Below are 55536 nucleotides of genomic sequence, written 5' to 3'. Positions count from 1 at the left end.
CCGCTCGCCGGGGGCGACGACGGCGCCGGGCTCGACGGTGCGGCCGTCTCCGTGCAGGGTCCAGATGGGCATGGGGCTCCTCGGCGGGGAAGGGAGGCGGGGGTCGACGTTCACAGTAGCGAGGGGTCTGGCCGTGCCGCGGCACCCGACCTACGATCGGGCCATGGACGGAGCGCGGCGTCTCGGCGAGGAGGAGTTCTCCGCGCACCTCGCCGAGCGGGTCGCGCGGATCCGCGGGTCGTTCGGCGACCTCCCGCTCTGGGCGGTCTCGGGCTGGAGCGGTCCGCGGCTGCTGGCGGAGTGGACGCTGACGGGTGGCCCCCGGGGGCTCTCGTTCCTCGCCGACGAGGCGGTCCCGGGCGGGCCGGGGCCCTCCGTCGAGATCCGCACGACCCTCGGCGATCCGCGGCACGACGTCGCGCTGCTCTGCTGCCGGGAGGAGGCGCCCGTCTCGTTCGTGCAGCCGGAGGCGCTGCCCGCCCCCACGCGGATCGCGGAGATCCCGGTCGACGGGGCTCCGGAGCCCTTCGAGGTCTGGGAGGGAGCCGGCGCGGTGCGCGCGGCCGCGTGGGTGCGCGGGCACGTCCTCACGCTGGAGTGCCGCGGAGTCGATCTGGACGCTCTCGCGCTGGACGAGGTGGACGACATCGAGCCGTTCGTGGCCGGCTGGCTGGAGTTCGTCGGCGCCTCGCGGCGTTGAGTGCCGACCCGCGCTCCCGTGCTACTGGGAGAGCGCGGAGTCCCGCCCGGCGCGCCGGTGAAAGATGTGCGCCGATCCCGGACAGGAGGGAGCATGAGGCACATGCCAGCTCCCCTCGCGGGTCCCGACCGGTTCGCCGCGGTCGCCGCCGCGGTCGCCGATCCCGTCCGCCGCTACCTCTGGCGGCGCACCGACTCCGCCACCGCCGACGACGTGCTCGCCGCGACGCTCTCGGTGCTCTGGCGCCGCAGCGCCGACGTGCCCGAGGACGACCCGGTGCCGTGGGCGATCGGCGTCGCCCGGCTCCAGCTGCAGAACGCCCGGCGGATGCAGCGCCGCCAGGTCATGCTCGCCCAGCGGATCGCGGTCGTCGATCCGCCCCAGGTGCAGATCGACGAGGGCGAGGCGTCGGGCGCGGAGGAGACCGTGCGCCTCGTGCTCGCCCGGATGCGCGAGCAGGACGCCGAGCTGCTGCGCCTCTGGGCGTGGGAGGAGCTCGACGTCCGCGGGATCGCCGCGGTCCTCGGAGTCACGGCGAACGCCGTCTCGATCCGCCTCCATCGCGCGCGGCGCCGCTTCGCCGAGCTCTACGACTCCACCGACCCGCACGCGCCCGAAGGGGGACTCCGATGACCGGAACCGACGACGAGGACGTCCGCCGCCTCCTCCGCACGGTCGACCCCGCGCGGAGCCTCCCCGCGCTCGACCGCGACGAGCTCGCCGAGCAGATCGCCGCCGCGACGGGCGAGGGCACGCGGACGGTGCACTCCCGCCGCCGCTCCCCCTGGCTGATCGTGGGAGTCGGCGCGCTGAGCGCCGGGGCCGCCGCCTCCCTCCTGCTGCCCTTCGCGCTCGGCGTGGGCGGGGGCAGCACCTCGACGCTGATCCTGCCGAGCACGGGCGGGCCGATGGCCGCGTGCTCGCCGGTGACGGCCGCCGCGCTGGCCCCCGCTCAGCTCGCGTTCCGGGCCGAGGTCCGCTCGATCGACGGGAGCACCGTCACCCTGCACGTGCTCGAGCGCTACGCGGGCGAGGTCGGCGACGGCGTCACAGTCACCCAGGGCAGGGAGACGGCGGTGGACGGGGCCCCCATCGTCTTCGAGACCGGGGTCGACTACCTGGTAGCGGCCGACGGCGACACGATCCTGACCTGCGGCCTCAGCGGTGAGAGCTCCCCCGAGCTCGCGGCGCTGTACCAGGAGGCGTTCTCGCGGCAGTAGGCGGAGGCGGGTAGCGGCCCGCGCGGGCGGTGGCAAGGGCCTCCCCGATCGGGGGGAGCGGCGCGCAGGCTGAGGCATGGGCCTCTCGGCCCTCCCCCTCCGGTCGCCCGGCGGCGCCCGCGGGCCCTCGGCGACGCCGCCCCGCCCGCCCCGCAGGAGGCCCGCATGCCGGTGTTCCGGCTCCTCGAACCGCTCCACGCCGCCGGTGTCGCGCTCGCCGACCTCGCGAGCGATCGGCTCCGCCTCCACGGCGACGGCTCCGACGTCCGCATCACCGCGGTGACCGTCGCGCACACCGAAGCGGGCCCCGGCGCCCTCTTCGCCGCGCTCCCCGGGAGGAGGAGCCACGGGGCCCGGTTCGCGGCCGACGCGGCGGCGGCAGGAGCGGTCGCCGTGCTCACCGACGCGGGCGGGCTCGACGAGGCGCGCGCCTCCGGACTGCCCGTCCTCCTCAGCGACGACCCCCGCACCGCCCTCGGCCCGGTCGCCGCGCAGGTGTACGGCACGAGGAGCGGACCGGTGCTCCTCGGCGTGACCGGCACCAACGGCAAGACCAGCACCGTGCACCTCCTCGACGCGGTGCTCCGGCAGCTGGGCGTCGTCTCGGGGCTGAGCTCCACCGCCGAGCGCCGCAGCGCCGACCACGTCGTCGCCAGCCGCCTCACCACGCCCGAGGCCTCCGAGCTGCACGCGCTCCTCGCCCGGATGGCGGAGGACGGCGTCGAGGCGGCGGCGATCGAGGTCAGCGCTCAGGCGCTCGTGCGCTCCCGGATGGAGGGGATCGTGCTCGACGTCGCCGGGTTCACCAACCTCAGCCACGACCACCTCGACGACTTCGGCGACCTGGACGAGTACCTCCGCGCCAAGCAGCGCCTGTTCACGCCCGAGCGGAGCCGCCGCGGCGTCGTGGTCGTCGACACCGAGTCGGGGCGCCGGGTCGCCCGCGAGGCCTCCGTCCCGGTCGTCACGCTCTCGGCCGGAGACGGAGCCGACTGGCGGATCGACGTGCTCGAGACCGCGGTCGACCGCACCCGCTTCCGGCTCACCGCCCGCGACGGCTGGTCGACGACCACCTCCGTCCCGCTCCTCGGACGCCACATGGCCTCGAACGCGGCCCTCGCGCTGGTGATGCTGATCGAGGCGGGCCACGCGCGCGACCGGGTGGCCGCGGCGGTCGGCTCCGGGATCGACGTCACCGTGCCCGGGCGGACGCTGCTCGTGTCCGGCGCCGACGGGCCGCGGGTCTTCCTCGACTTCTCGCACACGCCCGACTCGGTCGCGCGCACCGTCGACGCCCTCCGCGAGGTGACGCCCGGCCGCGTGCTCGTCCTCCTCGGCGCCGACGGCGACCGCGACCCGAGCAAGCGCGCGCCGATGGGCCGGGCCGCTGCCGAGCGCGCCGACCTGGTGATCGTCACCGACCACCACCCGCGCTTCGAGGACCCCGCGCGGATCCGCCGCGCCCTGGTCGACGGCGCCCGCCGCGTCGAGCGCTGCGAGGTGCTCGAGATCGCGGAGCCGGCCGACGCCGTCCGCGCCGCCCTGCACCGGGCCGGCCCGTCCGACTCCGTCCTCTGGGTCGGCCCCGGCGACACCGACTACCGCGTGGTCGGCGCCGACGACCTCCCCTACTCGCCCCGCGCCGACACGGCCCGCGCGCTGGCCGAGGCCGGCTGGAGCGTCGACCTGCTTGACTGATCGGGTGTTCTCGACCCTCCCGGTGCGCCGCGTGCAGGCCCGACCCGAGCACCCCGCCGACCTCGCGCGCTGGCCCGCGACGCTCGCGCCCGTGCGGCAGGTGCTGGCCGAGGGCTGGGATCTCGGCCAGGTGACGGTGATCACCGGCGAGAACGGCTCGGGCAAGTCGACGCTGCTCGAGGCGGTCGCCCTCGCCTACGGGCTGAACGCGGAGGGCGGATCCACGGGTGCGATGCACTCCTCCCGCGCCTCGGAGTCGGACCTGGCCGAGCACCTCCAGCTGGTCCGCGGGGCCGGCGCGTCCAAGCGCGGCTTCTTCCTCCGCGCCGAGACGATGCACGGCTTCTTCAGCTACCTGGAGGAGGTGGGGATCGACGGCGGATACCACGAGCGGAGCCACGGCGAGTCGTTCCTCGACATCGTGGCGAACCGCTCCCGGATCAGCGGGCTGTGGCTCCTCGACGAGCCGGAGTCGGCCCTCTCGGTGTCGGGCTGCCTCGCCCTGATCGGGCAGCTGCGCGACCTGGTCGCCGGCGGCTCGCAGGTCGTCCTCTCCACGCACTCGCCGATCCTCGCGGCCCTCCCCGGAGCCGACCTCTACGAGCTCGACGAGACGGGCCTGCGCCCCTGCCGCTACGACGACCTCGACCTGGTGCGGACTTGGCGCGGCTTCCTCGACCAGCCGGCCCGCTTCCTGCGGCGGCTGGAGTAGGTCGGCGGGCGCTCGGCCGCGCCGGAACGGGCCGTTCGTGTTCACAACGAAGGGAGGTAAGTCGGCAGGCCGCCCCGATCTCGCGGATTCCGAGCCGCCCGGGCGAAGCCCTCCTCCGGCACGAGCACTGTCAGGCCGCGGAGGCCGCCGTCGGCCGGGCGACCCGGGGCGCCCAGCCCACCGCGATCGCGGCGCCGGCGAGCGCGAGCTGTCCGAGCGGCGGCAGGATCGCCGAGACCAGGGAGCCGTCGCCGCCGGACGTGACGAAGGTGTCGGCGACCGACATCCCGAAGCCGAACCCGGCGAAGAAGCGGAAGACGACGGCGCCGGCGACCAGGGCGAGCATGAGCACCGCGATCCGCCGCGGAGTCAGCGGCGACCTCCGGCCGACCAGGGCGCCGATCGTCACGACGATCGCGGCGGCCGTCCAGAACGCGGCCCACCCGGTGACCCAGATCGCGTGGGAGCCGAACTCGAAGCCGTCGCGCTCGGACATGGTCGCGTAGATCTCCGCCAGGGCCACGCCGGGGACCTTCGCCTGCGGATTCCAGACCAGCAGATCCACCGCGCCCACCACCGTGATGCCCGCCACGAGCGCGAGGCCCGCGAGGGCGACGGGGAGGCGCTGAGCGCGGGTCGCCGTCCGCGGTGCGAGGGCGATGGTCCGCGAGCCGCCGAGGACGCTCGCCCCGCAGACGAGTCCGGCGAGGGAGACGGGCAGGCCGACGAGGGCGAGGGGTCCGGGGAGGAGGAGGCCGGCCGCGGTGAGCACCGGGCCGACGACGGCGGCGACCAGGGAGATCCGCGCGAGCACCGTGCGGGCCGACGCCGCGGCGCCGAGCAGGTGGATCGCGCCGAGGACCGCGACCGCGACGGCGGCGACGAGCACCGCGGTCTGCACGACGCCGACGGCGGCCAGGGCGGTGTCGGAGGCGGCACCCGGCTCGGGGACGATCCCGCCGCCGGTCAGCGCGATGCCGCTGAGCATCAGCGCGGCCGCGGCGAAGAGCGCGAGTCCGCGGCGGGCGAGGCGGCGCGGGAGCGTGCCCCGCGCTTCGCCGGTGTGCGCGGGCAGGTCGCGGTCGACGCTCGCCAGCAGGGCGAGCGCTCCGAGGACGACGCCGCGCCGGGGCAGTCCCAGCTCGGCGGCCCCGGCCAGGTCGGCCCGCCACTCCTCGAGGTAGCGCTCCCGGGCGAGCGGGGGCAGGAGCAGCGACAGGAGCCGCAGGAGCGCGCTCATGCGGTCGCCTCCGCCGCTCGCGGCGCCGTCCGCGCGGTCGACCGCATCCGCTCGACGGCGGCCCGGGCTGCCGGGGCGCCCTCCGCGGTCAGCTCGTAGAGCCGGCGACGCGGGCCGCTCCGCTCGCTCGCGGCCTCCCACTCCGAGACCACCCAGCCCGCTCCCTCGAGCCGCTCCAGGATCGGGTAGACGCTGCCCGCCGGTCGCCCGGTGGCCTTGATCACGACCATGCCCCAGGTCGGGCCGTCGGCGTCGAGGAGGGTCCGGAGGACGTCCGCGGTGGCGGACGTGAGGCGAGGGAGTGGCTGCACGGGATTGAGGCTACCTATGTAGAGATAGCCGGGTCAACACAGGCGGGACGGCATCTCTAAGCAATACCGCTCTCTGGATTCTCAGCTGCCTGTCAGCCTCTGACATACTCCGCAGATGACCGAGTTCAACCCCGCCGTATTCCCCGGCTCCGCCCCCTCCGCTCCGAAGAAGACCGGCAACGGGCTGGGCCTCGCCTCCCTCATCATCGGAATCCTCGCGCTCATCGGCGCCCTTATCCCGATCGTCAACTACGCCTCGGGCTTCCTCGCCTTCATCGGACTCGTCCTCGGCATCATCGGCCTCTTCCTCAAGGGCCGCTCTCGCGGCACGGCCATCGCCGGCACCGTCCTCAACGTGATCGCGCTTGTCCTCTCGATCATTCTCGCCATCGTCTACACGGCCGGATTCGCGAGCGGCGTCTCGAACGCGATCGCCACCGCGCAGGCCGAGAGCTCCGAGGCCGCTGCCGTGCCGCGGACGCTCGTCTATGAGGTCACCGGCTCGGCTACCGCGGCCTCCATCACTTGGTCGACCTACGACGGAGGAACCTCCGGCTCCGAGCAGGCCACCGGTCAGGCGCTCCCCTTCACGAAGGAGCTGCAAGTCCAGACCGGAGGCGACTTCACCTTCCAGAGCTTCACGCTGACCGCCTCGAACGGCAGCGATGACGAAGGCGAGATCAGCTGCCGAATCACCCTCGACGGCGAGGTCATCGCCGAGCAGACCAGCACCGGGGCCTTCGCGTCGGCGCTCTGCTCGGCGACCCCGGAGTAGCCGCCGTGCGTAAAGCCCTTTTCCCTGCAGCTCTCAGTGCGGCAATGCTCCTCCTGACTGCCTGCACGGCTTCCGCGCCCGCAGCAGCTCCGGCCGAGTCGACGACCCCTGCACCTGCGGCGCCCGCGACACCTGCGTTCGTCGAGCTCGACACCGCACAAGCGGCGTCCCGTTATCTCGACCTCGTCTGCCCCAACAACATCGCGATCAAGAATCTGAGCGACGCCTTCTCATCCGGCGAGGACGAGCTTCTGAACGGTGGCGACCCGGACCCTTCCGGCGTGCACGCCGCTGCGTCTGCTCGGCTCGATCTGACAAGACGGACACTCACGCTCCTGGACGACTCGTACTACCACTGGCCGAGCGATGTCTCCGAGCAGATCGCGACGATCCGCGGCTCCTACATCGCCGAGATGTCCACTCTCAACACGATGGCCAACTCGGCCGATTTCAGTGACGCCTATTACTCGACGTTCCCTGAGGCCACGACTGAACAGCAGAGCGCCGGACAAGAGGTCCGCTACGCGCTGGGCATCGATCCGGACACGGTCGCCAGCTGTGTCGGGCACGAGAACGGGATCGACGCTCTGACGTCCGAGAAGGAGCAGCGGGATGCCGGAGCGTAGCGCCTGATCGAGAGGCAGCGATCGGTGGGCGCGTGTTCCCGGAGACGGTCGAAAAGGGGACCGAGGGCTCCGACGCCGACCAGGCGACGTGTTCGCAAGCGGGAGCCCTCGCGCTGACCGTCCGCCGCCGGCCCTCGCGCCGCTAGCCGGACCCCGCACGCAGAACGTCGGCCGAGAGCAGCCGCCCTCCACCCTCGGGGGACGGCGGGCACTCTCGGCCGACGGTCTGCGCGCGAGCGCGGGGACTACTTGCGGAACATCCGCGCCGTGGTCTCGAAGAGGCCCTTCACGGGGCGCTGCTGCTCGCCCTGCTGGGCGCCGAGGACGATGATGACGGCGGTCAGCACGGGGATCGCCCACTGGGTGACCTTCTGCACGCGGAGGGCCGTGGTCAGCTCCTGCGAGTTCTGCTCCGACGCCTCGGTCACGCCGGGGGCGCCCTCGTCGGCGTGCTTGGCCTGCGTCGCTCCGGCGACCGCGGCGATCACCGAGGCGGCACCGGCGAGCCCGGTCACGACGGTCTTGACGACGGTGTTCGTGCGGCTCTCCTGCTGGTTGGCCAGGCGGGTCTTGTTGGCGAGGACGAGTCCGATGCCGCCGACGCCGTGGGCGGCGATCGCGGCGAGCTGCACAGGGGTCCAGCGGGCCCAGCCGTTCGAGGAGAGGCGGAGGCGCTCCGCCGGGTCGGACGAGGTGGACGCGGCGCCGTTCAGGCCGACGGCGCCCATGAGCGAGCCGCCGAACCAGGCGGCGGCTCCGAGGTCGTGGAGACTGCGGACGAGGGTGTTGCGGGAGGGCATGTGGGCCTCTTCTCTGCCGGCGGCGGACGTCGGCGGTGGTCGGCTGGTGCGGACTCCTCCGACGCTACGCGCGCCCTGGAACCGCGCACGGGGCTTGACCTCTCCCCCTCCGACACGCTCCGCTGGAGGTCACCGACCGACCCGGACCGACCGACCCGAGGAGCCCCGCGATGCCCACCGACGACGAGAAGCGGACGACCCGCGACGAGTTCCACGACGCCGTGAACATGACCGCGAAGGAGCTCGAGGAGTGGCTCGGCACCGACGAGTCGAAGGAGGTCGGCCAGAAGCCGGAGGGCGGCGGCGAGTCCGTCGGCCACGAGAGCGGGCGCCGCATCGTCGACCTGCTCGGCACGAAGCAGGCCGACCTGAGCGACGACGACTACGCCCACATGACGAAGGTCGTCAGCTACGTGCACCGGCACGCGAAGCAGCGTCCCTCGGGCGATGTCACCGAGACGAAGTGGCGCTACTCCCTGATGAACTGGGGCAACGACCCGCTGAAGGGCTGACCCGGTCCGAGAGCTGCGCTCAGCACATCCCGAAGAGGTTGCAGAGGGCGCCGCGGTCCTGGATCGACTCCATGCCGCCCGGCTTCTGCACCTTCGGCAGCTCGTAGGAGGCGGCGACCGTCTGCACGCCGGCGGACGAGGCGGCCTGCACGGGAGCGGCGGCAGGAGCAGCGGCGGGAGCGAGGACGGCTCCGAGGGCGAGTGCGGCGGCGGCGAGGATCGGGGCCATGGTCGTTCTCCTGTGATCGAGGGGTGCGATCGGCTCGACCGCTCCACCAGCATGGCGACGCCCCGTCGCACCGCTCCTGTACGAAAGACCAGTCCGCCCTTGTACGGAAGGCCGACGGGGCTCGGAGAAGGCTTCGGTACCCTGGTCCCGTGGTGGGGACGACGCGGTGGACGAACGACGTGCGGACGCTGCCCGGCCGCTGGATCACCCGGTCCCTCCTCCTCGGCTCCTTCACGCTCCTCGTCGTCATCGACCTGATGGGCGGCAGCGTCGACCTCACGTCGGTCCGCGGCTGGATCGAGCTGGCGCTCCCCTACCTGCCGCTCCTGGCGCTGCTCGCCGGCGCGATCCCCGCGGCGGTCTCGCTCTACCTCGTCTACGCCGTCGTCCTGATGCTCGGCGCCCCGCCGCTGCTGCTCGCGGCGCTGATCTTCCCGACCATCGTGGTGGTCGGCTTCGTCACCTTCCTCCTCCCCTGGCGCGCGGGGCTCGTCTTCGTGCTCGGCACCCTCGTCCTCCTGCCCGCGGTGCTGCTCGTCGACCGCGCCATGGGCACGGCCGTCTACGTCCTGGGCGCGTTCGTCCTCTTCGGCGGCACCGCCGGGCTGGGCCTGAACGCCTTCCGGGGCCGCAGCGAGCGGAGCGAGCGCCGGGCCGACCGCATCCAGGAGGAGCAGGCGCGGATCCGCAACGAGGAGCGGACCCGGCTCGCGCACGAGCTGCACGACATCGTCGCGCACGAGGTCACCATCATCGCCATGCAGGCCCGCCGCGCGACCTCGGTCGAGGACCCGGCCAAGACCGAGCGCATCCTCGAGAGCATCGGCGACGCGGCGCAGCAGGCGCTGCAGGATCTGCGGAGCCTCGTGACGCTCCTCCAGGACGAGGACGAGGCAGGCGCTCCCGCCCGCGGCGACTCCGACCTGCTCGGGACCCCGGAGGTCTCGGGCGCCACGACCACCGCTGTCGGCTTCGTCCACGACGTGCGGAACGTCGCCGACGCGATCGAGCGCGCGGGCTTCCGGGTCCGCCTCGACGTGGCGGGCTCCGTGGCGCAGGTGCCCGCGAGCCTCCGCCAGGTGCTGCGGCGCACGGTCCGGGAGCTGGGCACGAACGTGCTCAAGCACGGCGACACCGCCGGTGAGGTGCAGCTCCGGCTCGAGGTGTCGGGGGGCGAGGTGCAGCTGAGCTCCTCCAACGCGATCGCCTCTGCGGCTCCGATCGTCTCCTCGCACCTCGGGATCGAGGCGATGTCGGCCCGCTGCGCCGTCTTCGGCGGGCGGCTGGACGCGGGAGCCCGCGGCGGCCGCTGGACCACGACCATGACCATCCCCCTCGAGGGCCGGGCGTCCGGTGCGCTCGTCGCGGGGGCGACCGACGAAGGACGAGAGCGATGACCCGCGTGCTGCTGGTGGACGACGAATCGATGACCCGCGAGATCCTCCGCGACTACCTCTCGCAGGACCCGGCGATCGAGGTGGTGGGCGAGGCCTCCGACGGGAGGATCGCGGTGCAGCAGGCGGCGACGCTCCAGCCCGACCTGATCCTGATGGACATGCAGATGCCGGTCATGAACGGCGTCGCCGCGACCGAGCGGATCCACGCCGAGCACCCGGGCATCGCGATCCTCGGGCTCAGCACGTTCACCACGGACCGCTACGTCGTCGACCTGCTCCGCGCGGGCGCCTCCGGCTACCTGGTCAAGGACACGAAGCCGCGGGAGATCATCGCGGCGGTGCACGCGGTGCTCGCGGGCGAGTCCGTGCTCTCCGCCGAGGTCACGCGCCACGTGGTGAAGGGGCTCGAGGAGTCGGTGCCGGCGGAGACGGTGCCGGACCCCGATCTGCTCGAGGCGCTCACCGAGAAGGAGCTCGAGGTGATCCGCCTGCTCGCCCGCGGGATGAGCAACCGCGAGATGGCGCAGGAGCTGTTCGTCACCGAGTCGACCGTGAAGGCGCGGTTCGTGAAGGTGATGGAGAAGCTGGGCGTGCGCGACCGGGTGCAGATCCTGGTCTCGGCGATCGAGCACGGGCTCGTCGACCTGGGGACGCGTCCCGGCCGGAGCTGATCGAGCCCGCCGGATTCAGCCCCAGCCGACCACGTCGGCGACGGGCCGCACGAGCCCCGCGACCGCCCGCTCGAGCGCACTCTCGTCGACCGCGGCGAGCGCCGGCTCCGGATCGAGCACCAGGGCGCCGCCCCAGCCCATCACCTCGTACTCCACCAGGGTGCGCGCGAGCGTCTCGGGCGACCGCCAGGCGCGGAGGAGGTTCGCCCGCGCGAACGCGTGCGCGGCGCGTGCTCCCTCCCCGTGCGCGGCGCGGCCGTCGAGGACGGTGCGCAGCACGGTCTCGAGGGTCGGGATGCCCTGGCCGGCCGGGGAGACGACCTGCCAGGTGAGGGAGGGGCGGCTCGAGCGCAGGCCCCGCGCGACCTGGGCGACCGCATCGCCGCCGGCGGAGCGCAGTGCGGCGGGGACGAGCGGTTCGGCCCCCGCGGTGAGGCGGCACAGCGCCAGGAATGTCGCGGCGTGGCCGACCTCGCCGGACGGGTCCGCGCCGGTGACGATCGTGCTCTCGTAGCCCTGCTCGCGGGACTGGTGCAGAGCGCTCGGCAGCGGAGCCGCGGCGGGCACGGAGACGGGCCGGGACGTCTCGCAGACGGCGCGTTCGGGCCCGACCACGGCGAGCACCGGATCCCCGGCTCCCTGGGCGCGCTCGAGCGTCAGGGCGGTCCAGGCCGCGGCGCCCTCCGGAGGGAGCACCGCGGTGAGGCTCTGCGCCCCGGCCGTCGCCGTCCACGCGAGCGAGACCGCTCCGGGGGGAACGGCCGAGCGGAGGCGGGCAGCGCGGTCGGGCCCGTCGTCTCCGGCCGGGTCGCGCCAGCCGAGGGCGACGACGGCGAAGCGGGAGCGCTCGTCGACGACGGCGAGCGGGGGTGCGGCGGTCATGGGCTCCTCCTTCCTGGAGGGGTGGAGGCGGCGGGAACGCCCAGTGCGGCGAAGGGCTGCTCGGCCAGGCGGGCCGCGGCGTCCGCGAGCAGCGGGCGCGGCGGCCGCGCGGCGAGGGAGTCGACGAGCTCGCCCGCGAAGCCGGGCGCACCGCGCAGCAGGGCATCCCGGGCGACGGTGCGGGCCAGACGCTCGTCGTCGTGCACCAGCCGCTCCGCACGCAGCACCGCGCGATGCCGGGCGTGCTCGAGGGCGGAGTCGTCGCTCACCGCGAGGGCGCGGAGGCGGTGCCACGGATCGACGGGCACGGCGGTGTCGTCGACCAGCACGAAGAGGTCGTCGGCGACGGTGTCGCCCGGGCCGAAGAGTCCGGCGCTCGCGTCGAGTCCGGCCTGCGCAGCGAGCGCCTCGGCGGCGATCAGGTCGCCGAGCAGCTCGTCGGAGACGCGGGTCGACGGCGCGGCGGCGGTCGCGGCGAGCCGGCGGGCGGCGGGCTCGGCGCGGTACTCGGGGCGGGCCGTCCCAGGTGGGACGGCGACCGGTCCTGCCGCGCGATCGGGCGCCTCCGCGAGGGCCGCGACCAGGCGGTCCAGGAGCCGGGCGGGGTCGTCGGCCGTGACGCCGACCAGCACGGAGCCGGCCGGGCTGTAGTGGCGCCGGTGCAGCGCGCGCAGGACGGGCTCGGTCGCGCGGCCCTCGAGGTCGAGGTCGCCGCTGCCGTCGTGCGCGTTGGGGGCGTCGGCCCAGTAGCGGGCGGTCAGGTGCGGCCACGGCAGCACGCCGCCCGGAGCGGGGGCGAGGCGCGCGGCCCGCTCAGAGGCGACCGCGCGGATCTGCTCCGCGATCTGCTCCGGCAGGAAGGCGGGGCGGAAGACCTGCTCGACGAGCCGCTCCGCGATCACGGCGGCCGACCCGGGAGAGCCCGTCTCGAAGAACTCGGAGTAGTCGAGGTGGGTGTGACCGCCGAGGACGCCGCCGCTCTCGGCGACGCGGGTCTGCCGGACGAGACCGGCGACCCCCTCGCTGTCCTGGTAGACGAGGTGCTCGATCAGGTGCAGCATCCCCTCCTCGCCGTCGCGCTCGTGGCGCATACCGGCGGGCACGGCGAGGGCGACCGAGTCGTTGCGGACCTCCGGCCGGTGCACGACGAGCGCGCGGGCGCCGGAGGGCAGGGCGGCGGACAGGGTCGGGACGTCGCGGGCGCTCATTCCGCCCGCTCCCCCAGCTGTGCGGCGGACAGGCGCAGCAGCAGCCGCGCCTGATCGCTGCTGGCGCCCCCGGAGCGGTGCCAGTCGACGGCGTGCTGGGCCAGCCGGAACGCGGTGCCGACGCGCAGCAGCTCGGCGTCGTGGTCCTCCTCGAGCGAGAGTCCGCGGCGGAGCGCGTCGAGGGCCGGGCGGAGCGCGGGGTGGAAGGCGTGCAGCTCTGCGAGCTCCCCGAGCACCCAGGCGGCGTCCCAAACCGGGTCGGCGAGCCCGACGTCCTCGCCCGTGAGCAGAGCGACGCGGGTCCCGCCGACGACGAGGTGGGCGAGGCCGGGGTGGCCGTGGACCACGACCGCGGCCGGCGAGGCGACGACCGCCTCCGCCCAGTCGGCGAGCTCGAGGAGACCGCCGGCGCCGAGCTCCTCGGCGGCGGGCGCCCAGCCACCGGCGAGCCAGCCGCGGGCGCGCTGCAGCGGACGCGGAGGGAGCGGCTCCCCGGCGGGCCGGGCGCCGTGGAGCGCGTCCAGCGCGCCCTTCCACTCGCGGCCGACGGAGACGAGCGCCTCCTCCGACAGCTCGTGGAGGAGCGCGGGCAGCAGGGCGCGGGCGGTGGTGCGGTAGCGGCGGATCGACGGGTCGGCGCCTCCCGGCACGATCCGGGGATCGGGCGCTGCGAGGCGGACGGGCACCGGCGAGAACGGCAGCGGCGCCTGCTCTCCGAGGCGGCGGGTCCAGACGGTGGTCCCGTCGGGTCCTTCCGAGAGCTCGGTGACGAGCAGCCCGGTGACGAGGGCCCGCGGAGGGGCGGTGGTGCTCACGCCGACCTCGCCTCCTCCGCGGCCGCCGGTGCCGTGCGCAGCGACTCCAGGTGGCGCAGCACCGCGGGGAACGCGGGCGGCACCCAGGCGAGCGCCGTGTCGCTGGACTCGCTCGGCCCGGGCACGGGGTCGATGACGGTGAAGTTGGCCGGCTCGCGCAGCAGCGCGAGGGTGGACTCGACGACCGGGTTGCCGAGCGCCCGCGGCGGCAGCGACGGAGCGATGCACACCGGCGCCTCCGTCGTGAGGGCCGCGAGCAGCGACGGGGAGTCGGTGATGCCGTGCGCGAGGCGCGAGGCGTAGTCGAGGGTGGCCGGGTAGATCAGGATGAGGTCGGCCCACTCGGCGAGGTCGACGTGGGCGACGACGATCTCGTCGTCCCAGCGGTCGTCCTGGATCCGGCCGCGCAGTCGCGACTCCAGGTTGTGCCGGGTGGTGAAGCGGTAGGCCGAGTCGCGGACGAGCACGCGGAACTCGGTCGCCGGAGCGGCGGCGCGCGCCCACTGGATCCAGTAGGGCATGACCTGGGTCATGGCGGAGCCGGTCAGGACGAGGGCCACCCGGGAGTAGCCGAAGCGGCCGAGCGAGAGGTCGGAGAGTGCGGCGCTCTGCGCACCGGGCGGGGTGGTCATGGCGGTCTCCTCAGAGGGCGGCGGGCGGGAGGGCGGATCGGGTCGCGGCCGGCGGTGAGGACGGCGGCGGACGGGCGGACCGTGCCCGCGGAAAGGGCGGACGGGGATGGGCGGACCGTGCCCGCGGAAAGGGCGGACGGGGATGGGCGGACGGCGCGAGCGGACGGCACGCGCCCGGGAGGGGCCGGGGCGACGCGGTCGAGGACCGGTCGCCCCGTGCCCGTCAGCACCCTGCGGTGAGGGTGACGCCGATGATGACGCCGGCGCAGAACGGGGTGGTGGCGGGCGCCTCGGAGGCGGCGTCGGTGCCGATCTCGTCGGCGGCGGTGAAGGTGTCGTGGGCGGTGGCGAGCTCGGCGAGGTCGGCGGACTGGACGGTCTGGGCGGTGATGGTCGACATGGTGTTCTCCTTGGATGAGTGGTGGCGGCGGATCCGCCGGGTCGTGCGGGGAGTGGTGCGGGTGGTCGGCCGGAGGGCCGGGGAGCGGGTGCTGCGGGAGCACCCGGGCGGGAGGAGGGCCGGGTCAGCAGCCCGCGCCGAGGGTGGCGCCGACGATGATGCCGACGCACAGGGGCGTGGTGGCGGGCGCCTCGGTCGCGGCGTCCGAGCCGAGCTCGTCGACGGTGGCGAAGGTGTCGTGCGCTCCCGCGAGGGCGGTGAGGTCGGCGGACTGGGCGTCGGTGGAGATGGTGGTCATGATGTGTCCCTTTCGTGGAGTACCTCGGGCTGAGGTGGTGGTCCCCTCGGGATCGAGGGGAGGTTCGTGGGGCCCTAGCGGGCGGTGAGTCCCGGGCGGTCCGGGTCGATGCGCGCGGCGCGGGCGGCGTCGGCCCAGGCGTCGGCGGCGGGGATCGTCTCGGCCGAGGAGCGCAGGAGCGCTTCGGCGAGGACGCGGGAGCGGTGCTGGCCGAAGCTCAGTCCGCGGTAGGAGGAGCGCTCGTCGGCCGGGTCCTCGGCGTAGGCGAGGCCGTCGGCGAGCCTCTCGGCGAAGGCCGAGACGGCGGTGCGGGGCGAGGGCCGGGCATCGAGCAGCGGAGTGATCCTCCGGGCGACGTCGTCGGCGGAGTCGGCGGGCAGGTAGACGACGAGGGCGTCGGAGCGGGGGAAGGCCCGCGGGTCCGAGAGCGCCTTGGCCTGGTGGCGGGCTCCGGAGGCGGCGAGCGCCTCCAGGAGCGGGCCCCACAGGGCGAGCGCGTCCTCCGCCGAGTCGGCGACGAGCGAGAGGCGCACGACCCGGTCGGCGGGATCGAGTCCCATCGGGCCGAGGGCGAGGAGGTAGCCGGGAGTGGTGCGGGTGCGCCAGCTCGGCAGCCGGACGCCGGCGACGGCCCCGTCGGCGGAGCGGACGAGATCGACCTCGGGCACGAGGACCCGGACGCGGCCCAGCTCGACGACCCGGCGCTCCTCCCCCTGCACGGTGGCGGAGCCGAGCACCCCGGAGGGAGCGGGCTGCAGGACCGTGCGGTGCGGGATCGCGTCGATCAGCCGGGGGGCGAGGTCCTGGCCGTCGCCTCCGGCGGTCTCGCCGAGCAGCGGGTTCCGGAGGTGCAGGTGGGTGTAGACGGTGGCGGCGAGTCGGGCCCGCAGCTCGATCGGCCCGGTGGCCTCGATCACGGTCCCGTCGACCTCGGCCCGCAGCCGGGCGGCGTCGACGCTGATCACGGCCTCGTCGAGGACGGAGCGGGTGGTGAGGGCGGTCATCGCGGGCTCCTGTCGAATCCGAGGGCGGTGGAGTAGGCGGAGGGGGCGAGCAGGACGCGGCGGCCGATGCCGGCGGCGGCCCGCTCGATCCCGGGGAGGCGGGAGACCATCGAGGCCCGGGCGAGGGTGCGGTCGACGAGGTGCCAGCCCAGGTGGGCGGTGGCGCGGACGGCGAGGGCGTCGTCCGCGCCGGCGGTCTCGGCGGCGTAGGCGAGCCACATCCGCCGGATCCTCGGGACGAGTGCCGCCATCCGCTCCGCGATGCGGGCGTCCGCGGCCGCGGTGTCGAAGGCGAGGGGAGGAGCGGAGGCGCCCTCCCGGGTGGTCACGGTGTCGAGCACCGCGCGGTGGATCCACTCCCCCGCCAGCGTGCCGAGGTCGCGGGCCGGATCCCCGATCCCGAACTCCTCCCAGTCGAGCAGCTGGAGGCGCCCGTCGCGGAGGTGGAACTGGTCGAGGCGGAGGTCGCCGTGGATCGGGGCCGTGCGGTTGCCGCTCTCCCACTCGCGGAGATCCTCCGTGGCCGAGACGAGCTGCTCGTCGTGCTGCAGGTCGCCCCAGAAGGCGAGCTCGGCGAGGGTGAGGTCGACGTAGCGGGTGTGCGGGATGCCGACGCGCAGCATCTCGACGGGAGGGCTGGGGTGCGAGGTCGCGGTGAGGCCCGCCACCGGGCCGGCGTGCAGCCGGGCCAGGAGCCGGCCGGCCTGTTCGGGGAAGTCCGCGGGGACGCGCTCCTCCACGAGCAGGAGGGCCAGGCTGGTGCCGGGGCAGTGCTCGAACACCAGCAGGGAGTCGTCCTCGTCGGCCGCCAGCAGGCGGGGTCCGGCCGGGGCGTGCTCGGGGCTCCGGGCGGCGAAGCCGGCGAAGTCCCTGGAGCGGTGGAAGGCCGCGGGGCCCGCCGTCCGGGGCGAGACGTGCTTGACGAAGACGCGGGCGCCGTCGTCGAGGGTCATCGTCCACGACGCGTTCCGGCCGGCGAAGGCGGGGCGGTCGATCGCGGCGACGCGGTGGCGTCCGCCGCCGAGCAGCCGCTCGGTCGAGGCCGCCGCCCGGAGGGCCGCCGGATCCGCGGGGCGGTGCCCGGGGGTCGCGGGGCGGAGCCCGGGAGTCGCGAGGAGAGTCACGATCGTGTCCTTCGGTCGGTCGAGCGGATCAGAAGAGGTAGGTGACGACGAGGTAGGCGCCGCCCGCTCCCCCGACGAGGAGGGCGGTGTTGACGAGCAGCTTCTTGAGGGGCGAGGGGCGGGTCGAGGCGGTGCGCGAGGTGGTCATGGTGGTGTCCTTCCGAGGGGTGGTGGTGGTGGATATCGGGAGCCGGGCCTAGGAGGCGTCGGCGGCCTTGAGGGAGGCGCGGAGCGAGACGCGGGAGCCGGTGCGGAGCGCGTTGTTGCGGTAGACGCGGACGACCAGGCGGAACAGCAGCGGCACCGTGATCGCGGCGACGACGGCGGCGATCACCATCTCGGGGGTGCCGACCGAGTCGAGGCCGAAGCGCATCGGCATCAGGTAGGAGGAGAACAGGGGGACGAAGGAGAGCGCGTGCACCCAGGCCTCGTCGAGGTTCGCCGGCACCACGTAGAGCGCGATGATCAGCAGCGCCATCTGCACGACGGAGAGCGGCATGGCGGCGGTGCCCAGGTCCTCCTGCCTCGACACGGTCGAGGCGAGCAGGGTGCTGAGGAGCGCGAAGAGCACGTAGCCCTGCAGGAACCAGACGAGGAACCAGACCAGGCTCGGGCCGAGCTCGATCTCGAGGACCGACCACCCGCCGACCACGCTGAACCCGCCGACGACGGCGCCGCCGATCACGAGCAGCTGGGCCAGGGTCACCAGGCCGACGCCGATCATCTTCCCGGCGAGCAGCGGGGCGACGCCGATCTTCGTCAGCAGGATCTCGACGATCCGGGACGACTTCTCCTCGACCACCCCCGAGGCCAGACTCGACGAGGAGTAGACCATCGCGGCGAGCAGGGCGCTGATCATCGCGGTCGCGAACAGGATCCGGGTGTCGAGGACCACGGTCCCCGCCTCCCTCGTCGCGTCGACCAGGAACCAGCCGCCGATCCCGGCGCCGAGGCCGGCGATCGCGGCCAGCGCGAGGGTCGCGGTGAGGATCGTGCGGTTCCCGGTGCGGGTCAGGATCTCGCGGCGGACGATCGTCGCGGCTCCCCGGGCCGGCGTCGGAGGAGCGGAGCTCTCGGCGGTCCGGGCGTGGGCGGCGCGGGGGTGCGTGGTGGTCATCGTCCTGCTCCTTGGATCTCGAGGCGGCGCTCGGCCGCAGGGGTGGAGGCGGCGGTGAGCCGCTCGGACAGCAGCTCGGTCAGCGAGCGCTGCTCGGTGCGGATGCTCCGGAGGCCGCCGTGGCGGGTGAGGGTCGCGAGCACCTGCTCGGGGACGTCCCGGCCGCTGCCCTCGATCGAGACGAGCAGCGACTCCGGCTCACCGGGGACCGGCTCGGCCGACAGTCCCGGTGTGACGCCGAGCTCGGCGACGAGCAGGTCGTCCAGGGGGCGGGAGAACTGCAGCTGCCAGCGGCTGCAGCCGTCGTCCTGCAGCTCGGCCACCGCTCCGCTCGCGGTCACACGGCCGGAGTCGAGCACGCAGACGGTGTCGCAGAGGCGCTCGACCAGGTCGAGCTGGTGGGAGGAGAAGAGCACGCCGACGCCGCGGGCGGACTGCTGCCGGATCAAGCCGGCCATCGTCTCCACGGCGACCGGGTCGAGCCCCGAGAAGGGCTCGTCCAGCACCAGGAGCGACGGATCGCCCACCAGGGACACTGCCAGCTGCACGCGCTGCTGGTTGCCGAGCGAGAGGTCCTGCACCAGCGTGTCGGCCCGCTCGGCCAGGCCCAGCGCGTCGATCACCTCCTCGGCGGTCTCACGGGCTCCCCGGGCGTCGTGCCCCTCGAGCAGAGCGAAGTGGATCACCTGCTCGCGGACCCGCATCTGCGGGTAGAGGCCGCGCTCCTCCGGCATGTAGCCGATCGAGCGGCGGTCCTCGGCGGTGATCGGCGCGCCGTCCCAGGTGATGGTCCCCGTGTCGGGGGTGAGCAGGCCCAGGATCAGCCGCATCGTCGTGGTCTTGCCGGCGCCGTTGCCGCCGATGAAGCCGACGATCTCGCCGCGGCCCACGGACAGGTCCACGTCGTGCAGGACCCGGTGGCCGCCGAATGCACGGCTCACGCCGCTGAGCTGAAGCCCTCGCATGTCATCTCCTCGAAGTCGTTTCTCTTGACTCCTCAGACGCTACGGACGCTCTCGCGACGGGCTCCTGTACTTCGGTACAGCGCCGAGGTGGCCGAAAGTGCAGGTCCCGCATCACCGGACGTGCAGGTCCCGAGGCGGCCGCGCGTGCAGGTCCGGGGGCGGCCCGGGTGCGGGCCGCCTGCGTCCCGAGCACGACGGACGCCCCCGTGCTCGTCCGGTCGGCGACCGGAGCGCACAGGGGCGTCCGTGGAGGAGGAGGGGCGGGGTCAGGCCGTCGCGCAGCTCCCGTCGACCTCGCCGATGACGCCGTCCGTCACCGACACGACCGCGCAGTTCGGGTAGCCCCGCTGCGGCCGGTGCGCGGGGTCGAGCGCGCGGAGGATGCTCCCGAGCACCGCTCCGTGCGTCACGACCAGCACGTCCCCGTGCTCCGCCGCCGGCGCGAACCGCGCGATCGCGGCCTCCACGCGGGCGCGCACGGTGGCACCGCTGTCGGCCCGGCCGGAGGGGTCGTGGCGGTGGATCGCGTCGAGCACCGAGTCGAGCCCGGCGTCGGTCATCCGCGGCCAGTCGGCGGAGGAGGGCACGTAGGAGTAGCCGTGGTCGGCGAACACCGGCTCCCAGAGCGAGGCGTTCGGCTGCCCCTCGAAGGCGCCGAAGTGCCACTCGCGGAGCTCGACCATCGGCTCGGCCTCGAGCGACGGGTGCCCGGCGAGCGCCGCCGCCGCCGTGGTGCGGGTGCGGGTGAGGTCGCTCGTGAACGCCGCGACGAGCGGCACCTCGCGCATCCGCTCGCCGAGGGCCGCCGCCTGGCGCTCGCCGCGCTCGGTCAGGGGCGAGTCGCACCAGCCCTGCAGCTGGCCGGCGACGTTGAAGAGGGTCTCGGCGTGGCGGACGAGGTGGATCGTGCCGCTCACGGGCGCTCGCTCGCGGGCGTCGTCGGGCGGGCGGGGGTGGTGCGGTGCATGCGGTTCTCCGGGGTCAGCGCGCTACTCCGGAGCGGCGCGCGCGATGTGGAGGGCCAGGAAGGCGACCTCCTCGTTGGGCAGGGCGGCCTGGTACTCGGCCGCCACGAAGGAGCGGACCCGCTCGGCGGAGGCGATCGCGCGCGGGTAGCGGGCGCTGAGGCTGGTGAAGAGGAAGTCGTCCTCGCTCTCGAGCAGGCCGCCCGAGAAGAAGCGCTCGGCGAAGTACTGCAGGTGCGCCACGAAGCGGGCGGAGCGGAGGTCGTCGCGGTCGAGCGCGGCTCCACTGGAGTGCTGGATGATCGCGGTCACCGAGCGGATGAGCTGCACGATCCGGAGCGAGTCGATCCCGACCTTGCCGAGCTCCGCGTTGGCGAGGTGGAACGCGACGTTCGCGGCCTCGTCGGCGGGCAGCTCCACGTCCAGGCGCTCGCGCATCCGCTCGACCGCCCGCTCCCCCACCGCGTACTGCACGGGGTAGACCGTCCGCATCTCCCAGGCCAGCCGGTTGGCGACCGAGAGCCCGCGCCGCTGCCGCTCCACCGCGAAGTGCAGGTGGTCGGTGAGCGCGAGGTACACGTGCGGGTCGAGCTTCAGCCCCTGCTCCTCCGCGTCGGCGACGACCGCGCGGGTGAGCTCGACGAACTCCGGCGGGATCTGGGCCAGGAGCTCGACGAGGTTGCGCTGGTCCGAGTCGTCCAGCGCCACGAACACCTGGTCGACGCTCGAGGGCTCGATCGCCTCGCCGGCCTTCGCTCCGAAGCCGATCCCCCTGCCCAGGAGCACGCGCTCGACGCCGCGCTCGTCGACGACGAGGACGACGCTCGAGTTGAGCACCTTCTTGATGGTCTGCATGCGTGTCTCCGTCGACGGCCGCGTCAGGGCTGGGGTGGGGGTGGCGGGGCCTCTGCCCGGAGAGCCGGACGGCGCCTCCGGGCAGAGGAGGATCATCCCAGATCCGCGCCGTTGGAGGCGATGACCTTCTGGTACCAGAAGAACGAGTCCTTCCGGTAGCGCTCGGTGCTGCCGTGGCCGAGGTCGTCCATGTCGACGTAGACGAACCCGTAGCGCTTCGAGATCTGCGAGCTGGAGGCGCTGATCAGGTCGATCGGCGCCCAGCTCACGTAGCCGAGCAGCTCCACGCCCTCGTCCACCGCCTGGATCATCTGCTCGAAGTGCGCGCGGAAGTAGTCGATCCGGTACGGGTCGTGGACCCGGCCGTCCTCGGTCAGCTCGTCGCGCATCCCGAGCCCGTTCTCGACGATGAACAGCGGCTTGCCGTAGCGGTCGTAGAGGTCGATCAGCGAGATCCGCAGCCCGACGGGGTCGATCTGCCAGCCCCACTCGCTCGACTCGAGGAACGGGTTCTTGACGCCGAGGACCGTGTTGCCGGGGGTGCGCTCGGCGTCGGGGCGCACGGACTCCGTTATCGACATGTAGTAGCTGAACGAGATGAAGTCGACGGGGTGCTCGCGCAGCAGCTCGACGTCGCCCGCCTCGAACGGGATCTCGACTCCGCGGCTCTCGAGCGCCCGCAGCGCCAGGCGCGGGTAGGCGCCGCCCGCCTGGACGTCGGTGCAGAGGTAGAGCATCCGCTCCTTCGCCTGCGTCGCCGCGACGTCGTCGGGGTGGCAGGTGTTGGGGTAGGTGGTCAGCATCGTGAGCATGCAGCCCATCCGCGACTCGGGCCACAGCTCCTTCAGCGTCCTCGTGACCGAGGCGGAGGCGACGAACTGGTGGTGCAGAGCCGTGTAGCAGGCCTGCTCCACGCTGCCCTCGACGGTCTCCTCGATGATCCCGCCCGAGGTGAACGGGTGGCGGATGATGCCGTCGATCTCGTTGAAGGTCAGCCACATGTCGACGAGGTGGCCGAAGCGCTCGAAGCAGGTGCGGGCGAAGCGCTCGAACAGCCCGATCGTGCGGCGGTCGACCCAGCCGTTGTGCTTCAGCGCGAGCGCGAGCGGCGGGTCGTAGTGCGAGAGCGTGACCAGCGGCTCGATCCCGAGGCGCCGCATCTCGGTGAAGAGGGCGAGGTAGTAGGCGATGCCCTCCTCGAGCGGCTCCGCCTCCTCCCCCGTCGGGTAGAGGCGGGTCCAGGCGATCGAGACGCGGAGGGTGGTGAAGCCCATCTCGGCGAACAGCGCGAGGTCGCCGGGGTAGCGGTGGTAGAAGTCGATGCCGCGGCGCTTGGGGTAGTACTCGGTGTCGTCGTCGGACATCGCCGCCGTGATGCTCTCCACCGTGTTGCGGTGGTGGATCGCGTACTCCTTCGGGTCCGCCTTCGGCTTGTAGGAGGCGACGTCGCTGACCGCCGGGCCGCGCCCGCCCTCGCGCCACGCGCCCTCGACCTGGTTGGCGGCGAGGGCGCCGCCCCATCGGAATCCGTCAGGAAGCGCCATCGGCGAGCTCCTTCTCTCTCTGCGTCACGGTCATGATCCGGTCGCCGGCGGTGATCCGCTCGGCGGCCTCGACGAGCACGGTGTACTCGGCGGAGTTGGTCACGAGCACCGGGGTCGTGGTGTCGTAGCCGGCCGCGGTGATCGCGGCCAGGTCGGCGATGAGGAGCAGCTGCCCGGCCTCGACCCGGTCGCCGACCGCGACGTGCGCCTCGAACGGCGCGCCGTCCAGCTGCACCGTGTCGATGCCGACGTGGATGAGCACCTCGACGCCGTCCGCGCGGCGCAGCCCCACGGCGTGGCGGGAGGAGAGCAGCGCGATGACCTCGCCGGCGAACGGCGCCCGGACGGCTCCGTCGGTGGGGCGGATCGCCAGCCCCTCGCCGAGCACGCCGGCCGAGAACACGGGGTCCGGAACCTCCGAGAGGGGGATGACGGAGCCGGTGAGCGGCGCCTGCAGCGCGAGCGGGCTCCCGGCGTCGGCCGCCACGTCGCCGAGCGCCTGGACGCTGGCGGAGGCGTCGTCGCGCCAGATGACGAAGGAGACGACGAACGAGACGGCGACCGAGATCAGCAGGCCGATCACGGCGTTGAGCAGGTTCCAGGGGTTCAGCCCGTCGATGAACATCGAGATGCTCGCGACGCCGGGGCTGACCAGGGCGAACGCGGCGACCTGGGTGGCACCGATGTAGGCGCCTCCGACCACGCTGCCCGTGATGACGGAGACGAGGGCGCGCTTGTTCTGCAGCGTGACGCCGTAGAGCGCCGGCTCGGTGATCCCGAAGAGGGCCGAGAGGCCGCCCGAGAAGGCGGTGGCGCGGAGGGTCGCGCTCTTGGTGCGCAGGGCGATCGCGAGGCTGGAGCCGGCCTCCGCCGCGTTGTGGGCGAGCGAGGAGGCGAGGTAGAAGGTGTCCTTCCCCGCGCTGGCCATCGTCGCGATGGTCGGCGGGATGAAGGCCTTGTGCATGCCGACCGAGATGATCAGCGGGAGCACGCCGGCCAGCAGCGCGACGGCCACCCAGCCGAGCGCCCCGTAGAGGCCGATCATCGCGCCGGTGAGCATCGAGCCGAGCCAGTAGCCGAGGGGGCCGAGCAGGAAGATCGTGGCCGGAGCGACGATCACGAGGCACATCAGCGGCACGTAGAACGTGCGGATCGGGCCCCACGAGTGCTTCGTGAAGAAGCGCTCGACGACCGAGAGCAGCAGCACGGCCAGGATCGCCGGGAACACCTGGGCGTTGTAGGCGATGACCGGCACCGGGATGCCGAAGAGCGCGACGCCGCCCTCCTGGTTGAGCAGCGTCGTGAACGCCGGGAAGACCAGGACGCCGACGAGCCCGAGCGCGAGCGGCCGGTTCACGTCGAGCTTCTTCGCGCTCGTGTAGGCGACGAGCAGCGGCAGGAAGCCGAACACCGCGTCCGGGATGGCGGACAGCAGCTTGAAGTTGTCGGAGGCCGGGTCGAGCCAGCCCAGCGCCGAGGCGAGGACGAGGAACGACTTGAAGATGCCGGCGCCCGCGATGGCCGGGATGATCGGCGTGAACACGCTGACCACGAAGTCCATGATCGTCGCGCCGAGGCGCTTGAGGGAGCGCGGCTGCTTCGCCTGCGCCGTCGACGTGGTGGTGCCGCCGCGCAGCTTCTCGACCGCCGCGTACATCTCGCTGACGCCGCTGCCGACGATGACCTGCGTCTGCGGGCCGGTGACGACGCCGATCACGCCGGGCACCGCCTTCAACGCCTCGACGTCGGCCTTCGCGTCGTCCGCCAGCGCGAACCGCAGACGGGTCGAGCAGTGCTGCAGCTTCGCCACGTTGGCGGCGCCGCCGACGTGCTCAAGGATCGCCTTCGCGCTCTCCTGGGTACTCATCGGTACTCCTCCGGGTGTGTGGGGACGCGCGCTTCCCTGCGCTGTGCTGCCCGGCCGTCCGTCGCCGTCCCCGCCCCAACCGGCACCGTCATCGGTGCTCCGGCGGAGCGTCAGGAGGCGTCCGGGCACAAAAAAAGGACCCGACGACGCTCATTACGCGTTTCGTCGGATCCTGCCTGCACGACCAGTCACATGTCCGAGAGCGACGCTAACACGGGGGTGGGTGGGGCGTCAAAGTGCGCTGCAACACGGTCTCGCCGGGCGTCGCCACCGATCGAGTACTCGGTCGAAGAGGAGAAGGTACTGGAGTATTCGATGACATCCTGATCACGTCGAGCTCAGCACTATCAGGAAGAAGTCTCCGCCATGGCACGGATCAGGTCTCTGCACCCCGGCACGCAACGCGTCACTGTCCACCAGACCGAGGTCGACTGCACCTATCAGGCAATCACGGCGGAGGACGGCACTCCGTACATCCACCTCTCGACATTCGGATCGGACAACCGCGCTTCCGGGCCCAAGAGCAGCCAGACCTTCCAGCTCGACGAGCGGACCGCCCGGGAGCTGATCGAGGTCCTGATCTCGACGTTCAAGTTGAACTAGGGCCGCTCCTTCCAGCAGTCGGCGTTGCGCTGCGATTCCAGCATGCGGCGATATCGGCTGCGATGGCGTCCGGGTCCTCGTGCTCCCAGTACCGGAGCACCTGCCAGCCCTCCCCGCGGAGCCGGGCGTCGGTGTCCCGGTCGCGCTCGACATTCGTGGCGAGCTTGGGCGACCAGTACTGCGAATTCTGCTTCGGATGCGTTGCGTGGAGGGGACAGCTATGCCAGAAGCAACCGTCGATGAAGACTGCGATGCGGCGGCGGGTGAAGACGATGTCCGCCCGCCTGCGGAGGCCGCGCACAGGCCCGTAGTCGACCCGATAGCGCAGCCCCAGAGCATGCAGCCGGCGGCGGACAGCCAGCTCAGGCGCGGTGTCTTTTCGCTTATTGCCGCGCATCGTGCGGCGAGCGCTATCGGAGGACGCCCAGGACTCCGGCGCCTTCCCCCTGCTCACCCGCGCACTACCTGCCTGCTGGCGTCCTGATCACGTTCGCCACCGAGCGCGGGAGATTGGTCTGCATCGTCTCGTAGTCGATTCCGAGGAAGGACTTGAAGAGGGACGAGAAGACGACCTCGGCTCCCTCCACGGGGACCGCCATGCCGATCTGACGACGGACGCTGTCGCGGCCTCCGACGAATTCGTACTCGTCCGGGAACGTCTGCAGCCTGGCCCGCTCGCGGTTGGTCAGCGCGCGCGGCTCATCCCAGTGGTAGACGTGCGTCCCCCCTCCACCGGAGCCCGTCACGGTGTACGAGGGCTTGTCTCGCTCCAGCCGCTTGTAGATCTGGCTGATCGTCGCTCCGGTGACATTCAGGCGCAGGTGCTCCGGCAGCTCTGCGGTGAAAGCACTCTGCCCGGGCTTGATGTGCGTGAGCCGCTCGATGACCCAAGGCTTCTGCTTCGCCAGCTCGTTCTGCGTAACGAGCGGCCCGATCGGAGGGTTCTCGAGCCGATTGCCAGCCGAGTTGTCGATGTGCGCGTACGGCTCCGTGGCGGGGATCTGGAACTGCACGTCGAGGTCCTTCCGGATGCCGACAATGAGGATGCGGTGACGGCGCTGCGGGAGCCCGTACTGCTCGAACTTGTAGAGGTGGGGGGTGAGGACGTACCCGCCCTGGTCCCCCGCCCGCTCCAGCTCGCGGAGGATCTGACGGAAGGAGTGGCCGTCGTTGGCCCCCTTCAGATCGCCGACGTTCTCAGCGACGAACCAGGACGGGGAGTGCTCGTTCAGCACGTTCACGCCGTACTTGTACAGCGGCCCGAAGCGCCCCATCATCCCCTTGCGCTCGCCCACCCGGCTGAAGTCGTTGCAGGGGAAGCCGAAGGCGAAGCCGTCGATCGGAGCGAGCGAAGCGGTCTCGAGGACACGGACGTCGGCATGGATCACGGACTCAGCCGTCGCGCCGGGGATGTTCGACCGGTAGGTCGCGCACGTGTCGGCGTCGTAGTCGTTCGCCCACGCGTGCTGGAGCTCAATTCCGAGCTCCTGCGCCGCACGGTGCGCGCCCAGCGCCATGCCGCCCGGCCCGCAGAAGAGCTCACCCATCCTGAATTCCACGTGCTGCCTCTCGTTCCGCCCCGCGTCAGTGTGCATCCGGCCACCGACATCAGCCGATGCGCCCGATCCCACTCCTGAGCACGCCCGATCGGACGCGCGCTCGACGATCTCGTCCAGCGCCCGAGGGGCAGAAGCAGCTTACCTCGTGGACGGCCGAGGAGGCCGACGCAGCACCGCTTCTCCACGGCAGTCGGTCCTCCGGTGAGAGGAAGTGCTCACGGACAGCACTGCCCATGCACAAGGGAGGTCCTCGTGCCACGTAGGCTGTGCTGAGGTTCATCAAGGGGGCGGCTTGGAGCACGAGATCCTGGTTCCCGGCGTGGAGCTTCTCGAGTCGATGCGGTCTGTCGGCTACTCGTTTCAAGCGGCCATCGCCGATCTCGTCGACAACAGCATCAGCGCTGATGCGCGGAGAGTCGAGATCACTGGAGATCCGATCGATTCCTCATTCCTTACCGTTCTCGACGACGGCATAGGAATGAGCCCAGAAGAGGCGCGCACCGCGCTGCAGCTCGCGGGAAGCGCGCGGACGACGACACGCGCCGGCTCCGACCTCGGACGCTTCGGTCTAGGCCTGAAGACCGCATCGCTCTCCCAGGCGAGGCGACTGACGGTTCTCACCCGCAAGAACGGCGAGACGACCGCCCTCCAATGGGACATCGATCACGTGCTCACCACAGGGCAATGGTCACTCAGCATTCTCGGCGAGAACGAGTACGAGGCACTGCCCCGCGCTGATTCCCTGCTTTCTCGGAGCGCCGGCACACTGGTGGTCTGGCAAGAGCTCGACTACATGCTGGGCGCAGCGGCGCGCCCCGACGTCGTGATGGCTGAGCGTCTCCAGGATCTCAGGGGTCACCTCTCGCTCACGTTCCATCGCTTCCTGGATGACGGCACGCGGAATCCGCTCGTCATCACCGTGAATGGCATCGATGTGCCCGCCCTGGACCCCTTCCTCTCGAGAAACCCTCGGACGCAGGAGTCCTATCGGGAGCCTCTGACCATCGAGGGGCAGCGGATTGAGTTCCAGGCGTACACCCTCCCCCACGCCTCCGCGCTCTCGAAGAAGGAGCGCGAGCGCTGGGATCTCGGTGCAGGCATGCGAGAGCGCCAGGGCTTCTACATCTATCGCAACCGCCGGCTGATCTCCTACGGTCACTGGTTCGGGCTGTCCCGGCGCGAGGAGCTGTCGAAGCAATCGCGCGTGATGGTCGACATCCCCAACACCGTCGATCACCTCTGGCAGCTGGACATCAAGAAGTCCCGAGCCGAACCTCCTCAGGCCTTCCGGACCCACTTCCGCCGGGTGATGGACCAGGTCATCGGGAAGAGCAAGCGGGTTCACACCTTCCGAGGTCGACGCGCAACAGGGGACACTGTCGCCAGGATGTGGGAGAAAGTGACCGAGCGCGACGGCTACCGTTACCAGATCAACGCCGACCATCCACTTGTCAGCGCGCTGCAGGAGACGCTGACAGACGAGCAGCGACGACAGCTCGGCCGACTGCTCGCTGACCTCGGACAGACCTTTCCTACCGCGGACCTCTACATCGAGGCGGCGAAGGGCCAGACCAGCTCTGCACCGTCAGTCACCACGACGGAGGTGCTGGAGCAGCTCTCCGCACTTCGACGCTCGGGCGGCTTCGGCAGCTTCTCCCCGGCGCAGGTCGCGTCGGTACTCCGGGCCACCGAGCCATTCGATCGCGTCGAGGAGCTCGACGGACTCATCAAGCAGGTATGGAGCGCAAGCGCATGACGAGCACGGCAATCGAAACACAGAAGAAGATCCTGCTCGACGCTCTCAACATGACGCTGTTGAACGACCGGTCGATTCCGCTGGACGATCTCGAGACGAAGGCGCGCCTGCTCGCCCCGATTCTCGCACCCCAGCTCGGCGCGATAGATGTCGACGATGTGGTTGCTCGGGTGACTGAGGTGGGAAAGGTCGTGATCGATCTCATTCCGATCGTCGTCGACCCGGCGACGTTCAAGGAATGGCTCGCCGAACGAAGAGCCACGACGGACACCAAGCGGTGGAATGCCTACCGACAGCTCCTCGTCAATCGCGAGTGGAGCCCGAATGTCATCCAAAAGCTCGACGAATTGACGGATACTGTCCTCGAAAGCATGGGCGATCCGAAGATCCACGGCGAGTGGGCTCGACGCGGGCTCGTGATTGGAGAGGTGCAGTCAGGCAAGACCGCCAGCTACCTCGGCATTTTGAACAAGGCGATCGACTACGGATACAAGATCATCGTCGTGATCGGCGGGCACACGGAGGAACTCCGACGTCAGACCCAGCAGCGACTCGACAAGGACATGACCGGTGTCGACTCCGTCTACATCGCGGACAACATCGACTCCCGCTACGCGAACATGCGCATCGGCGTCGGGAAGATCGACTCCACGATCCAGAGCAACATCCTCACCACGACGCGCTCCGATTTCAGCGCCGCCAGCAAGAACGCCGGTGTCGTCGCCCTCGAGGGGGATACTCCGACGATCTTCGTCGTCAAGAAGAACGCGAGAGTCCTCGCGAACCTAGCCAACTACCTCGTCGGCCAGGCTCAGAACGGGAAGCTGAACGCTCCGTTGGTCGTGCTGGACGATGAGGCCGACTGGGCCTCCGTGAACACGAAGACGGAGGACGACGCGGCAGCGGTGAACAAGGTGATCCGCCGCCTTCTCGCCACTTCCAGTCGAAGCTCGTACCTGGCCATCACGGCGACTCCATTCGCGAATGTGCTCATCGACGACTCGATCGACGAGGACCTCTTCCCCCGCGACTTCATCCAGGCTCTCGAGAGTCCCTCGAATTACACCGGAGTGGAGTCCTATTTCGGTCGGGAGACCGCCCCGGGAGTGCCGAGGCGCATCCGGACCGACGTGCAGGACTGCCTCGAAGTCCTTCCCTTCAGTCACAAGCGGACGGCACAGCTGGAGGAGTTGCCGACCAGCATGGTCAGGGCAGTGAGCACCTTCCTCGTGGGTACTGCGATTCGGCGGGTACGAGACGGCGAGACTCGTCCTGCGTCGATGATGATCAACGTCTCCCGATTCAACGATGTGCAGGAGAACGTGACCACGCAGGTCAAGCACTTCCTCGACGAGGTCACGCGAGCAGTGCTCGCGGAGTATGCGTTGCCGGAGGACGAGCTGGCAGATGGCAGGTCCTCAGCCTCAGTACTCGAAGACGTCTTCGAGGAGGAGTATCCGGGAACAGCGTCGTGGACTGACCTGCGACCGCACCTCCTCGACATTGCAGCCGAGATCACCGTCGTCCTGGTGAACAGCGGGACGATGGGCCCTCGCAACAAGCGCTTGAGCGAGATGTCACGGGAGGACCGTGAGGCCGAATCACGACTGCCAACGATCTTCGTCGGAGGCGATGTCCTCGCGCGGGGCCTCACGCTCGACGGACTGCAGGTGAGCTACTTCGTCAGGAAGGCAGCAGCCGCGGATACCTTGCTGCAGATGGGGCGGTGGTTCGGCTACCGACCGGGCTACGAGGACCTCGTTCGAGTGTGGATCGACTCTGCCGTCGTGGATCTCTTCAAGTACGTCGCAGATGTCTCGGACGATCTGCGCGGGTCCCTCCGCCTGATGAACTCCCTGAAGATGACGCCGCAGCAGTTCGGATTGAAGATGCGCAGGCACCCCGAGGCATTCCTGATCACAGCCGCGAACAAGCAGAAGAATGCTTTGCAAATCGAAGGCGAGGTGGATATTAATGGAGCTTTCTTCGAATCGTATGTACTGTCTTCAGAGACTGGGGACCTTGACCGGAACTTGAAAGCAGGAGTTGCTCTGGTGGAGACCTTGAAGACCCTGGAGGGCCCGGCCGCGAATCGCGGGTCACTCCTGTGGGAAAGCGTGCCCGCAGAAGTTGTCGCGCGCTTCTTCGCGCAATTTAGAGGTCATGACACCGAGACATTCTTCGGTCGCACAACCAAGAGCGACAAGGCACAACTGGCCGCGCACCTCGCTGATGCGGTGAACGCGGAGAGCTGGGATGTCGGATTCGTCACGGGCTCCGGGGATCAGTCGAGCGCGCTCGGACTTCCGGGTGATCCGAAGACCAGCCTCCGGACCGGAGTGGAGGCGAGCTCGGGGAAGTCACTGCGTTTTGGAAATCGACGCGTTGCAGCAGGATCCGACATCAAGAATGCGATGAATCAGGACGTCATCCGCGAGCTCGAGGCCGGTCTCAGTGCTGGCGAGCGACTCTCGGAGCCCACCATCATCCGCCATGCGTTGGAGCGTCCCCTGCTTCTCGTATACAGCGTGATCACTCAGACATTCACCGACGCGAGAGCCGAAGAGGTGCATGGCGCCGTGGTGAAAGACGACAAGCGGCCGAAGATACGAGCGGATGAACCGCTGGTCGCCGTCGTGGTGGCATTCCCGGTCTCCTCCGACGATGAAGAGCGGGCGGGAAGCAAGAAGGGCCGGGTGTCCCGATTCGTAGCGAACACGGTGTACGCGCGCATGAATCTCAATATGCGGTCGGCAGACGAGGAATCAGATGAGGGAGCCGCGTGAAGCTTGAAGAGGCCTTCGCCACCGTCCTTCGCGGGGAGGACGGCCAGGTCGTCCGGCTTCGTCATCTGTGGCTTCGCGTCTTCGTCCAGAACAGTCAGCGGCATCCGGCTCTCGTGCTTGAGCTTCCGTCGACGCTCGATTACTTCATCGACGGGGGGCGTGGCTTCTCAGTCCAGGTCTCGCAGACCCCTCAGACAGGACTCACATATTTGCGGATCACCTCCCTCGAGCCGGAACTCGATCCGGCCTTCCTCGTGCTCTGCCGGTACCTCCTCGAAGAGAGCCAGCGGGTCGACGGCGCGGAGGCGAGCGTGGAGGCGTTCGCACGCAGTCTCGAGGCGTTCCGGGACTTCCTCGCGAAGCCGCGCGGTCGACTTGGTGAGGACGCACTGCGAGGGCTGATGGCCGAGCTGACGATCCTCGAGATGATCCTCACCGCGGTGAAGACGCCGTCCACTGCCCTCCGGGACTGGAGCGGCCCCTTCGGCAACAGCAAGGACTTCATCTTCCCCTCGGGGCACTGCGTCGAGGTGAAGTCAGCCCACCGGCCGTCCATGGAGGTGACGATCTCGAGCCTGCAGCAGCTGGAACCTGCCAACGCGACGCTGCAGCTGGCAGTCCTGCCCATGGAGAGATCCGACGCATCGGACCAGGAGGCTCGCAACCTGCTCCAGCTCTTCGATGCCCTGGCGGCCGAGGCCGATCACGACCCGGGCTCCAGGAAGCTCTGGATCGATGCCGTCCACGCTCTCGGCTTCGACCGGGAGGACAGCTACTACGCCGACTGGTGGTTCCGGATCGGGGACATCCTGGCTTTCGATGTCGTGGACGAGTTCCCGCGCGTGCGCGCCGTCTCGGTTCCGGCCGCGGTGACGAGCGTCACCTACCGTTTGAACATCGCGTCGCTCGCCGACTACGCGAGCAGTCTTCGACTGCACTGAGCACGAACCGGAGCACAATCAATGACCTTCGAGGAAGCGCTTCGTGAGCGCATCGCCATCAGAGCGGAAGGCTCCTCCTCCTTCGCCGTCCAGGCTTTCGGCGAGGAGCTGGTGGCCCGTCTCCAGGAGGCGGAAGTCGTCTTCGATGCGACAGTCGAGCCTCTTCGCTGCTCCGGGCGGCGATCGAAGAAGCTGGAGATCCTCGGATACGCCGAGGACACCGCAGACGACTCGCTCGTCGTCATCGTCGGTGCTTACTACGACTCTCCAGGCTCGATCCTCACGAAGACGGAGGCACGCAAGATCTTCGGCGCCGGCGAGGCGTATCTCGAGCATTCGGTGGACGGCTGGCTCTCCGAGAACCTCGAGCCCAGCTCCCGCGAAGCGGAGTACGCGATCTACTTCCGCGAGAATCTGGCGAAGTTCAACCGTCTGAAGTTCATCCTCGTCACCGATGCCACGCTCAGCTCCCGGGTCACCACCATCGAGGATGAAGTCGTCGCCGGCAAGCCCGCGTCGTACTCCATCTGGGACCTCCGGCGATTCGAGGAGCTGGCTGCCTCCGAGAGTGGCCGCGATGACATCCGGGTCGACCTCACGGAGTGGATGCCGGAAGGCCTCCCCTGCCTCATCGGCGCGGAGAACGGCGCCGCCGCGACGAGCTATCTCGCGGTTCTTCCTGGGCGGCTCCTGGCTGATGCCTTCCAGCGCTACGGTAGCCAGCTGCTCGAGTCGAACGTCAGGACCTTCCTCAGCGCACGCGGGAAGGTCAACAAGGGAATCCAGTCGACTCTCGCTGAGGAGCCCGACATGTTCCTTGCCTACAACAACGGCCTCACGACGACCGCCACGGGGGTGACGGTCGAGCAGCGGGACGGCGCCAGCTTCATCACCTCGATCGACAACTGGCAGATCGTCAACGGAGGACAGACGACGTCGTCTCTCGCGCACTTCGTCCGGCTGGCGAAGGACCGCTCCCTGGAGGGCGTCTTCGTCCAGATGAAGCTGGTGACGGTGGCTCCGGCTCAGGCGGCGGATCTGGTCGCCAAGGTGTCCCGCTACGCGAACAGCCAGAACAAGGTGAGTGAAGCCGACTTCTTCTCGAACAGCCCCTTCCATGTGCGACTCGAGCAGATCAGCCTGCGCGTCAAGGCGCCCGCCCGGGACGGGGTGCAGTTCGGCACCGGCTGGTTCTACGAGAGGACCCGCGGTCAGTACGAGAACACGAGGAACGCGCGGACGCCTGCAGAGCAGCGGCGCTTCGAACTCGAGTTCCCGAAGAGCCAGGTCATCACGAAGACGGACTGGGCGAAGTTCGCCTTCTCCTGGGAGCAGAAGCCTCACGAGGTCAGCCGGGGTGCGCAGAGCAACTTCATGGCGTATGCGGTGGCGACCGACCGCCTGTGGGAGCAGTCGGCCGATGCAGTGAACGACGACTACTACCGGCAGAGCATCGCCAAGGTCATCATGTACAACCGACTGAGGGCGGCCGTCATGAAGGCGGACTGGTACGAGGGCGGATATCTCGCCAACATCGTCGCCTACGCGATGTCCAAGTTCGCCTTCGAGCTGGGCCGTAAGATGCCCGACCACCGATTCGACTTCGACCGAGTGTGGCGTCAGCAGGCGCTTGGTCCGATCACCGAGGAGGCGTTGCTGGGGATCTCTCGAGCCATGCATGCAGTGCTCACCGATCCGGACCGGCCTCAGAAGAACGTGACTCAGTGGGCGAAGCAGAAGGCCTGCTGGGACTCCGCGCAGAAGAAGCGGGTGGTTCTGCCTCCTGCGCTGGTCGATGAGCTCACGCTGACCAGCGCTGCGCACGCGGCACCGGGAGCACCCAGCGCGACCACACCGGAAGGTGGTTCGGTGGTGGAGTCGGTTGCTCGGGTTCTGCGCGTCGATCCCGCGGTCTGGGCGGCTGTGCTCGGTGAAGGAGTCGTGCGAGGCATCGTCAGCCCCATCGAGCGCGCTCTGATCGAGCGCCTCGCCGTCCCCGGTACCGTGCCCAGCGAGAGGCAGGCGGCCCGAGCGCTCGCTGCGCTGGACCGCAGCGCCGAGCACGATCTCGTCGCTGCCGACGCCTACTGACGCCGACCTCGCGCCGGCTGCTTCAGTCGGCGGCTCGATCGCGAAGGAGTGCGGCCAGATCGGCCTCGCCGCGCTCTTCCAACCGGAACAGGACGTCTGAGGCAGATGCGCTCCGATCGAGGCCGACGGCGATGGCCAGAGCGCGATCATCCTCAGCCGAGACACCGGTCAGCGCCGTGACGTCCCCCGAGTCCTCCACTGCCGTCACGGTCACCCGATCTTCAGCGAAGTCCAGCCGGACGACGTCCCCGCCGGCGCTGTCGATCGTGGCGAGAGCGGCTCGGATGGTCCCCATCTGCGGCTGAGTCCCCTCCCACGTGACAGTGACGCCCCAGTCATCGCCGTGCCAGCGCTTCCGCTCGCCGGGCGCGAGCCCGAGCGCGAGCGCCACGCCTGAGGACAGCACCGTGCCGCTCCCGCGGAGGTGCTCGGCCGTCACCTCGAGCCGGAAGGCGACCCTCTCGTCGTCGAGGAAGTAGAGGTTCTTCGTCAGGCCAGGCCGCTTGCGGACGGCGGCACGCCGCTCCGCGAAGCGGACCACTCCGGCGCGGGTGACGAAGGGCCAGCCCGCCGCGTAGCCACGCACGCTGCTCGCGGCCACCGACAGCCGCTCCGGGAGGTCCTCGAGGAGTGCGTCGAGTGCGACGGCGCCGTCGCTCCGCTCCACCTCCGCTGCGATCGCGTCCTTGATGCTCGTGTAGACCTCACCGCCCCATTCCACGAGCCCCCAGTCGCCGCGGCCGACGCGGATGAGCCGATCGTCGTTCGCGAGCGCGTTACGGATCGACCGAGGCTCCCGCTCCCCCTCGAAGGCGGCCTCGATCCACTCGATCGACCGCGGTGCTCCCTCGACGCTCAGGAGCGCCACCGTCAGATCTCCGATGGACGCCCGGCGCGTCCTCGCCCACACGTCGCCGATCCTCACGTGACCGAGCGCGGTCATCCACTCGACGACGCGCTTCTCGGAGAGCGCCGTCCACTCCGCGAAGGACGCGAGCACGTCCGAGTGGGAAGCACCGCCGTGCTGGTCGGCGAGGTCGGCGAAGCGGACCTCCGTCTCCGACCGGGCGCCACCGAGGGAGGGGACGGCGAACCAGTCGCCGTCTCCCTCGAATCCGTCGTCGACCGCGTCGAGAACGGCCAGCGCTGTCGTCCCGTCGTCGTCGACGGGATCGAGGAGTCCCGGGACGGAGGCGAGGAGTTCGACGTGCGAGAGGACGCCGATCCGCGACCTCACTGCCGCGGCTCGGAAGGCCAGGCCCTCGTCCCGCTCCAGCCAACTCGACGTCGCTTCCCGCACTCGGACCTCGATCTGACGGACGCGCTCCCGCGTCACCCCGAGGCGCTCGCCCAATTGGTCCAGGGTCACCCGGCGACCGCCCACATGGCGCCCGAGGAAGATCATCCGCTGACGGTCGTCGAGGGCGGCGAGGTGGACGCCGAGCTGCTCGGGCAGGGAGGCGAAGCCCGAGCCGTCGCCGACCCACTCGTCCGAGGTCAGCGCGTCGAGCAGAGCCCATGCCTCGACGACGGCCGCGGGAGCAGCCCCGAGGTCTCGCGATGCGGAGAGCAGTGGGGCCTCTCCCTGTCCGAGAGCCTGTCGCCATGACGCTGCGACCTGCACCGCGTCCAGGAGCTTCGTCCTCGGGGTGGCCTCCGCCGCCTGACGCGAACGCCGTGTGAGCGCGGCGGAGACGGCGGGAGGAGCCGGCGACGTGCTGTTGGAGCGGATCGCCTCGTCGACGGCCCAGCCGAGCAGCTCGGTCGCGCTGCGCGCCCCCATGCCTCGGAGCACCATCACGCCTCGCACTCTCATGGGGGCGAGAGCCTCGAAATCGGTGATGTCCTCTCGGATCAAGACGTTGCGGAGGCGGACGCTCTCCACTTGGCCTGGAACGTCGCGGGCGCTCACGGCCGGGAAGAGCTCGCGAAGGGTCGACGAGGTGCGGTACTCGAGGATGTGCTCGACGATCGCGGAACGGGCGCTCGGGTCGTCCAGATCCCGGCCGGTCAGGGCTGCTCGGAGCTCCGCCCTGTCGGCGGTGGCATGCCCTTCCAGCCAGGGGAACGCGCCGCTCCAGGCGCTCGGCAGATCCGATTCGAAGGCGAAGTCCTCGTATGCGCTCGCGGCCATCGGGGCCCCCTCTCAGCTCCGCCATTCTGGTCTGCGCAACAGACATCTGTCGCCCGCACCACGTCCAGGCTTGACCGAGGGGCAGTCGAAGTGCTCAGTGCGTCGCGACGAAGACCAGGCCCGACGCGAGCAAGAACACGAGGACGGCAGCCACCGTGCCGATCGCGGGGATCCACCAGATCCGACGCGACGTGTTCGGTCGGACGAGTGCGACGACCGTCACGAGGAAGGTCAGGGCGACGACTCCGGGGACGAGCACGGTCGTCGTGCTCAGGAGCCCGTAGTCGAATTCGCCCGGAGCTCCCCCCGCACCGATCTATCGCCAGCTGCTCGACCAGCACGAAGAAGGACAGGACGACGCCGAGGACCAGCAGGAGGACGACCAGCAGGATCGCGGTCAGGCGGTCCGCGCGGGCGGAGAGGCGACGGCGGAGCGGCGGGGGAGGTGACAACCGATCGAACGGGTCCCCTTCGCCCCAGTCCGAATCCGAATCGAAGGCCATGGAGCTGCTCGAGATAGTGGAGCAAAGCGGATGAGCATCTCCGATCGCATGGCATCAGTGCGGGTCAGCACGTGGCCAGCACCGCTTCCGCCGCCTCCCGGTCCTGCGCCCCGACCGCCAGCCCGTACTCGCTGAGCACGGCCACGAACTGCTCCACGTACCCGCAGCGCAGCTCCGGGGCCGGTGGCAGCCACTCCCCCGGGCCGGCGTCGCTCTTCGCGCGGTTGGTCTGCTCGGAGGCGGCGACGAGGTTCGCGGGGTCGTTCGCGAAGGCGAGGCGCTGGTCGTCCGTCCACGACCAGGCGCCGTGGTGCCAGGCCCAGCCGAGGGCGACGACGTGGTCGATCTGCACGAGGCGGGAGGTGTCGGTCCCGGAGACGAAGGCGACCGAGGTGCCGTCGTAGGGGTCGATCAGGGTGCCGGTAAGGACCTTGCAGTCGCGGGTGCCGGGCTTGAACACGGGGGCGAGCAGGTCACGGCCGAGGACGTCGTTGCGAGTGTCGCAGCCGTTGCGGTCGACGTCCGACCACGCCTGCCCGAAGAGGTCGCGGTCGTAGGGGACGGCGGCGGGGCCTTCGACCGCGGGGAGAGCGGCCAGCGTCGCGAGGAACGGAGCGGACGGCTCCGTTTGTGGAGCGGACGGCTCCGTTTCCGGAGCGGACGGCTCGACGGCCGCCGGCGGACTGCTCGGCGCGGGAGCAGCGGGACTGCTCGACGCCGCAGAAGCACTGGCCGAGGAGGACACCGCCTCCGGTCCGCCTCCTCCCGCCGTGTCCGACAGCGCGACGGCTGCGACGGCGAGCGCCGCGGCCCCCAGCAGAGCGAGGATCGCACCGGCCCGTCGACGAGGGCGCCGGCGCACGGGGGACGCGAACCAGTGGCGCATGATCGACCCTCCTGCGATGAGACCCGCGATGCGGTCGACGCGACGCGCCTCCTCAGTATGCGGAGTGACCCGCTCCGGGCTCGACGGTCGGGCGGAGGGTCGGGAACAGGGGTGGCGGCCGCGCGGAGCGACGGCGTCGACGGCCGGGATCGAGCGTCGCGGAGGCCACCTCGTCGCGCCCGCGCCGTCGACCCGCGCCTGCTTGACTGCTCCCATGGAGATCTTCATCGGAGTGGTCGGCCTGCTCGGCGGGCTGGTCATCGCCGGGCTCGCGGTTGTCGCGGTGGTCATCGGACGGCGGCGGGCGGTGCCGGCGTCGCTGGTCGACGTCGAGGTGCGGCTGACGCACGCCGGGGACGACTGGTGGCGGGTGGGCGCGCGGGTGCGCAACTCCGGCCGCTCGCTCGTGCCGGTGACGAGCTACAGCGACGGGCGGCCGATCTCGGTCGATCTCGGCGGGGCCGTGTCGGCGGAGTGGTACGGGTCGGCTCCCCGGTCGGACGCGTGGCGGATCGATCCGGCGGTCGGGCTCCTCCTCGGACCCGTCGCGCTGGAGCGCGGGGCCGACCTGGGGGCGACGATCGTCGTGCGCGGGCGGCCGCAGGTGCGGATCGACGCGCCGCTGCGCTACGTGCCGGTGCGCGAGAACGTGATCGAGTCGCAGACGCCGGACGCCGCTCCGGTCTGGGGCGTGTCCGAGGCCGCGGCCGCTCCGGCAGCAGCGCCGGCGTCGGCTCCCCCCGCGCCGATCCGTCCGCGTCAGCAGCGTCCGATGGACGCCGACCCGTCGCGTCCCGAGCGTGAGAGCGTCCTCCGCGGCGGCTTCGGGGTGTGGGCGGCCATGATCGCGGGGGGCGCCGGAGCCGTCGGCGTCGCGATCGGGATCGCCCTCGAGCTGGCCGGCGTCGAGGCGTCGGGGCTGGGCGGCGCGGGCATCATCCTGATCGCGGCCGGCTTCCTCGGCCTCGTCGGCACCCTCGTGATCCGGCTGCTGCGCCGCTGGCTCGAGCCGCCGGCCCTCTGGCGGACGCCTGCGCAGCGCCTCCGCCGTCCCGGGACGATCACCGTCCTCATCCTGAGCTACGCGGGGCTGGCGCTGTTCTGCACCGAGTTCGCGGCGCAGTCGGTGACGGGCGACACGACCTGGGTGGCCGGTGTCGCCGTGCTGACGCTGATCGCCGCATTGATCGGCATGGGACTCGTCGGGTTCCTCCGCCTGGTCGTCCTGCTCGGCGTGCGCCGCGCCTCCCGGGAGACCCCGTGACCCGTGAGGTCGTCGTCGTCGGAGCCGGCCTGGTCGGAGCAGCGACAGCCCGCGCCCTCACCGAGCGCGGCGATCGCGTGGTGCTCGTCGAGCAGTTCGAGCGGGGCCACGACCGCGGCTCGTCCCACGGCGAGACGCGCATCTTCCGCCGCGGCTAGCTCGAGGACGACTACCGCGCCCTCACCGGACGGGCCGGGCGCGCCTGGGCACGGCTGGAGGCCGAGACCGGCCGCCGCCTGCTGCATCCGGTCGGCGCGATCGACCACGGCGACTCCGCCGTCCTGGCCGCCGTCGAGGCTGTCCTCCTGCGCGACGGGATCCCCGTGGTGCGGATCGGGGCGGACGAGGCGCAGCGGCGCTGGCCGGGACTCCGCTTCGAGACAGACGTCCTGCTGCACCCCGAGGGCGGACGCCTCGACGCGGCGGCCGCGATCGACGCGATGCTCGACTCCGCCCTCGGACGCGGCGCCGTCCTCCGGACGCGGACGCGCGTGCTGGGCATCCAGGAGCGCGCCGACGACGTGCGCGTGCTGACCACCGACGGCGCTCTCGACGCCGACGCGGTCGTCGTGGCCGGCGGATCCTGGACGCCGCCGCTCGTGAACGGCCTCGTCCGCGCGGCCGGCCGACGCCTCCCTCCGCTGCGCGTCACACAGGAGCAGCCCGCGCACTTCGCGACCGACCTGCCCCTCGACTCCCGGCCGAGCTTCGCCCACCACCACCCCGGCCTGCCGGTCGTCTATGGGCTCGCGACGCCCGGAGTCGGGGTGAAGGTGGGCGAGCACAGCACCGGTGTCGTCGTCGATCCGGACGAGCGCACCTTCGAGCCCGAGCCCCGAGCGCTCGCCCGCCTCGTCGGCTACGTCGCGGAGTGGATCCCGGGCGCGGACGCGGCGAGCGCCGCTCCGATCAGCTGCCTCTACGACAGCACGCCCGACGAGGACTTCGTGCTCGACCGCGTGGGCCGCGTGACTCTGGCGACCGGGTTCTCGGGGCACGGCTTCACGTTCGGTCCGGTCCTGGGCGAGCTGCTCGCGGACCTCGTCGCCGGCGGAGCGGCGCGGGAGCGGTTCCAGCTGCTGCCGGCGTGAAGGGCGGGTGCATCCGGAGGAGCGGCTTCCGACCGGGGAGCAGCGGGTGCTCCCGGGAGGCGGATTCCGATCGAGCAGCGGATGCTCAGCGGCCTGCGGGGCCCGTCCCGCGCTGCTCGCGGCCGTCCGGGTCGAGGAGCACGGCGTCGTCCCAGCCGCTCGCCGCCTCCGTCGTACGGATCTTCGCCGGCGGGCGCCGCGCGACCGCGACGACGATCAGCGCCCCCAGCATCACCAGGGCAGCGGTCTGGAGCGGCGGCGCGACCATCGCGAGCGCCTGCCGCACGTAGAGCTCCGGCGGGACCGTGATCGAGTCGCCCTGGTACTGGTTCGGCAGCAGGAGGACGACGACCGGGAGCGCGAGCACTGCGGCCCAGAGGACGACGGTGACCGCGATGGCGGCGGCCCAGAGCAGGCGGACCCGCGTCATCGGCGGGGAGCCCTCAGCAGCGGGACCACGACCGCCAGGCCGAGCGCGATCAGGCCGACGGTGAGGAACGGTCCGATCGCGTTGTCGCTGAGCACGCGGAGGTACTGCTCGGGCCCGAAGGCGCTCTGCGACGGCGAGTAGTCGTACCAGCTGTGGGAGCTGTTCCAGAGGGCGAGGAGTCCGACGAGGACGCTCACGCCGCCGACGACCGCCAGGGCTCCGGCGATGCGGCGAGTGGAGACAGCGGGGCGGGGGTCGGTGTCGGTCGCGTCGTGACGGTCACCGGAGTCGGGTGCCGCGTCGCCGGGAGCGGGGTCGGGTTCGGCGGGAAGCGGGACGGTCGGCTCGGTCGGGAGTGGGACTGTCGGCTCCGCGGGTCGGGGCGCGGTCGGCTCCGCGGGTGTCGGGACGGCCCGCACCGCCGATCTCTCGCGCTCCGGAGCCGTCCGTCGGCCGGAGGCTCGGGAGCCCGTCGGGCCGCCGACCGATCGCACGTCCTCGTGCTCGGGAGCGGACCGGCCGCCTCTCCGGCCAGCCGAGCGCCCGGTGCCCGCGGCCCCGCCCGACAGGAACGGGGAGCGGAGGCGCTCCTCGCCGCTGCCGCGCCGCTCGGCGCCGCGTCCGTCGTAGCCGCGCTGGAAGCCCGCGTGGTAGCGCGGGTCGGTGCCGCCCTCGCCCGTTCCGCCGCTCTCGCGTGGGGAGCCGTCCGCTCCGGTGCTCCGCGCCATGCCGTCCCCCGCTTCGTGCAGTCGGGCCATCATGTCGCACCTCGCCCGCTGCGGGGAGGTGCCGGGCGGAGCTCGGGGTGCGGTCGACAAAGGCGGGGGTTCAGCGCCCGGCCGCGGTGGTGCGCGACGGGAGGCTGACGATCCCCGCTCCTACCAGCAGCAGGCCGATCGTCACCGCCGTCAGCGCCGGCCAGCCACCGGCTCCGACGGCCAGGCCGAGGAGCCAGCCGCCGGCGGCCGAGCCCGCGTAGAAGGCGATCGTGTAGACCGCGCCGGCGTGCCCGCGGAGTGCCGGAGCCGCGCGCGCTCCCGTCCAGGCGGCGCCGGTCGCGTGCAGGGCGAAGAAGCCGGCCGTGAAGACGAGGAGTCCGGCGATCACCACGGCGACGTTCTCGGCGAGCATCACCAGCAGTCCGACGATCATCAGGGCGACGCCGATCCGCATGACGAGGCGGGGGCCGATCCGCGGCCCCCATCTCCCCGCGAGCCGGGAGGAGACGGTTCCCGCGAGGTAGGCGGCGAAGAGGAGGGAGACGAGCGCGGGCGCGAGTGCGAACGGCGGCGCCTCGAGCCGGAACGCCAGGTAGTTGTAGACCGCGACGAACACGCCGACCGCGAGGAACGTCTGCAGCGCGATCGCGACGAGCATCGGATCGCGGAGCACCTGCGCCGTCTTCCCTCGCCAGCCGCCGGGGGCCGCCTCGCGCGCGCCGCCGCCCCGGGGCGCGAGCACGGCGAAGACGATCGCCGCCGCCGCGCAGACGGCCGTCACGACGAGCAGTGCGCCGCGCCATCCGAGCGCCGCCGCGAGCGGTCCGGCGAGCAGGCGTCCGGCGGCACCGCCGATCGTGGTCCCGGAGACGTAGGCGGTCGCGGCGGCCGTCGCTCCGGCGCCCCCGACCCGGTCGTGGATCGCCGCGACGGCGAGCGCCGGGACGGCACCCAGTGCCGCTCCCCCGAGGAAGCGCAGGACGAGGAGGAGCTCGAAGGTCGGGGCGACGCAGGCGAGCAGCGCCAGGACCACGGACGTGAGGACCGCGATCCGCATGGATTCGAGCCGTCCGATGCGCTCGGCCACCGAGGCCCACGGCAGCACCGAGAGCGCCAGTCCGAGGGTCGCGGCCGAGACGGTGAGCGCGGCGTCGGACGGGGCGAGGGCCCATTCCCGCGCGAGCTGCGGGAGGACGCTCTGCACGGCGTAGAGCTCGGCGAAGGTCGCGACTCCGGCGGCGAGGAGGGCGATGGTCAGCCTCCGCTGCGAGAAGGGTGCCGCTGCGCGCATCGGTCGGAGGCGTGCGGCGGTGCTCATGATTCCGACGGTAGACCGCCTGCGGGTGCATGACTAATGTCCTTTCTCGTACTGTTCATGCGTTCTGGTCATGTCCGGATCTAGGGTGGTGGCGTGTCCGACGACTGGCCCGCGACCCTCCGCCTCCTGCCCCTGCTCGTCGCGGTCGCCCAGACCGGGAGCGTCACGGCGGCGGCCGCCGAGCTCGGGATCCCGCAGCCGACCGCGAGCCGGTCGCTCGCCCGGCTGTCCGCCCTGGTCGGCACTCCCCTGGTCCGCCGGGAGGGCCGCGGGGTGGTGCTGACGGAGGCGGGGACCCGTCTCGCCGAGGCCGCTCAGGACGGCATGTCGGTGATCCGCGCCGGGCTCGCGGAGGTGCGGCAGGCGGGCGAGGTGGAGCACGGCCGGATCGACCTCGCCTTCCAGACGCTCCTCGGGGAGAGCTTCGTGCCGGATGTGATCCGCCGGTTCCGCCGCCGCTGGCCGCAGGTCGGCTTCGGGCTCCGTCACGGCTCCCGCGCCCTCTGCCTGCGGGCCGTGGCGGAGGGCGAGTCCGAGCTGGCGATCGTCGCGGATCCGCCCGATCTCCCCGGCACCACCACGACGACCCTCTACTCGGAGCCTCTCCTCGCGGTCGTGGACCCCCGTCATCCGCTGGCCTCGCGGCGCTCGGTCACGGTCGAGGACCTCCGCGGCCTCGACCTGATCATGCTGGCGCCCGGCTACGGCCTCCACGAGTCGGCCCGGCGCCTGCTCGCCGTGGACGGCCGCGACCCGGTGCCGGCGTTCGAGGTCGGCGACTACCGCGCCGCCCGAGGACTCGCGGCAGCCGGCCTCGGACTCACGATCCTGCCGCCGAGCCCGTCCTCGGTCGACGACGACGTCCGCGAGATCCCGATCGACGATCCGGGCGCGAGCCGTGAGATCGGTGTGCTCGCCCGAGACACCGGGAACCCGGTCGTCCCCGAGTTCCTGCGGGCCCTGCACGCCGCGGCGGCCGCCCGGCGCCGGTGACCGCTGCTCGGCTCTGCTGTCAAGCACAGGAAGCGATGGCCCTTCGTGCAGCAAGCTTCGAGAGGATCCCCGCACCGCCAGCGACACCCCCCCTCCCCCCGCTCCTGCACCACGTCACCGAGGACGGCCCCGGTCATGATCCTTCTCCGCACCCACGCCAACCGCTGGACCGCGCGCGCCCGCCGCAGCGGCGGCGTCCTCGGCATCATCACCCTGGTCTCCGACCTCCCCCGCCCGGCCTATCGGACGGTCCGCCTCGATCCGACGAGCGGTGAGCGCGTCCTGCTCCGCGACACCGCCGAGCTCGAGGAGGCCTTCGCCGTGCTCCTCGCCGGGCTCGAGCGCTCGCGCATCGCGGCCTCGGCATCCCCAGCCGAGTCGGCTCCCCCGTGCGCCCCGGTCGACGCGCCCGTCGCAGTCGAGGACGACCTCGAGGAAGCCGCCTGACCCGACGGCGTCCTTGCGGGGAGACCCTCACCGCGCATCAGGTGCCGAGCTCTCCGCCCGCCTCCTTCACACTCGACGTGTCGGATCGACGTGCCGTGACACCTCGACCGGCGGATCCGTCCTCGGCAGGTCCCGCGGACCGATGACGCGTCGGAGCCGGGCCGACCTGCGCGACCGCAGGAGAGCCCGGCGCCAGCGCGGATCGGTGCGGGCCCGGAGGTGGGGGTCGAGCGGGCGGAAGCCTCCCTCGGTCCGCTCCTCGATCAGCACGATCGTCGCGGTCGCGAGGTGCAGTCTCCGGACCGGCTCCCTCTCGGGATGCGGATGCCCGGAGCGCGTGCGGAGCTGCTGCTCCAGCTGCTCCGGGTCGGCGGACCACCAGGTGCTGACGCCGACGCGTCCATCGGGGAGAGGGAAGCGCTCGGTGATGCGGTACGGGAGGCCGTGCTCGGTCATGCAGTAGTGCCTTTCGAGGAGAGGGTCCGGAAGCCCGGGCCGCGCTGCAGCGGCCCGGGCTCCGGTTCACGAGGTGCGGGTCGAGCGACGGCGCAGCGCCGTCAGGGCGCCGCCTGCCAGGAGCAGAGCGCCGGCTCCGGCCGCGAGGGGCCCGGCCGCCGCTCCCGTCGAGGCGAGCACCGTCGGCACGAGTCCGACCGGAGGCACCGCCACCTGGGCGCAGCTGGCTCCGCCGTCGTCCGCGCACGGGTGCAGGACGGTCGTCGGATCGAAGCCCTCCGGGACCTCGGTCAGGCGCGCCCGGTTGGGGATGATCCACGCGTCCACGCCGTCGGCGACCCGTCCGGTCACGGTGAACGTCGTCGACGCTCCCGGGGCCAGAGACAGGTTCTCGACAGTCAGGTCGGACGACGCCGGGCCGCCGTCCCGGGAGATCGTGACGTCGCTCAGGTGCGCGAGCTCGGGGATGTCGGTGAGGGTCACCCCGTCCGCCGGCCGAGCCCCCTCGTTGGCGACCACGATCCGGAACCCGGCACGCCCGCCGTGGTCGACCTGATTCCCGATCGCCGTCTTCTCGATGGAGAGCCTGCCCTCGACGGGCGGCACCGGTATCTCGGCGCAGGACGACGTCGCATCGTCAGCGCAGGCGTTCTCGACCGTCGGCGGGTCGAAGCCCTCGGGCTGGTGGGTGATCGAGACGCGGTTGGGCAGGGTCGCGGCGTCGTACCCGTCGGCGACCCGGCCGCTGACGTGCAGCGACACCTGGCCGCCGGCGGGGATGTCGAGACCCGTGACGGGCTCCGTGGCCGGCTGCGTTCCTCCGGCGCCGTTCTCGATGGTCGCCTCGAGCAGGTGGTCGAGCGTCGGGACGTCGGTCACGGTCACGTCCGTCGCGTCGACCGTTCCGGTGTTCGCCACGACGATGTCGAAGCCCGCCGTGCCGCCGTGCTCGGCGCTCGCCTGGGACGCGGTCTTCCGGATCAGGAGCGACCCCTCGCCGATGTCGTGCGGGACGGTGGCGCAGGGGTTCGCGTCGGTCCCCGTGCCGGACGAGGCGGGAGCGAAGGGCGCATCGGCGAGGCAGGCCGTGTTCGTCAGCGCGCGGTCCCCCTCGCCGGTCACGATCACGTCGAAGGTCAGCTCGGCCGTCGCCCCGACAGGCAGGCTGCCGGCCGCCCAGGAGATGCGGCCCGTCTCCGCATCGATCGTGGCCGTGCCCTGCGAGGCGCGGAGGGAGCCGGAGTCGAGCTCGGCGTCGTCGAGCACGCCCTTGTCGAGGTAGTCGATGACGGCGGCGTCGGAGTAGTCCCCGGTCCCGTCCGAGGTCAGCGTCACCCGGTAGGGCACGCGGGCGCCGCGGAGCAGCGGAGTGGTGGAGTCGACCGACGAGGTCTTCGCGATGGTCACGTGCGGCGCGAGCGGATCGAGGCGTGCGACCGCGACCGCACCGTCCGAGCCGTAGGCCCAGTCGTCGATCGCCCGCAGGTCGCCGTAGGAGCCGTGCACCGAGTCGTTGGCGTTGGGGATGCGGCCTCGCCCGGAGTCGTCGCCCTCCCAGCGGTGCACCCCGCCGGATGAGTCGGTGCCGCCGTCGCCGGACGTCACCGCGGAGGTGCCGGAGTACCGCCCCGAGTTCGATCCGGCGAGGAGCGAGTCGTCCCAGTGGACCATCGACGGGTCGTCGCCGCCGCCGGTCGACCTCACGACGGACACGCCGCCGGCGGACGTCTCGGCGTCGACCCGCGTGAAGTGGAACTCGTTCGTGCGGCCGATGGAGGCGCGGAAGGTGACGTCGGGGTCGGTCACGTCGACCGTCCCGCCCTTCGCGTCCCGTCCGTCCCAGTCGACCGAGAAGGGACCGGTCGTCCCCGCGATCCGGGTGAGGTGCACGTCGCGCTCGCCGTCGTAGGAGCCGTCCCCGTCCGCATCGACGTCCACGACGACGGTGCCCGGCTGCGTCCCCAGGACGCCGGTCAGCGTGCCCGCGTCGGAGCCCGCGGTCGACCGGCGGAAGGCGAGGCCCTCGATCGTCGGCGCGCGGTAGGCCGGAGCGATCGACTCCGGCAGGTCGGACGACGGCGGGTCCAGGAAGAGCTTGTAGGTCTGCAGGCCGTCGATCCCGGAGCGTCCGGACGCCTGCACGTACTGAGCCCCGATCCCGCCCGCCTCGCTCGACTGCGGCATGGGGACCGAGAGGTAGGACGGATCGGACGACCCGACCTTCACGTTGCCCTTGTTCGTGGCCTGGACCGTCGAGGCGACCCCGTCGTAGCCGCGCAGCCCCAGCTCGTAGCGGGCGCCCGTCTCCGTGACGGCGTGAAGCGTGAAGGACGAGCGCCGCTCCTCGGGCGAGGAGTAGGACTCCTTCGCCCCGGACTGGATCGCATAGGAGTCGGACCACACGCGGCCCGCGACCGCCGCGCCCCGCGCGTCCTGGACGCCGATGCTCCAGACGAGGTTCACCGGCGCCGTCACGTCGTCGTCGGACACCCGGATCTGGAAGACGCCGGTCTCGTTTGCCACGAACGAGCCGCCGGCGGACACCGAGGGCGCCGCTCCGGGCGCGAAGTCCTGCTCGTCGAGGACGGCTCCGCCCGGAGCCGTCACCCGGGCGGTACCGCCGCCGGTCTCGCCCTCGCCGGTCCCCGAGCCCGCCTGGAGCGGGTGGAGGTCCACCCGGAGCGTCTCGCCCTTCTGGACCCAGGCCGAGACGGTCGTCACGCCGGCGTTCGTCGCGCCTCCCTGCAGGAGGGTGTTCTCGATCGTCGTGTGAGGACCGTCGGCGGCGAGGGCGGGCGGCGGTGCGAGGCCTCCGCCCAGCAGCCCGCTCACGAGCACGCAGCCCGCCGTCGTGCCGACCAGCGCTCGCGCCGTCCGCGCTCGGGGTCGTCCGCGCTCGTCCCGCCCCGACTGTTCCGTTCGACTCATCCGATGTCCTCTCCTCTGCCGACCGAGCGCACTGCGTCGGCGGCGACTGTTCAGCCCCACGGAAGGAGAGTATTACTCGGTTCGACGTCACCGCGGCCGGTACGGCTGCATCCGTGGAGAACGGCGCGAGATGGGCGCTGTGGAGGAGGAAACGGCGCGCGAGAAGAGCCGAGCGGCGTGCTCGCGACGCGTGATCGCGGAGCCTGCGCGGAGTGACCGCGAGCGCGGGCGAGGACTGATCGCGGATGCGGGCGGAAGACGGTCGGCGCCGTCGACGGCGCGAAGAGGCGTCCTGCGAGACGGAGGACCGGCCGTTCCGTCGCCCCGCGCTCTCCGGGAGACCGACGCCGACAGCCACCGGAACGAGCGACCGTTAAAACGAGAACGGCCCGCCGAAGCGGGCCGTTCTGCTCTGTCTCAACCAGAGTGCGCCCGGAGGGATTCGAACCCCCAACCTTCTGATCCGTAGTCAGATGCTCTATCCGTTGAGCTACGGGCGCAGTCCATCGCGTGGGCCAGAGGCGCACGCAACGAGGTACGACTATACATGCCGGGAGCCCCCTCCGCGAATCGGCGGCGGCGGCGCAGACGGCTCCGTCTCGGGACGCCGCCGCAGCCACGAGAACCCAGGCTCCGTCGCGGTGTCCCGGAGCGCCTCGCAGAGCCTCCGACGGGCGGACGCCGCTGCTCCCCCTCACGGCGTACCGTGGGCTCATGGAGGCCGCCGCGATCGAGCTCGTGGGCTTCGTCGTCTCTCCGCTGCACCGCTACGAGGGCCGCCCCGCCGATGGCCCGGTGCCGTCCGAGGGCAACGAGCAGCCCGAGCGGATCGAGATCCGCGCAGGCCTCGGCATCGTCGGCGACCGCTTCTTCGCCCAGCGCGCGCACCGCCCCGCGGCGATCACGCTCTTCGCGGTCGAGACCCTCGAGCACATCGCCGCCGAGCTCGGCGCAGGGCCCTTCGACCCCGCCGACGCCCGCCGCAACATCATCGTCCGCGGCGCCGACGTCGATGCGCTCGCCGGCCGCACGTTCGCGATCGAGCAGGGCGGGGAGCGGATCGAGTTCCAGGGCGGACGACCGGCCAACCCCTGCGCCTGGATGGACGTCGTGCTCGCCCCCGGGGCGTTCCGGGCGATGCGGAGGCGCGGCGGCGTCCGCACCGCCCCCCTGACGAACGGCGTCCTCCACACCGGGCCGGCCCGCCTGATCCTCCACAGGTCGGACGACATGCTGATCTGAGCCCGGCGGCGAGCGCCTAGGCTCGCAGCGACCGACTCCCCCGATCGAAGGAGGCCCCGTGCTCCGCCCGAGCGACCTCCTCCCCACTCTCGCCACGACTCTGCGGCGCGGAGTCCGCGACGTCTTCGCGACCACGCGCTCTCGGGGGCGGGATCCGCACCGCCGCACCCGCAGCACCGACGTCTCGGTCCAGCGCGTGCACCACCGCGACGTCTGGGCGCGGGTGAGCACAGTGGGGCGCGACGGCGAGCGCACGTTCGTCCTCGTGCCGGGGATCGGAGTCGCGGCCACGTACTTCGAGCGCCTCGCGCCCGCGCTCAACGAGTTCGGCCCGGTGCACGCTCTCGACCTGCCGGGCTTCGGCGGCGTGCCGCACCCGATCGACGCGCGGCGCATGGACATCGGCGACTACGCCGAGCTGGTCGGCGCGGTCATCGACGAGCTCGGCCTCGACGATCCCGTCGTCCTCGGCCACTCGATGGGGACGCAGGTGGTGGCCGAGCTCGCCGCCCGCCGTCCGGAGCTGACCACCATCGTCCTGCTCGGACCCGTGATGAACCGGCACGAGCGCCGCCTCCCGACCGCCGCGCTCCGCTTCGCCCAGTCGAGCGTCCGCGAGCCCCTCAAGGTCGCGATCCTCGCCGCGGGCGCCTACCTCCTCTGCGGACCGCGCTGGTTCTCCCGCGTGCTGCCCGAGATGATGCACTACCGGATCGAGGAGACCGTCCCCCGGATCCGCGCGTCCGCCCTCGTCATCCGCGGCGAGTTCGACCGGCTCGTTCCGCGCGAGTGGGCGGAGGAGATCGCCCGGTCGATGCCGAATGCGCGGGCCTGGGAGATCCCCGACGCCTCCCACTCCGTGATGCACGCGCACGCCGAGGAGGTCGCCCGCCTCTGCGTCGAGCACGCCCGTGCACCGCGGCCCGACCGGGACGAGGCCGCCCTCCGCCGCTACCCCGACTCGGAGGTCGATCACTCCGAGGAGGACGCGCCCACCGAGGACCCGATCGGCGCTCTCCGGGGACGCATCACCGAGCTGGCCGGGATCCTCGTGGACGACGACTCCCTCATCGCCGAGGGCAAGACCCTCCACGCCGAGGCGAGCGACCCCGAGGCACTGCGCCAGGTCGCTCCCGACCCGGGCGACGGCGAGCTCGTCGAGGGCGGCGGACCGAGGAAGGACGGCGAGCAGGACGGCTGACCACCGCAGGCCACCACGAGCCGCATGTCGCGCGGCGTGAGACGCCGAGCGCAGAAAGAGCAGCCCTCCCGCCGACGCCACTCGGCGCCCGCCCGTCAGGACTCCGCGCCGACGATCTCCTCGCGGATGCGCCGCAGATCCTCGGCGAGCGCCCCCAGCAGGATCCAGTGCTGCGGATGCGGGGTCGCGATCACGAGCGGCGCGGTGAGAGCGGGCAGCTCGTCCGTGATCGCCTCCGGCTCGGGAACGTCGACCGAGGACTGCACGAGGAGCCGCAGATCGTGGGCGGCCCGGTGCAGCTGGACGGCGATGTCGGCGATCGTCGGCTCCCCGACGAGCTCGTCGTCGTAGAGGTCGTGAACGGTCCGCGTCATGCCGCGGACCCGGGTCACGATGCGCCCCAGCCGCGGGACGACGGAGTCGAGGGCCAGCAGCCGGTCGCGGTGGGCGGAGCGGCGCGGGTTGAGGCGGAGGGACTCCTCGCCGGTCGCGATCGCCTCCTCCGCCTTGCTCTGCATGGTCTGCAGCAGCCGGGCGTTGATGAGCAGCTCGTCGAGCCGGCGTCGCGGGACGGGGGCCTGGAGGGCGTCGCCGAGGTCGTCGAGGGCGGCGGCGAGCTGAGCGGTGAGGTCTCCGATCGCCCGCTCGGCCGGTGCCAGCACGACCGGAGGGACGATGAGCACGTTGATGACGACTCCCACCGCCGCGCCGAGGAGGGTCTCGAGGATGCGGTCGAGCGCGTAGTTCGGCGTGACCGCGCCCACCGAGAGCACGAGCATCGCGCTGATCGGGATCTGCACCGCGGAGGCGGGGGTCAGGCGCACGGCCCACCCGACGGCGATCGCGGCCACGATCGCGAGGAGCACGATGATGCTCTCGCCGCCGAGCACCGTGCCGATCACGGATCCGACGATCACGCCGATGATGACGCCGACCGAGCGCTCGAGGGCCTTGGAGAACGACTGGTTGATGCTCGGCGCGACGACGAGGAGCGCGGCGATCGCGCCGAAGACGGGCAGCGTCCCCGGGAAGACGACGCCGGCGAGGAGCCAGGTGACGACCGTGGCCGCCGCCGTCTTGACCAGCTGCAGCACCGGCGGCCGCGTCGGCACGGTGAAGCTCGAGGTCAGGCGCATGGGACCACGGTAGCGAGCACCCGCTGCCTCGCGGTCCCCGCGCGCATCACCGGCTCGCGGCCGCCTCGACGCTCGCGAGCACCGCGCGGAGCGAGCGCGACGCCTCCGCCCGCAGATCGGCGGGCACCCCCGAGAGCAGCACCCGCTCGGCGTCGAGCACCTCGGGGAAGGCCCGGTCGACCAGCTCCTCCCCCTCGCGAGTCAGCGTGATGAGCGAGCCGCGCCCGTCCGCCGGGTTCGCGGCGCGCCGCACCAGGCCCCGACGCTCCAGCGAGTGCACGCGCTTGGTGATTGCGGGAGCGGAGGCGAGGGCGATCGTCCGGAGGGTCGTCGGCGACTGCGGAGCGCCGGCGCGACGCAGCGTGGAGAGCACGTCGAACTCGCCGCGGGTCAGCCCGTGGGCGGCGAGCAGCTCCTCCGTCGCCCGGACGATCAGCGCGGAGGCGCGGATCACCCGCCCGACGACGTCGACGGCGGAGGTGTCGAGCTCGGGCCGCAGCACCGCCCAGCCCGCCCTGATCTCGTCGACCGCGTCGCCCGGCTGGCTTTCAGACTGATTCACACGTAAAGTATATCTGCTTCACCCGTGAAACACTTCTCCGGCCGCCGCCGCTCGGACCCCGATCAGAGGACTCGATGGCCGCCACCCCCGTTCTGCCCCACCCCCGCGAGCTCCTCGCCTTCGGCCCGCACGCCGGCGCCCATCGCGTCGCCCTGCGCGCCGGCGTCTCGATCGCCGTCCCGCTGCTCGTCCTCTGGGCGCTCGGCCGCACCGATCTCGCCCTCTATGCGACCTTCGGCGCCTTCACGGCCCTCTACGGACGCCAGCACACGCACCGGCCGCGCCTGCTGATGCAGCTGTCGGCAGCCGCGTTCCTCGTCACCACCGTGACCCTCGGCACCGTCGTCTCCCTCTCTCCTCACCGCGACTGGCTGATCATCCCCGTCGTGGTCGCCGTGACCGTCGCGGCCGCCTATCTCAGCGACGCCCTGCACTGGCATCCGCCCGGCCCGCTGTTCCCGGTGTTCGCCGTCACGGCGTGCGCGTCCGTCCCGTCCGAGCCCTCGCGCATCCCACTCGCCGTCGCTCTCGCTGCGGGCTCCGCCGCCTTCTCGCTCGTCGTCGGCCTGAGCGGTCTCGCCCTCCCCCGCGCACGCCGCCTCGCCCCGACGCCGTGGCGCACCTCGTTCCGCGCGGCGGCGGCCCGTCCGGCGACGCGCGCCGCCCTGCTCCGCTTCGGGGCCGTCGTCCTGGTGGCAGGCACCGTGCCGACCGCGACGGGCCTGGGCCACCCCTACTGGGCGATGGTCTCCGCCGTCGCAGCCGTCTCGGGAGCAGACGCCGGCGCCCGGCTCGTGCGCGCGGGCCACCGGATGCTCGGCACGATCGTCGGAGTGCTGATCGCGGCCGCGCTCCTGGCCCTGCCGCTCTCCCCGCTCGCCGTGATCGTGGTGGTGGTGCTCCTCCAGATGACCGCCGAGCTCGTCGTCGGCCGCAATTACGGCCTGACCCTCGCCTTCGTCACTCCGCTCGCGATCCTCATGGTCGAGCTCGCGCATCCCGTCGACGAGCTCGTGCTGCTGCGCGACCGGGCGCTCGAGACCGCGCTGGGCGTGCTCGTCGGAGTCGTGGCGACGCTCCTGACCCACGCCGCCTCGCAGCGCTCGCGCTCCCGCTCCTAGGCTCAGGAGGATGGACCGCACGATCCCCGCTGTGCTCGCCGAGATCACGGCGGCCGTCGCCGAGGTGCGCGACGTCGACGGTCGCAGCAGGACGGCGCGCGGGCCCGCGTCGCGGACCGGCTCGACGAGCTGTTCGCCGGAGCGACGACCCGCCGAGACGTCCGGGCGGCGGCCGCCGACGCGCTCGGGCTCTGGGGCGGGGCGGGCTCCTTCTCGGACGTCGGCTCGGCCGAGGCCGACCACGCGATCAGGCGCCTGTACCGGGCACTGCGCGCCGGCCGCTCCTGGCTGCTCCGCGCCGGCTGACCCGCACGTCGCGACCGCCGCACGACGCCGAGAACGACGAAGGCCCCCTGCTTCCGTGGAAGCGGGGGGCCTTCTCGTTGGCGGTACCGGTGGGATTTGAACCCACGGTGGACGCAAGCCCACACATGTTTTCGAGACATGCTCCTTCGGCCGCTCGGACACGGTACCGGGGTCGAGTGTACGCGACGGCCGGAAGTCGCGCCAATCGAGCGGACGGGCCGCCGTCAGGCGGGAAGGAGGAAGCCGAGCACGCGGTCCCACTCCGGGATCGCGAGCAGGTGGCCGCGGCCGGGCACGACCTCGAGGCGGGAGTCGGGCAGCCGTGCGGCGTACCACTCGGCGTGGCGGCGGCCGGCGACTGCGTCCTCCGCGCCGTAGAGGAGGAGCGCCGGTGGCTCGGCGGACTCGACGGCGAAGCCCCACTCCTGCACGCCGTAGCCGATGAGGTCGGCGGCCATGCCGAGGGCGCCCTGGGCGACGGCGCGCTCGAGCATGCGGGAGAGCCGCTCGCGGACTCCGGGGGCCTCGAGCACCGCGGTGTCGGCGTCGCCGGAGCCGAGCATCCCGAACAGGGCGTCCGGGGCGGGGGTCGGGCCGAAGGCGCCCTCGAGGGTGCGGGTGAGCGCGCGGACGGCCTCGTCGAGCGGGAGGTCGGCCAGGCGGGCGAGCTCGGCGCGGTTCTCGTCGCCGACCCACGGCACGGCGCCGTCGGGAGCGGGCGTGCCGATCACGGCGACGCGCTCCACGAGGCCGGGGTAGTTCGCGGCGAGCGCGAGGGCCACGCGGCCTCCCGCCGACCAGCCGGCGGCGCTGACGGAGGCGATGCCGACGGTCGCGAGGTACTCGGCGATGTCGGCGGCGGCCTGCTCGGGGCTGGCTCCGACGCCCGCTCCGGCGGGGTCGAGGTCGGTCAGGAGGGAGGAGGCGCCGTAGCCCGGGCGGTCGAACGAGAGCAGGCGCACCCCGTGGCGCGCGGTCGCCTCCGGGTCGGGGTCGAAGTCCGAGGAGCCGGGAGCGGGATGCGCCAGGACGACGACCCGCTCGGCGCCCTCGAGGCCGGACCAGCTGACTCCGAGCGGGCGGCCGGACTTGAGGACGTGCACTGTCGAGGGCATGTCCCCCAGTCTCCCGCAGACGTCCGACGCCGACGGGGCGGCGCTCGGGGCTGAGGCGTTCTCCGAGGCGCGATCCTCCGCCTCCGCCCCCCCGCGACGACGCTCCTCCACAGACGGCTTCCACGCGACCTCTCCCCCGGCCTGGCGCGCCCCGCTCGCGGCGTCGGTGATGGACTGTACTGTCGAAGACACGTTCGAACGAGCGGCGGTGTCGGGGGTCCCCCGTAGCGTCGCGCTCGTCCCCCTCCTCCGCCCCGAAAGGACCTCATGGCCTCCTCGAAGACGCGCACCGCCCCGTACCGCTGCTCGGAGTGCGGATGGACGACCGCGAAGTGGGTAGGCCGCTGCGGCGAGTGCCAGCAGTGGGGCTCCGTGATCGAGAGCACCGAGCGCACCGGCCTCGTCCGCGCGGTCGCCGCTGTGGCTCCGGCCGCCGGCCGCATCGCGCGGCCCATCACCGAGATCGAAACCACGTCGGCGGCGCACCGCCCCACCGGCGTGGGCGAGCTCGACCGCGTGCTCGGCGGCGGGATCGTCTCCGGCGCGGTCGTGCTGCTCTCGGGAGAGCCCGGCGTGGGCAAGTCGACCCTCCTGCTCGAGGTCGCGAGCCGCGCCGCGGCCGAGGGCCAGCGGGTCCTCTACGTCAGCGCGGAGGAGTCGGCCGCGCAGGTGCGCATGCGGGCCGAGCGCACCGGCGCGATGCACGACAGCCTCTTCCTCGCGGCCGAGACCGACCTCGCCACCGTGCTCGGCCAGATCGACGAGGTCCGGCCGGACCTGCTCATCGTCGACTCGGTGCAGACGGTCGCGAGCGACACCGTCGACGGCCTGCCCGGCGGTCCCAGCCAGGTCCGCGAGGTCGCCGCGACCCTCATCCGCGTCTGCAAGGAGCGGGCGCTCCCCCTCGTGCTCGTCGGACACGTCACGAAGGACGGCTCCATCGCGGGGCCGCGCCTGCTCGAGCACCTGGTCGACGTGGTCTGCCACTTCGAGGGCGACCGGCAGACGGCGCTGCGCTTCGTCCGCTCGCTCAAGAACCGCTTCGGCCCGACGGACGAGGTCGGCTGCTTCGAGATGACCGCCGAGGGCATCGCCGAGATCCCCGACCCGAGCGGTCTGTTCCTCAGCCGCACCCGCTTCCCCACCCCGGGCATCTGCGTCACGGTCGCGATGGAGGGACGCCGCGCGCTCCCCGTCGAGATCCAGGCGCTCGTGATCGCGAACGACGGCGAGCACCCCCGCCGCGTCACGAACGGAGTCGACGCGTCCCGGGTCGCGATGATCCTCGCGGTCCTCGAGCGGCAGGCGGGCATCCCCCTGCGGCGCTGCGACGTCTACGTGTCGACCGTCGGCGGCGTGAAGCTCATGGAGCCGGCGGCGG

Annotated in this window: 54 protein-coding genes, 2 tRNA genes and 1 pseudogene (1 of these 57 only partly in view); 23 read left to right on the top strand and 34 right to left on the bottom strand. The window is 72.1% G+C overall.

The window, feature by feature from the left end:
* A protein-coding gene (locus tag C5C36_RS05480; RefSeq protein ID WP_104309392.1) for a uracil-xanthine permease family protein crosses the window boundary here: on the bottom strand, nucleotides 1–72 show its 5' end (the start). Its footprint begins 1254 nt before the window's first position; 72 of the gene's 1326 nt are visible here — the first part of the coding sequence; its start codon is at nucleotides 70–72; its stop codon lies off the left edge, out of view.
* A gap of 91 nt (nucleotides 73–163) precedes the next feature.
* Between C5C36_RS05480 and C5C36_RS05475 the strand changes: the two genes are divergently transcribed.
* From C5C36_RS05475 to C5C36_RS05455, 5 genes are all read left to right on the top strand, one after another.
* Complete coding sequence (locus tag C5C36_RS05475; protein WP_104225957.1) at nucleotides 164–700, top strand: hypothetical protein; 537 nt, start codon at nucleotides 164–166, stop codon at nucleotides 698–700.
* A 102-nt stretch (nucleotides 701–802) separates the two neighbouring features.
* Nucleotides 803–1333: an RNA polymerase sigma factor gene (locus C5C36_RS05470; RefSeq protein ID WP_160033683.1), complete on the top strand. Its 531-nt coding sequence runs from the start codon at nucleotides 803–805 to the stop codon at nucleotides 1331–1333.
* Nucleotides 1330–1920 carry a hypothetical protein gene (locus C5C36_RS05465; protein ID WP_104237812.1) on the top strand — a complete coding sequence of 197 codons (591 nt, stop codon included), beginning with the start codon at nucleotides 1330–1332 and terminating at the stop codon, nucleotides 1918–1920. Before C5C36_RS05470 ends, C5C36_RS05465 begins: the two co-directional genes overlap by 4 nt.
* 165 nt (nucleotides 1921–2085) lie before the next feature.
* The gene (locus C5C36_RS05460) at nucleotides 2086–3618 is read left to right on the top strand and encodes a Mur ligase family protein (protein ID WP_104309391.1); all 1533 of its coding nucleotides are present in this window, start codon (nucleotides 2086–2088) and stop codon (nucleotides 3616–3618) included.
* 4 nt (nucleotides 3619–3622) lie between these two features.
* A complete protein-coding gene (locus C5C36_RS05455; protein WP_104268547.1) occupies nucleotides 3623–4330 on the top strand; it encodes an AAA family ATPase in 708 nt (235 codons plus the stop codon).
* A 130-nt stretch (nucleotides 4331–4460) separates the two neighbouring features.
* Here C5C36_RS05455 and C5C36_RS05450 read toward each other — a convergent pair whose 3' ends face one another.
* Together C5C36_RS05450 and C5C36_RS05445 are read right to left on the bottom strand one after the other, a co-directional pair.
* The gene (locus tag C5C36_RS05450; protein ID WP_104309390.1) at nucleotides 4461–5570 is read right to left on the bottom strand and encodes a hypothetical protein; all 1110 of its coding nucleotides are present in this window, start codon (nucleotides 5568–5570) and stop codon (nucleotides 4461–4463) included.
* Complete coding sequence (locus C5C36_RS05445; RefSeq protein WP_104249735.1) at nucleotides 5567–5881, bottom strand: PadR family transcriptional regulator; 315 nt, start codon at nucleotides 5879–5881, stop codon at nucleotides 5567–5569. Before C5C36_RS05445 ends, C5C36_RS05450 begins: the two co-directional genes overlap by 4 nt.
* Before the next feature lie 115 nt (nucleotides 5882–5996).
* Between C5C36_RS05445 and C5C36_RS05440 the strand changes: the two genes are divergently transcribed.
* Both C5C36_RS05440 and C5C36_RS05435 read left to right on the top strand, forming a co-directional pair.
* Nucleotides 5997–6656: an MmpS family transport accessory protein gene (locus C5C36_RS05440; protein WP_104261034.1), complete on the top strand. Its 660-nt coding sequence runs from the start codon at nucleotides 5997–5999 to the stop codon at nucleotides 6654–6656.
* Between the two features lie 44 nt (nucleotides 6657–6700).
* Complete coding sequence (locus tag C5C36_RS05435; protein ID WP_104257117.1) at nucleotides 6701–7282, top strand: hypothetical protein; 582 nt, start codon at nucleotides 6701–6703, stop codon at nucleotides 7280–7282.
* A 245-nt stretch (nucleotides 7283–7527) separates the two neighbouring features.
* Here C5C36_RS05435 and C5C36_RS05430 read toward each other — a convergent pair whose 3' ends face one another.
* A complete protein-coding gene (locus C5C36_RS05430) occupies nucleotides 7528–8082 on the bottom strand; it encodes a hypothetical protein (RefSeq protein ID WP_104225093.1) in 555 nt (184 codons plus the stop codon).
* 170 nt (nucleotides 8083–8252) lie between these two features.
* On the opposite strand from C5C36_RS05430, the gene C5C36_RS05425 reads away from it, so the two are divergent.
* A complete protein-coding gene (locus C5C36_RS05425) occupies nucleotides 8253–8594 on the top strand; it encodes a DUF3140 domain-containing protein (RefSeq protein WP_104309389.1) in 342 nt (113 codons plus the stop codon).
* A gap of 19 nt (nucleotides 8595–8613) precedes the next feature.
* On the opposite strand, the gene C5C36_RS05420 is transcribed toward C5C36_RS05425, so the two are convergent.
* Entirely contained in the window at nucleotides 8614–8823 is a 210-nt protein-coding gene (locus C5C36_RS05420; RefSeq protein WP_104225965.1) for a hypothetical protein, read from the bottom strand.
* Between the two features lie 149 nt (nucleotides 8824–8972).
* Here C5C36_RS05420 and C5C36_RS05415 point away from each other — a divergent pair, with 149 nt between their 5' ends.
* Entirely contained in the window at nucleotides 8973–10220 is a 1248-nt protein-coding gene (locus tag C5C36_RS05415) for a sensor histidine kinase (protein ID WP_258072206.1), read from the top strand.
* Complete coding sequence (locus C5C36_RS05410) at nucleotides 10217–10891, top strand: response regulator transcription factor (protein ID WP_104225096.1); 675 nt, start codon at nucleotides 10217–10219, stop codon at nucleotides 10889–10891. Before C5C36_RS05415 ends, C5C36_RS05410 begins: the two co-directional genes overlap by 4 nt.
* Nucleotides 10892–10906: 15 nt before the next feature.
* On the opposite strand, the gene C5C36_RS05405 is transcribed toward C5C36_RS05410, so the two are convergent.
* The 14 genes from C5C36_RS05405 to C5C36_RS05350 form a co-directional block, all read right to left on the bottom strand.
* A complete protein-coding gene (locus C5C36_RS05405; protein ID WP_104225097.1) occupies nucleotides 10907–11773 on the bottom strand; it encodes a hypothetical protein in 867 nt (288 codons plus the stop codon).
* Nucleotides 11770–12981: a pitrilysin family protein gene (locus tag C5C36_RS05400; protein ID WP_104246981.1), complete on the bottom strand. Its 1212-nt coding sequence runs from the start codon at nucleotides 12979–12981 to the stop codon at nucleotides 11770–11772. The genes C5C36_RS05405 and C5C36_RS05400 overlap by 4 nt, the downstream gene beginning before the upstream one ends.
* On the bottom strand, nucleotides 12978–13796 hold the full coding sequence (locus tag C5C36_RS05395; protein WP_104225968.1) for a hypothetical protein: 819 nt from the start codon (nucleotides 13794–13796) through the stop codon (nucleotides 12978–12980). Before C5C36_RS05395 ends, C5C36_RS05400 begins: the two co-directional genes overlap by 4 nt.
* Entirely contained in the window at nucleotides 13793–14428 is a 636-nt protein-coding gene (locus C5C36_RS05390; protein ID WP_104225100.1) for a flavoprotein, read from the bottom strand. Before C5C36_RS05390 ends, C5C36_RS05395 begins: the two co-directional genes overlap by 4 nt.
* Nucleotides 14429–14651: 223 nt before the next feature.
* Entirely contained in the window at nucleotides 14652–14828 is a 177-nt protein-coding gene (locus tag C5C36_RS17525) for a hypothetical protein (RefSeq protein WP_181027123.1), read from the bottom strand.
* A 124-nt stretch (nucleotides 14829–14952) separates the two neighbouring features.
* Entirely contained in the window at nucleotides 14953–15126 is a 174-nt protein-coding gene (locus C5C36_RS17520; protein WP_181027122.1) for a hypothetical protein, read from the bottom strand.
* Between the two features lie 74 nt (nucleotides 15127–15200).
* Nucleotides 15201–16130 (bottom strand): T3SS effector HopA1 family protein, encoded by a 930-nt coding sequence (locus C5C36_RS05385; RefSeq protein ID WP_104225969.1) that lies wholly within the window; start codon nucleotides 16128–16130, stop codon nucleotides 15201–15203.
* On the bottom strand, nucleotides 16127–17254 hold the full coding sequence (gene lxmK, locus C5C36_RS05380) for a class V lanthionine synthetase subunit LxmK (RefSeq protein WP_258072205.1): 1128 nt from the start codon (nucleotides 17252–17254) through the stop codon (nucleotides 16127–16129). The genes C5C36_RS05385 and lxmK overlap by 4 nt, the downstream gene beginning before the upstream one ends.
* 196 nt (nucleotides 17255–17450) lie before the next feature.
* A complete protein-coding gene (locus C5C36_RS05375; protein ID WP_104225127.1) occupies nucleotides 17451–18371 on the bottom strand; it encodes an ABC transporter permease in 921 nt (306 codons plus the stop codon).
* Nucleotides 18368–19312, bottom strand: a complete 945-nt coding sequence (locus C5C36_RS05370) for an ABC transporter ATP-binding protein (protein WP_258072204.1) — start codon at nucleotides 19310–19312, stop codon at nucleotides 18368–18370. The genes C5C36_RS05375 and C5C36_RS05370 overlap by 4 nt, the downstream gene beginning before the upstream one ends.
* A 290-nt stretch (nucleotides 19313–19602) precedes the next feature.
* A complete protein-coding gene (locus C5C36_RS05365; protein WP_104246978.1) occupies nucleotides 19603–20253 on the bottom strand; it encodes a histidine phosphatase family protein in 651 nt (216 codons plus the stop codon).
* 72 nt (nucleotides 20254–20325) lie between these two features.
* Nucleotides 20326–21156: a PRD domain-containing protein gene (locus C5C36_RS05360; protein ID WP_104225973.1), complete on the bottom strand. Its 831-nt coding sequence runs from the start codon at nucleotides 21154–21156 to the stop codon at nucleotides 20326–20328.
* A 92-nt stretch (nucleotides 21157–21248) separates the two neighbouring features.
* Entirely contained in the window at nucleotides 21249–22700 is a 1452-nt protein-coding gene (locus tag C5C36_RS05355; RefSeq protein WP_104309387.1) for a glycoside hydrolase family 1 protein, read from the bottom strand.
* A complete protein-coding gene (locus C5C36_RS05350; protein ID WP_104309386.1) occupies nucleotides 22687–24567 on the bottom strand; it encodes a beta-glucoside-specific PTS transporter subunit IIABC in 1881 nt (626 codons plus the stop codon). The genes C5C36_RS05355 and C5C36_RS05350 overlap by 14 nt, the downstream gene beginning before the upstream one ends.
* 366 nt (nucleotides 24568–24933) lie before the next feature.
* Here C5C36_RS05350 and C5C36_RS05345 point away from each other — a divergent pair, with 366 nt between their 5' ends.
* Nucleotides 24934–25170, top strand: coding sequence for a hypothetical protein (locus C5C36_RS05345; RefSeq protein ID WP_104266685.1), 237 nt, complete (start codon nucleotides 24934–24936; stop codon nucleotides 25168–25170).
* Here the strand turns inward: C5C36_RS05345 and C5C36_RS05340 are convergent.
* Nucleotides 25157–25624 carry a very short patch repair endonuclease gene (locus C5C36_RS05340; protein WP_258072203.1) on the bottom strand — a complete coding sequence of 156 codons (468 nt, stop codon included), beginning with the start codon at nucleotides 25622–25624 and terminating at the stop codon, nucleotides 25157–25159. The two genes, C5C36_RS05345 and C5C36_RS05340, sit on opposite strands and share 14 nt — an antisense overlap.
* A gap of 7 nt (nucleotides 25625–25631) precedes the next feature.
* Entirely contained in the window at nucleotides 25632–26717 is a 1086-nt protein-coding gene (locus tag C5C36_RS05335; RefSeq protein WP_258072202.1) for a DNA cytosine methyltransferase, read from the bottom strand.
* Between the two features lie 304 nt (nucleotides 26718–27021).
* Between C5C36_RS05335 and C5C36_RS05330 the strand changes: the two genes are divergently transcribed.
* The 4 genes from C5C36_RS05330 to C5C36_RS05315 are packed head-to-tail and all read left to right on the top strand — an operon-like array spanning nucleotide 27022 to nucleotide 34303.
* Complete coding sequence (locus C5C36_RS05330) at nucleotides 27022–28485, top strand: ATP-binding protein (RefSeq protein WP_104309385.1); 1464 nt, start codon at nucleotides 27022–27024, stop codon at nucleotides 28483–28485.
* The gene (locus C5C36_RS05325; RefSeq protein ID WP_104309384.1) at nucleotides 28467–31271 is read left to right on the top strand and encodes a Z1 domain-containing protein; all 2805 of its coding nucleotides are present in this window, start codon (nucleotides 28467–28469) and stop codon (nucleotides 31269–31271) included. Before C5C36_RS05330 ends, C5C36_RS05325 begins: the two co-directional genes overlap by 19 nt.
* Nucleotides 31268–32212, top strand: coding sequence for a PD-(D/E)XK motif protein (locus C5C36_RS05320; protein WP_104309383.1), 945 nt, complete (start codon nucleotides 31268–31270; stop codon nucleotides 32210–32212). Before C5C36_RS05325 ends, C5C36_RS05320 begins: the two co-directional genes overlap by 4 nt.
* Before the next feature lie 21 nt (nucleotides 32213–32233).
* Complete coding sequence (locus C5C36_RS05315; RefSeq protein ID WP_104309382.1) at nucleotides 32234–34303, top strand: AIPR family protein; 2070 nt, start codon at nucleotides 32234–32236, stop codon at nucleotides 34301–34303.
* A gap of 22 nt (nucleotides 34304–34325) precedes the next feature.
* Here C5C36_RS05315 and C5C36_RS05310 read toward each other — a convergent pair whose 3' ends face one another.
* The 3 genes from C5C36_RS05310 to C5C36_RS05305 form a co-directional block, all read right to left on the bottom strand.
* Nucleotides 34326–36437: a sigma factor-like helix-turn-helix DNA-binding protein gene (locus C5C36_RS05310; protein ID WP_104309381.1), complete on the bottom strand. Its 2112-nt coding sequence runs from the start codon at nucleotides 36435–36437 to the stop codon at nucleotides 34326–34328.
* A 94-nt stretch (nucleotides 36438–36531) separates the two neighbouring features.
* Nucleotides 36532–36696 (bottom strand): hypothetical protein, encoded by a 165-nt coding sequence (locus C5C36_RS17515; RefSeq protein ID WP_181127696.1) that lies wholly within the window; start codon nucleotides 36694–36696, stop codon nucleotides 36532–36534.
* A gap of 308 nt (nucleotides 36697–37004) precedes the next feature.
* Nucleotides 37005–37826: an HNH endonuclease family protein gene (locus tag C5C36_RS05305; RefSeq protein ID WP_181133776.1), complete on the bottom strand. Its 822-nt coding sequence runs from the start codon at nucleotides 37824–37826 to the stop codon at nucleotides 37005–37007.
* 214 nt (nucleotides 37827–38040) lie between these two features.
* On the opposite strand from C5C36_RS05305, the gene C5C36_RS05300 reads away from it, so the two are divergent.
* Together C5C36_RS05300 and C5C36_RS05295 are read left to right on the top strand one after the other, a co-directional pair.
* Nucleotides 38041–39090 carry a hypothetical protein gene (locus C5C36_RS05300; RefSeq protein WP_146085309.1) on the top strand — a complete coding sequence of 350 codons (1050 nt, stop codon included), beginning with the start codon at nucleotides 38041–38043 and terminating at the stop codon, nucleotides 39088–39090.
* Nucleotides 39087–40181 (top strand): annotated as a pseudogene (locus C5C36_RS05295) (FAD-dependent oxidoreductase). The gene C5C36_RS05300 and the pseudogene C5C36_RS05295 overlap by 4 nt, the downstream one beginning before the upstream one ends.
* 85 nt (nucleotides 40182–40266) lie before the next feature.
* Here C5C36_RS05295 and C5C36_RS05290 read toward each other — a convergent pair.
* The 3 genes from C5C36_RS05290 to C5C36_RS05280 all read right to left on the bottom strand — a co-directional run bounded on the left by C5C36_RS05290 (nucleotide 40267) and on the right by C5C36_RS05280 (nucleotide 42648).
* The gene (locus C5C36_RS05290; RefSeq protein ID WP_104309378.1) at nucleotides 40267–40611 is read right to left on the bottom strand and encodes a hypothetical protein; all 345 of its coding nucleotides are present in this window, start codon (nucleotides 40609–40611) and stop codon (nucleotides 40267–40269) included.
* The gene (locus tag C5C36_RS17510) at nucleotides 40608–41369 is read right to left on the bottom strand and encodes a hypothetical protein (RefSeq protein ID WP_181133779.1); all 762 of its coding nucleotides are present in this window, start codon (nucleotides 41367–41369) and stop codon (nucleotides 40608–40610) included. The genes C5C36_RS05290 and C5C36_RS17510 overlap by 4 nt, the downstream gene beginning before the upstream one ends.
* Nucleotides 41370–41439: 70 nt before the next feature.
* Nucleotides 41440–42648, bottom strand: a complete 1209-nt coding sequence (locus C5C36_RS05280) for an MFS transporter (protein WP_104268539.1) — start codon at nucleotides 42646–42648, stop codon at nucleotides 41440–41442.
* Between the two features lie 93 nt (nucleotides 42649–42741).
* On the opposite strand from C5C36_RS05280, the gene C5C36_RS05275 reads away from it, so the two are divergent.
* Both C5C36_RS05275 and C5C36_RS05270 read left to right on the top strand, forming a co-directional pair.
* A complete protein-coding gene (locus tag C5C36_RS05275) occupies nucleotides 42742–43641 on the top strand; it encodes a LysR family transcriptional regulator (protein WP_104309377.1) in 900 nt (299 codons plus the stop codon).
* A 135-nt stretch (nucleotides 43642–43776) separates the two neighbouring features.
* Nucleotides 43777–44088 (top strand): hypothetical protein, encoded by a 312-nt coding sequence (locus C5C36_RS05270; protein WP_104261625.1) that lies wholly within the window; start codon nucleotides 43777–43779, stop codon nucleotides 44086–44088.
* A 66-nt stretch (nucleotides 44089–44154) separates the two neighbouring features.
* Here the strand turns inward: C5C36_RS05270 and C5C36_RS05265 are convergent, their stop codons facing one another.
* From C5C36_RS05265 to C5C36_RS05255, 3 genes are all read right to left on the bottom strand, one after another.
* Nucleotides 44155–44544 (bottom strand): hypothetical protein, encoded by a 390-nt coding sequence (locus C5C36_RS05265; RefSeq protein ID WP_104309376.1) that lies wholly within the window; start codon nucleotides 44542–44544, stop codon nucleotides 44155–44157.
* Nucleotides 44545–44610: 66 nt separating this feature from the next.
* Nucleotides 44611–47472 (bottom strand): DUF11 domain-containing protein, encoded by a 2862-nt coding sequence (locus C5C36_RS05260; RefSeq protein ID WP_146085308.1) that lies wholly within the window; start codon nucleotides 47470–47472, stop codon nucleotides 44611–44613.
* A 427-nt stretch (nucleotides 47473–47899) separates the two neighbouring features.
* A tRNA-Arg gene (locus tag C5C36_RS05255) sits at nucleotides 47900–47972 on the bottom strand.
* 214 nt (nucleotides 47973–48186) lie between these two features.
* On the opposite strand from C5C36_RS05255, the gene C5C36_RS05250 reads away from it, so the two are divergent.
* Nucleotides 48187–48714, top strand: coding sequence for an MOSC domain-containing protein (locus tag C5C36_RS05250; protein ID WP_104248232.1), 528 nt, complete (start codon nucleotides 48187–48189; stop codon nucleotides 48712–48714).
* 58 nt (nucleotides 48715–48772) lie between these two features.
* Entirely contained in the window at nucleotides 48773–49915 is a 1143-nt protein-coding gene (locus tag C5C36_RS05245) for an alpha/beta fold hydrolase (RefSeq protein WP_181127836.1), read from the top strand.
* A 95-nt stretch (nucleotides 49916–50010) separates the two neighbouring features.
* Here C5C36_RS05245 and C5C36_RS05240 read toward each other — a convergent pair whose 3' ends face one another.
* Complete coding sequence (locus C5C36_RS05240; protein WP_104225996.1) at nucleotides 50011–51051, bottom strand: aromatic acid exporter family protein; 1041 nt, start codon at nucleotides 51049–51051, stop codon at nucleotides 50011–50013.
* A 46-nt stretch (nucleotides 51052–51097) separates the two neighbouring features.
* Nucleotides 51098–51613, bottom strand: coding sequence for a MarR family winged helix-turn-helix transcriptional regulator (locus tag C5C36_RS05235; RefSeq protein WP_104225997.1), 516 nt, complete (start codon nucleotides 51611–51613; stop codon nucleotides 51098–51100).
* 74 nt (nucleotides 51614–51687) lie between these two features.
* Between C5C36_RS05235 and C5C36_RS05230 the strand changes: the two genes are divergently transcribed.
* Nucleotides 51688–52734 (top strand): FUSC family protein, encoded by a 1047-nt coding sequence (locus C5C36_RS05230; protein WP_104225998.1) that lies wholly within the window; start codon nucleotides 51688–51690, stop codon nucleotides 52732–52734.
* A 384-nt stretch (nucleotides 52735–53118) separates the two neighbouring features.
* Here C5C36_RS05230 and C5C36_RS05225 read toward each other — a convergent pair.
* Nucleotides 53119–53208: transfer RNA gene (locus C5C36_RS05225), tRNA-Ser, on the bottom strand.
* Between the two features lie 56 nt (nucleotides 53209–53264).
* Entirely contained in the window at nucleotides 53265–54155 is an 891-nt protein-coding gene (locus C5C36_RS05220; RefSeq protein ID WP_104273782.1) for an alpha/beta fold hydrolase, read from the bottom strand.
* A 267-nt stretch (nucleotides 54156–54422) separates the two neighbouring features.
* Between C5C36_RS05220 and radA the strand changes: the two genes are divergently transcribed.
* Nucleotides 54423–55536: DNA repair protein RadA (gene radA / locus C5C36_RS05215; RefSeq protein ID WP_104309374.1), on the top strand; the 1114-nt coding region annotated here is incomplete at its 3' end.

The organism is Rathayibacter sp. AY1G1, assembly GCF_002932095.1.
GTDB lineage: Bacteria > Actinomycetota > Actinomycetes > Actinomycetales > Microbacteriaceae > Rathayibacter.
This window is presented reverse-complemented; position numbering and strand designations above follow the sequence as displayed.

Excerpts from the sequence above, each read along its gene's own strand:
- C5C36_RS05270 (WP_104261625.1), top strand. The coding sequence starts at position 43,777 with ATGATCCTTCTCCGCACCCACGCCAACCGCTGGACCGCGCGCGCCCGC.
- C5C36_RS05450 (WP_104309390.1), bottom strand. The coding sequence starts at position 5,570 with ATGAGCGCGCTCCTGCGGCTCCTGTCGCTGCTCCTGCCCCCGCTCGCC.
- C5C36_RS05385 (WP_104225969.1), bottom strand. The coding sequence starts at position 16,130 with ATGACCGCCCTCACCACCCGCTCCGTCCTCGACGAGGCCGTGATCAGC.
- C5C36_RS05335 (WP_258072202.1), bottom strand. The coding sequence starts at position 26,717 with ATGGGTGAGCTCTTCTGCGGGCCGGGCGGCATGGCGCTGGGCGCGCAC.
- C5C36_RS05350 (WP_104309386.1), bottom strand. The coding sequence starts at position 24,567 with ATGAGTACCCAGGAGAGCGCGAAGGCGATCCTTGAGCACGTCGGCGGC.
- C5C36_RS05440 (WP_104261034.1), top strand. The coding sequence starts at position 5,997 with ATGACCGAGTTCAACCCCGCCGTATTCCCCGGCTCCGCCCCCTCCGCT.
- C5C36_RS05375 (WP_104225127.1), bottom strand. The coding sequence starts at position 18,371 with ATGACCACCACGCACCCCCGCGCCGCCCACGCCCGGACCGCCGAGAGC.
- C5C36_RS05425 (WP_104309389.1), top strand. The coding sequence starts at position 8,253 with ATGCCCACCGACGACGAGAAGCGGACGACCCGCGACGAGTTCCACGAC.
- C5C36_RS05240 (WP_104225996.1), bottom strand. The coding sequence starts at position 51,051 with ATGCGCCTGACCTCGAGCTTCACCGTGCCGACGCGGCCGCCGGTGCTG.
- C5C36_RS05360 (WP_104225973.1), bottom strand. The coding sequence starts at position 21,156 with ATGCAGACCATCAAGAAGGTGCTCAACTCGAGCGTCGTCCTCGTCGTC.
- C5C36_RS05345 (WP_104266685.1), top strand. The coding sequence starts at position 24,934 with ATGGCACGGATCAGGTCTCTGCACCCCGGCACGCAACGCGTCACTGTC.
- C5C36_RS05250 (WP_104248232.1), top strand. The coding sequence starts at position 48,187 with ATGGAGGCCGCCGCGATCGAGCTCGTGGGCTTCGTCGTCTCTCCGCTG.
- C5C36_RS05280 (WP_104268539.1), bottom strand. The coding sequence starts at position 42,648 with ATGAGCACCGCCGCACGCCTCCGACCGATGCGCGCAGCGGCACCCTTC.
- C5C36_RS05470 (WP_160033683.1), top strand. The coding sequence starts at position 803 with ATGCCAGCTCCCCTCGCGGGTCCCGACCGGTTCGCCGCGGTCGCCGCC.
- C5C36_RS17525 (WP_181027123.1), bottom strand. The coding sequence starts at position 14,828 with ATGTCGACCATCACCGCCCAGACCGTCCAGTCCGCCGACCTCGCCGAG.
- C5C36_RS05400 (WP_104246981.1), bottom strand. The coding sequence starts at position 12,981 with ATGAGCGCCCGCGACGTCCCGACCCTGTCCGCCGCCCTGCCCTCCGGC.
- C5C36_RS05290 (WP_104309378.1), bottom strand. The coding sequence starts at position 40,611 with ATGACGCGGGTCCGCCTGCTCTGGGCCGCCGCCATCGCGGTCACCGTC.
- C5C36_RS05300 (WP_146085309.1), top strand. The coding sequence starts at position 38,041 with ATGGAGATCTTCATCGGAGTGGTCGGCCTGCTCGGCGGGCTGGTCATC.
- C5C36_RS05230 (WP_104225998.1), top strand. The coding sequence starts at position 51,688 with ATGGCCGCCACCCCCGTTCTGCCCCACCCCCGCGAGCTCCTCGCCTTC.
- C5C36_RS05435 (WP_104257117.1), top strand. The coding sequence starts at position 6,701 with ATGCTCCTCCTGACTGCCTGCACGGCTTCCGCGCCCGCAGCAGCTCCG.
- C5C36_RS05355 (WP_104309387.1), bottom strand. The coding sequence starts at position 22,700 with ATGGCGCTTCCTGACGGATTCCGATGGGGCGGCGCCCTCGCCGCCAAC.
- C5C36_RS17510 (WP_181133779.1), bottom strand. The coding sequence starts at position 41,369 with ATGGCCCGACTGCACGAAGCGGGGGACGGCATGGCGCGGAGCACCGGA.
- C5C36_RS05430 (WP_104225093.1), bottom strand. The coding sequence starts at position 8,082 with ATGCCCTCCCGCAACACCCTCGTCCGCAGTCTCCACGACCTCGGAGCC.
- C5C36_RS05420 (WP_104225965.1), bottom strand. The coding sequence starts at position 8,823 with ATGGCCCCGATCCTCGCCGCCGCCGCACTCGCCCTCGGAGCCGTCCTC.
- C5C36_RS05265 (WP_104309376.1), bottom strand. The coding sequence starts at position 44,544 with ATGACCGAGCACGGCCTCCCGTACCGCATCACCGAGCGCTTCCCTCTC.
- C5C36_RS05390 (WP_104225100.1), bottom strand. The coding sequence starts at position 14,428 with ATGACCACCCCGCCCGGTGCGCAGAGCGCCGCACTCTCCGACCTCTCG.
- C5C36_RS05410 (WP_104225096.1), top strand. The coding sequence starts at position 10,217 with ATGACCCGCGTGCTGCTGGTGGACGACGAATCGATGACCCGCGAGATC.
- C5C36_RS05460 (WP_104309391.1), top strand. The coding sequence starts at position 2,086 with ATGCCGGTGTTCCGGCTCCTCGAACCGCTCCACGCCGCCGGTGTCGCG.
- C5C36_RS05305 (WP_181133776.1), bottom strand. The coding sequence starts at position 37,826 with ATGCGCCACTGGTTCGCGTCCCCCGTGCGCCGGCGCCCTCGTCGACGG.
- C5C36_RS05260 (WP_146085308.1), bottom strand. The coding sequence starts at position 47,472 with ATGAGTCGAACGGAACAGTCGGGGCGGGACGAGCGCGGACGACCCCGA.
- C5C36_RS05325 (WP_104309384.1), top strand. The coding sequence starts at position 28,467 with ATGGAGCGCAAGCGCATGACGAGCACGGCAATCGAAACACAGAAGAAG.
- C5C36_RS05405 (WP_104225097.1), bottom strand. The coding sequence starts at position 11,773 with ATGACCGCCGCACCCCCGCTCGCCGTCGTCGACGAGCGCTCCCGCTTC.
- C5C36_RS05310 (WP_104309381.1), bottom strand. The coding sequence starts at position 36,437 with ATGGCCGCGAGCGCATACGAGGACTTCGCCTTCGAATCGGATCTGCCG.
- C5C36_RS05475 (WP_104225957.1), top strand. The coding sequence starts at position 164 with ATGGACGGAGCGCGGCGTCTCGGCGAGGAGGAGTTCTCCGCGCACCTC.
- C5C36_RS05220 (WP_104273782.1), bottom strand. The coding sequence starts at position 54,155 with ATGCCCTCGACAGTGCACGTCCTCAAGTCCGGCCGCCCGCTCGGAGTC.
- C5C36_RS05465 (WP_104237812.1), top strand. The coding sequence starts at position 1,330 with ATGACCGGAACCGACGACGAGGACGTCCGCCGCCTCCTCCGCACGGTC.
- C5C36_RS05315 (WP_104309382.1), top strand. The coding sequence starts at position 32,234 with ATGACCTTCGAGGAAGCGCTTCGTGAGCGCATCGCCATCAGAGCGGAA.
- C5C36_RS17520 (WP_181027122.1), bottom strand. The coding sequence starts at position 15,126 with ATGACCACCATCTCCACCGACGCCCAGTCCGCCGACCTCACCGCCCTC.